The following is a 57671-nucleotide window of genomic DNA, read 5'->3' as shown; positions in this document are numbered from 1 at the left end:
AAATTTATCGCGACCAGCAAGTCGCTGGCGCTATCCCTATTAAAGACTGGGACGATGGCATTCCTGCGGCATGGAGCAGCTATTACATTAGCGGTAACCGCCAGCAAGTAAATGGCGAGAACGATAACTCGAACTGGGCAAGCCTTAATTCCGGTCTAAATCTTGGCGCCTGGCGGCTTCGTAATTCAAGTACCTACAGCAATTCGGATGGCTGGGATGCGATCAGCACCACGCTGGAGCGGGATATTAAATTTCTGCAAAGCCAGCTTGAAATCGGCCAGACATATACCAACGGCGAACTGTTTGACAGCGTACAGATGACAGGAGTGAAGCTGGAAACCGATACCAGCATGTTACCCAATAGCTTACAAGGGTTTGCGCCTGTTGTACGCGGAATTGCCAATAGCGATGCAAAAGTAACGATTAAGCAAAATGGCTACACGATATATCAGACTTATGTCTCCAGCGGCCCCTTTGAAATCAGAGATCTCAGTCAGGTAACAGCAGGGTCAGATTTACAAGTTACCGTTAAAGAAGCTGATGGAAGCGAGCATTCGTTTATTCAGGCAAGTGCTTCGGTACCCATCTTACAGCGTGAAGGTGCGCTGAAATATAGCCTTGCTGGTGGAAAATACCGCGATAGCGATAACGGCGAGGAACCTGGGTTTGGTCAGGCGACGGTAATCTACGGCATGCCTCATGGCATTACGCTGTATGGCGGAGCGCTCGACGCATCAATTTACCGTGCCGGTCTGGTCGGGGCGGGGGCCGATCTCGGTGAGCTTGGTTCTGTGTCTGTAGATGTTACTGCGGCCAGAACTCAGTTTGACGACGGGCGTGGTAATGCCAATGGTTTATCCTGGCGCGCACAATATTCCAAAGACTTTTCTGCAACAGATACCACGGTGACGCTGGCCAGTTACCGTTATTCCACTTCTGGTTTTTATACCTTCCAGGAAGCACTCGATCAACGTGATAGAGGCGAAGATGATGGAATTTACAATTACCGTAAAACAAACAATCGTCGTAGCCGTTTACAGTTGAGTATGTCGCAATCATTGGGCTCTGTAGGGGCTGTGTATATCAATGGTTATCAACAAGATTACTGGGATATGAGTGGGCATGAACGCAGTGCCAGTATGGGGTTCAGCTCCAGTTGGCAGGACATCACCTGGTCCGTGAACTATAGCCTGACAAAAACACCAAACAGCGATAATGACCAGCAGGTTGCATTTTCCGTCAATATTCCTTTGTCACGTTGGCTGTCAAACAGTTGGGCGACCTACAACCTAAACAGCGCTAAAAATGGCAATACCGTGCATCAGGTTGGGATTGGCGGGACTGCGCTGGAAGATAACAACTTAAGTTATAACCTGCAGCAAAGCTATACCGATCACGATACTGGATATGGTGCGAGCATGACGGGGCGTTATCGTGGCTCATACGGTGAAATTGGGGCGAACTATAGCTATGCCAAAGATAGCAAACAGTGGAACTACAGCGCGCAAGGATCCGTCGTCGCACATCCTTATGGTATTACGCTGGGGCAATCTGTCCAGGATGCTTTTGCTATTGTCCATATTGACGAGGGAGCAGATGTTAAAGTCCAGAATATGCAAGGTATTTATACTGACTACTGGGGAAATGCGGTCGTACCATATTTAACTAATTATCGTCGTAATACCGTCACGGTGAACAGCGGGGAACGCGACGATCTGGATATCGAAAAACCGGCCAAAGATGTCGTACCTACGAAAGGGGCAGTTGTCGCAGCTAATTTCTCTGCCCGCCAGGGTATTCGCGCCTTATTAACACTTCACCATGGATCGAGTTTTGTGCCTTTCGGCGCGGTACTGTCAATTGAGGGGGGCTCCTCAATAGTCGGAGATGGTGGCGAAGTTTATCTGACCGGTTTGAAAGGTAATGTACCGTTTAAAGTACAGTGGGGTAGTGCTCCAGAACAGCGCTGTGAAGGAAATGCGCAGATCCCTGACGATATCGAGTCCTCTATTTACCAGGCTGCGGTTGAGTGTCGATAGTGTAAAGGGAAAACATAAAATGGACTGTGGGAATATGAATAATTATATGATTTTTAGATTGATTCTATGTTGCGGTCTATTGTTCGCACAGCAATCAGTTCAGGCATCCTGCAAAATTGAGAATGATGCGTCGCCGTCAACCTCTACGTTCAATATGCCGTCGTTTACGGTAAATGCGGACGCTGCTCCAGGTACGATCATTGCAACCCAGGAAGTGACTGGCGATCTTATTAAAGTCGTGGACTGTACAGATAATGGCGATATCTATACAGGCTATACCGTATTCACGAGTAGCGATGCCCGCACGGATAATCCCCTTAGCCGCGTTTATCAAACAAATGTTCCGGGAATAGGTTTTCGGGTCGCCTGGGTTAAAGATAACGCTTCCGCCCTAACAGAAGGTTCGGTGGTTACCCCTATGCATCTAGGGACGGCAAAAACAACCCACTTAAGTGACTATAGTATTCAATCACGTGCGAGAGCTGAATTTGTCGTCACTGGTGTTGTGCAGTCAGGAGTTATTGACGTCAACATGCTCAATGCGGACTGGATTTATGATTCGCAGGTTATTGCTCAAATTCGCTTTGCGCCAATAGCGATTAACGTTACTGCTAACACCTGCAATTTGGTTGAAAAAAATATCACTGTGCCACTTAAGAGAATCATGACTAGCGATATTGTGGACGGTTATTCCGATGTTGTGTCTGATGATAGTTTCAAGATTCAGCTGGAACAGTGTGTCGCGGGCATCAAACTTGATTATAAATTCACCACTGCCGGTTCAACTGGCGTGAGTGGCAATAGCGACATCCTGGAGATCGCCAGTGGTAATGACGCAGCCGAAGGGGTCGGATTACAAATTCTCGACAGCAACAATAATGTGCTGAAATTTGATCAAGATTACAACGCGGTAGCGCAAACAACCGATAGGCAGTCTGTCACTATCCCTTTGAAAGCAAGATATGTACAAACAGGAACTGTAAAAGCGGGAAAGGTTGACTCTGTTGCGACATTTAACGTTTTTTACCGCTAGCCAAAAATAGCCTGTGTATTTGCAGGCTTTTCTTTTCAACATTCCAGCCTAATTTATTAACCCTTTCTTTTCATCTGGTTATTTCTTAACCCCTCAGTTTTAGTAGGGACGTGTATTGCTTGCTATCTCGCCAGAGTTTCGAATATTATGCTGCCGTTATAATAATAATTCTCGTTTACGTTATCATTCACTTTCATCAGAGAAATACCAATGGCGCGTCTTAAAACTGCTCAGCCAAGTTCATCACTGCGTAAAATCGCAGTAGTGGTAGCCACAGCGGTTAGCGGCATGTCTGTCTATGCACAGGCGGCGGTTGACCCGAAAGAAGAAACCATCACCGTAACTGCTGCACCTGCTCCGCAGGAAAGCGCATGGGGGCCTGCGGCAACCATCGCTGCACGACAGTCTGCTACGGCGACCAAAACCGACACTCCGATTCAAAAAGTTCCTCAGTCTATTTCAGTGGTCACCGCCGAAGAGATGGCGTTGCATCAGCCAAAATCGGTCAAAGAGGCGCTCAGCTACACCCCGGGCGTTGCCGTGGGTACGCGTGGCGCGTCCAATACCTATGACTACCTGATTATTCGCGGATTTGCCGCAGACGGCCAAAGTCAGAATAACTATCTGAATGGCCTGAAGATGCAGGGCAACTTCTACAATGATGCGGTCATCGACCCTTATATGCTGGAGCGCGCCGAAGTGATGCGCGGTCCGGTTTCCGTTCTGTACGGAAAGAGCAACCCGGGTGGGTTGTTGAACATGGTCAGCAAGCGCCCGACAACGGAGCCGCTGAAAGAAGTTCAGTTCAAAATGGGCACTGACAGCCTGTTCCAGACCGGTTTTGACTTCAGCGATGCGCTGGATGACGATGGTGTGTACTCATACCGCCTGACCGGCCTGGCGCGTTCCGCGAATGCGCAGCAGCAGGGCGCAGAAGAACAGCGTTATGCTATCGCGCCATCTTTCACATGGCGTCCGGATGATAAGACGAATTTCACCTTCCTCTCCTACTTCCAGAACGAGCCGGAAACCGGTTATTACGGCTGGTTGCCGAAAGAGGGGACCGTGTCTAAGCTGCCAAATGGTTCACGTCTGCCGACCGATTTCAACGAAGGTGCGGACAACAATACCTACTCTCGTAACGAGAAGATGGTGGGCTACAGCTTCGACCACGAATTTAACGACACCTTTACCGTACGTCAGAACCTGCGTTATGCGCAAAACAAAGTGTCGCAGAAAAGCGTGTACGGCTACGGCATGTGCTCCGATCCGCTGTATACCAAAGATCCGGCTAACAGTCCTTGCGCCAGCATCCCTCAGTCAGATTGGGATCACACGCTGACTCGTCAGTACGTTGACGACAATGAAAAATTGCAGAATTTCTCTGTTGATACCCAGTTGCAGAGCACATTCGCCACCGGTTCCCTGGATCACACATTGCTGACCGGCGTTGACTATATGCGTATGCGTAACGATATCAACTCCTGGTTCGGTTGGGCTGGTTCGGTAGCGCCGTCTGATATCTATAATCTTGACCGTAGCGATTTTGACTTTGGCTCGCACCCTGGACCTGGCGCAGCTTATCGCGTTCTGAATAAACAGGAACAAACGGGCCTGTACGCTCAGGATCAGATGCAGTGGGATAAGGTGCTGGTCACTCTGGGCGGTCGTTACGACTGGGCTAAGCAGGACTCTCTGAACCGCGTTTCTGGTGTGCTGGACTCCCGTGATGACCGACAGTTCACCTGGCGTGGCGGTGTTAACTACCTGTTCGATAACGGTGTAACCCCGTATTTCAGCTACAGCGAATCGTTTGAACCAAATTCTCAGGTTGGGGAAAGCGGCAATATCTTTGCGCCATCTAAAGGTAAGCAGTACGAAGCGGGCGTGAAGTACGTACCGAGCGATCGTCCGATCGTGTTGACCGGTGCCGTTTACCAGTTGACCAAAACCAACAACCTGATGGCCGATCCGAATGGATCGATCTGGTCAGTTGAAGGCGGTGAAATTCGTTCACGCGGTGTGGAAATCGAAGCGAAAGCGGCACTGTCTGCCAGCGTTAACGTGGTGGGTTCTTATACCTACACCGATGCGGAATACACCACCGACACCAACTACAAAGGCAATACGCCTGCTCAGGTGCCAAAACATATGGCATCACTGTGGGGGGATTACACCCTCTATGATGGCGCGCTTTCCGGGCTGACGTTGGGTACGGGTGTTCGTTATACTAGTTCCAGCTATGGCGATCCGGCAAACTCCTTCAAAGTGGGAAGCTACACGCTGGTAGATGCGTTAGTACGTTACGATCTGGCGCGTGTTGGTATGGCTGGCTCCAACGTGGCGCTGCATGTGAACAACCTGTTTGACCGTGAATACGTCGCCAGCTGCTTCAATACTTATGGCTGCTTCTGGGGCGCAGAACGTCAGGTCGTTGCAACTGCAACCTTCCGTTTCTAATTTCTCTTTGGGCACGCTTTGCGTGCCCGTTTTACAAGTTGGCTGCTATGCAGGAAAACAGATCCCATCCCGACACCACTTTTGCGTTGCGTAATGTCTCCTTTCGTGTGCCTGGTCGCACGCTTTTGCATCCTCTCTCATTAACTTTTCCTGTAGGGAAAGTGACGGGTCTTATCGGCCACAACGGTTCCGGTAAATCGACATTATTGAAAATGCTGGGACGTCATCAGCCGCCGTCAGAAGGTGAAATCCTGCTCGACGAACAGCCGCTGGAGAGCTGGAGTAGTAAAGCGTTTGCCCGCAAGGTCGCCTATCTGCCGCAACAGCTGCCGCAGGCAGAAGGGATGACCGTACGCGAACTGGTGGCGATTGGTCGTTATCCGTGGCACGGGGCGCTGGGGCGTTTTGGCGTTGCCGACAGAGAGAAGGTAGAAGAAGCAATTTCGCTGGTAGGTTTAAAGCCGCTGGCGCACCGTCTGGTCGATAGCCTGTCCGGTGGGGAACGCCAACGCGCGTGGATTGCCATGCTGGTGGCACAGGACAGCCGCTGTCTGCTGCTTGATGAACCGACTTCCGCGCTGGATATTGCCCATCAGGTTGACGTGCTGGCGCTGGTGCACCGCTTAAGCCAGCAGCGCGGGCTGACGGTGGTTGCGGTGCTGCATGATATCAATATGGCGGCCCGTTACTGCGATTACCTCGTTGCGCTGCGCGGCGGTGAGATGATTTCTCAAGGAACGCCTGCTGAACTGATGCGCAGTGAAACTCTGGAACAAATTTACGGTATCCCGATGGGCATTTTGCCGCATCCGGCCGGTGCCGCACCCGTGAGTTTTGTCTATTAATGATCGGATTACATCATATTACTCGTCGGCGGCTGCTTACGGCGATGGCGCTGTCGCCTCTGCTGTGGCGGATGAATACGGCGCACGCCGCGGCGGTTGATCCCCAGCGCATTGTAGCGCTGGAATGGCTGCCGGTAGAGCTGCTGCTGGCGCTGGGTATTACGCCGTATGGCATCGCAGACATCCCTAACTACAAGCTGTGGGTCAGTGAGCCTCCTCTACCGGACTCGGTAATTGATGTCGGGCTACGTACGGAACCCAATCTCGAACTGCTGACCGAAATGAAGCCCTCATTTCTGCTCTGGTCGGCAGGTTACGGTCCTTCTCCTGAAAAGCTGGCGCGGATTGCACCAGGCCGGGGATTTAATTTCAGCGATGGCAAAAAGCCGCTGGCCGTTGCGCGACAGTCGCTGCAGGAAATGGCGCAATTGTTCAATCTGCAAGCCTCTGCTGAACGCCATTTGACTGAGTACGATCGTTTTATCGCCAGCCTGAAACCGCGCTTTATGCAACGCGGCGCGCGTCCCGTGCTCCTGACATCCCTGCTTGATTCGCGGCATATGCTGGTGTTTGGTTCAAACAGCCTGTTCCAGGACGTACTGGACGAATATGGGATCCCTAACGCCTGGCAGGGAGAAACAAACTTCTGGGGCAGTACTGCCGTGAGTATTGACCGTCTGGCTGCTTATAAGGATGTCGATGTGCTGTGCTTTGATCACGGCAACGATAAAGAGATGGCTGCGCTGATGTCTACGCCATTATGGCAGGCGATGCCGTTTGTCCGTGACGGACGTTTTCAACGTGTGCCTGCCGTTTGGTTCTATGGCGCAACGCTATCGGCCATGCATTTTGCCCGTATTCTGGATAATGCGTTGGGAGGCAAAGCGTGAGCAGGAAACTTGAAATGCCGGATGGCGGCGCGAAAAGCGCTTTATCCGACCTACGGTTTGGGCGCTTTGTAGGCCGGATAAGGCGAAGCCGCCATCCGGCGTTGCTGTTGTTGGTGCTGTTTGTTGCTGCCTGCTGGCTGACATGGGTTAACTTCTCCGTTGCGCTACCGCGCAGTCAGTGGCAACAGGCTATCTGGTCACCGGATATCGACATCATTGAGCAGATGGTTTTTCACTATAGCCTGCTGCCGAGGCTGGCGATTTCGCTATTGGTCGGCGCCGGGCTGGGCCTGGTCGGCGTGTTGTTTCAGCAGGTGTTGCGTAACCCGCTGGCGGAGCCAACCACGCTGGGCGTTGCGACTGGTGCGCAGTTGGGCATTACGGTTACCACGCTGTGGGCTATTCCTGGTGCGCTGACCACGCAATTTGCGGCGCTGGCGGGAGCATGTGTCGTTGGGGCGCTGGTGTTTGGCGTTGCCTGGGGCAAGCGTCTTTCTCCGGTGACGTTAATCCTTGCCGGGCTGGTGGTCAGCCTGTACTGCGGGGCGATTAACCAGTTGATGGTTATCTTCCATCACGATCAGCTGCAAAGCATGTTTTTATGGAGCAGCGGCACGTTAACGCAAACCGACTGGAGCGGCGTACAGCGTCTGTGGCCGCAGCTGTTGGGCGGTGTGATGCTGACTCTGTTGTTATTACGCCCAATGACGCTGATGGGACTGGATGACGGCGTGGCGCGTAACCTCGGTCTGGCGCTGTCGCTGGCACGTCTGGCGGCGTTATCGCTGGCCATTGTCATCAGCGCCTTACTGGTTAACGCGGTTGGGATTATCGGCTTTATTGGCCTGTTTGCACCGCTGCTGGCGAAAATGCTCGGTGCGCGTCGTTTGCTGGCACGTCTGGTACTGGCCCCGCTGATTGGTGCGTTGATCCTCTGGCTCTCCGACCAAATCATTCTGTGGCTGACCCGCGTATGGATGGAAGTCTCCACCGGTTCAGTGACGGCGTTGATTGGCGCACCGTTGCTACTGTGGTTGTTGCCGCGCTTGAGGAGTATGAGTGCCCCGGATATGAACGCCAGTAATCACATCGCCGCTGAGCTTCAGAATGTGCTGATGTTTGCGCTGGCAGGTGGCGTAATCTTGCTGCTAACCCTCGTGGTGGCGCTGTCGTTTGGCCGCGACGCACATGGCTGGACATGGGCCAGCGGCGCGATGCTGGATGAGCTGATGCCCTGGCGCTGGCCTCGCATTCTGGCGGCCCTGATTGCCGGGGTGATGCTGGCGGTAGCGGGCTGTATTATTCAACGTCTGACGGGCAACCCGATGGCCAGCCCGGAAGTGCTGGGCATTAGCTCCGGTGCGGCATTTGGCGTGGTGCTCATGCTGTTTTTGGTCCCCGGAAATGCTTTTGGCTGGCTGCTGCCTGCCGGAAGCCTCGGGGCCGCGGCTACTCTGCTTATCATTATGATTGCTGCCGGGCGCGGTGGTTTTTCACCGCACCGTATGCTGTTGGCCGGTATGGCGCTCAGTACGGCCTTTACTATGCTGCTGATGATGCTGCAGGCCAGCGGCGATCCGCGCATGGCGGGCGTGTTGACCTGGATTTCCGGTTCAACCTATAACGCGAGCGGAGAGCAAGTACTGCGTACCGGGATTGTGATGGTGATTCTGCTGGCGATGACGCCTCTGTGCCGCCGTTGGCTAATAATTTTACCGCTCGGCGGCGATACGGCGCGGGCTGTAGGTATGGCTATCACGCCATCACGCGTGGGGTTACTGCTGCTGGCGGCAGGGCTGACGGCGACAGCCACCATGACTATTGGACCGTTGAGCTTTGTCGGGCTGATGGCTCCGCATATTGCCCGTATGATGGGTTTTCGTCGGGCGATGCCGCATATGCTGATTTCGGCGCTGGCGGGTGGCGTGTTGCTGGTCTTTGCTGACTGGTGCGGCAGGATGGTGCTGTTTCCGTATCAGATCCCGGCGGGATTATTGTCGACGTTTATTGGTGCGCCGTACTTTATCTATCTGCTGAGAAAGCAGAGCCGCTGAGGCTGACCCCTTTCATGTAGGCCGGATAAGACGCTTTGCGTCGACATCCGGCAATAAAAAAGCCGGGTGGCGGCTTCGCCTTACCCGGCCTACATTTCTGCACGTTCTCTTTTTTACAACTTCGCAAACACCCGGCGCGCGGCGTCGATGGTGTTATTGATATCGTCTTCACTGTGCGCCACGGACATAAAGCCCGCTTCGAAAGCAGACGGCGCCAGATAAATTCCTTCATCCAGCATCATGTGGAAGAAGCGCTTGAAGCGTTCGACGTCGCATGCCATCACATCCTGATAGCAGGTTACGGTTTCTGTATCGGTGAAGAAAATCCCGAACATCCCGCCCACATGGTTAACCACCAGCGGAATATTCGCTTCTTCGGCAGCTTCCAACAGACCTTCCGCCAGACGCGTCGTCAGTTCGTTCAGCGTTTCATGAATACCCGGTTGGGCGACTTCGGTCAGACAGGCATAACCTGCCGCCATCGCGATCGGGTTACCGGAAAGCGTCCCCGCCTGGTAAACCGGACCGGTCGGTGCCAGTGCGTCCATCACATCGCGGCGACCGCCGAATGCGCCAACGGGCATTCCGCCACCGATGATTTTACCGAGGCAGGTCAGATCCGGCACGACGCCGTAATAATCCTGTGCTCCGGCCAGCGCTACGCGGAAACCGGTCATCACTTCATCGATGATCAACAGTGCGCCAAACTCATCGCACAGCGCACGCAGGCCCGGCAGGAATTCCGGCAGCGGCGGGATGCAGTTCATGTTGCCGGCGACCGGCTCAACGATGATGCAAGCGATCTCCTGCGGGTACTGTTCAAACGCTGCACGCACTGAAGAGAGATCGTTATAGGTGCAGGTCAGGGTGTGTTTCGCGAAATCAGCTGGAACGCCAGGGGAGTTCGGCTGGCCCAGCGTTAACGCGCCGGAACCGGCTTTGACCAGCAGGCAGTCAGCATGGCCGTGGTAGCAGCCTTCAAATTTGATGATTTTATCACGACCGGTGAAACCGCGCGCCAGACGGATTGCGCTCATTGTCGCTTCCGTACCGGAGTTCACCATGCGCACCATGTCCATGGTCGGCACTAATTCGGTGACCAGCTCCGCCATTTTCACTTCCATCTCGGTCGGTGCACCGAAGCTTAAACCGCGTTCCGCAGCTTCAATCACCGCATTACGGATTGCCGGGTGGTTGTGACCCAGTACCATCGGTCCCCAGGAACCGACGTAATCGACATAGGCTTTACCATCGACATCGTACAGATACGCGCCGTCCGCTTTTTCGATAAACAGCGGAGTACCACCCACGCCAGTAAAGGCGCGAACGGGGGAGTTAACGCCGCCTGGGATAAGTTCGCGTGCTGCGCTGTAGAGATTTTCAGACTTACTCATGGATGGGGTCCTGGTTCGTAGAAAAAGTAAATGCCCGCTATTCTAGTTATTCAGAGAAGGTTATGAAAGTTTTACGCATTTGAAACAATGCGATTTGCAGGGGATTTTCGCGAAATGTGCGAGTAGAATGCCGATTCCGTATTTGTATTACCAATTAATGATCATCTGATGAAGACAGACACTCCCTCTTTTGAAGCACAGCAAATTGTGCGTTTACGCCGCAGGGATCAAATTCGTCGTCTCCTGGAACGAGACAAAACGCCGTTGGCGATCCTGTTGATGGCTGCAGTAGTAGGTACTGTGACAGGGCTTGTTGGCGTGGCATTTGAGAAAGCGGTGACCTGGGTGCAGAATCAGCGCATTGGCGCGCTGGCTCAGGTTGCGGACCATGACATTCTGCTGTGGCCGCTGGCGTTTATTCTCTCGGCGTTGCTGGCGATGGTCGGCTATTTCCTGGTGCGTAAATTTGCGCCGGAAGCCGGTGGTTCGGGGATCCCAGAGATTGAAGGTGCGCTGGAAGAGCTGCGACCTGTGCGTTGGTGGCGTGTCCTGCCGGTGAAATTTATCGGCGGCATGGGCACGCTGGGTGCTGGCATGGTGCTTGGGCGAGAAGGTCCGACCGTGCAGATTGGCGGTAACCTCGGGCGCATGGTGCTGGATATTTTCCGCATGCGTAGCGCCGAAGCGCGGCATACCTTATTGGCTACCGGTGCGGCTGCGGGCCTTTCGGCGGCGTTTAACGCTCCGCTGGCGGGGATCCTGTTCATCATTGAAGAGATGCGCCCGCAGTTTCGCTATAACCTTGTGTCGATCAAAGCCGTGTTTACCGGCGTTATTATGTCGAGCATTGTGTTTCGTGTTTTCAACGGTGAAGCCCCGATAATTGAAGTCGGGAAACTGTCTAATGCGCCGGTGAATACGCTGTGGCTGTATCTCGTGCTCGGGCTTATTTTTGGCTGTGTCGGGCCATTGTTCAACACCATGGTGTTGCGCACCCAGGATATGTTCCAGCGCTTTCACGGCGGTGAAATTAAAAAATGGGTGCTGATGGGCGGCGCGATCGGCGGTCTGTGCGGGATCCTGGGATTAATTCAACCTGAAGCGGCAGGCGGTGGCTTTAACCTGATCCCGATTGCCGCAGCAGGCAATTTTAGCGTCGGTCTACTGCTGTTTATATTTATCACCCGGGTCGTCACCACGCTGCTGTGCTTCTCATCCGGCGCGCCCGGTGGGATCTTTGCCCCGATGCTGGCGTTGGGGACGTTGCTTGGTACGGCGTTCGGTATGGCTGCGGCGGCCTCTTTTCCGCAGTATCACCTGGAGGCCGGAACCTTTGCCATTGCCGGAATGGGGGCTTTGTTGGCTGCTTCGGTGCGTGCGCCGCTAACAGGTATTGTACTGGTGCTGGAGATGACCGATAACTATCAGCTCATTTTGCCAATGATTATTACCTGTCTTGGCGCAACACTATTAGCCCAATTTATGGGCGGAAAGCCGCTATACTCGACTATCCTGGCTCGTACGCTGGCAAAACAGGAAGCGGAGCAGGCGGCAAAAAGCCAGGGTACTGCCGCTGGCGAGAATACTTGAACGAAATACCAGGGTATTAGATAATGGCACAAAATATTGGGTTGAAATTTACCCAATTGCCGATGTCGTTTGGAGCAAAATATGAGTGATGACGTAGCGCTGCCACTGCAATTTACTGAAGCAGCAGCCAATAAAGTTAAAAGCCTGATCGCTGACGAAGATAACCCGAATCTGAAATTACGCGTGTATATCACTGGCGGTGGTTGCAGCGGTTTCCAGTACGGTTTCACCTTTGATGATCAGGTCAATGAAGGTGATATGACCATCGAGAAACAAGGTGTTGGTCTGGTCGTTGATCCGATGAGTCTGCAATATCTGGTGGGCGGCGCGGTTGACTATACCGAAGGTCTGGAAGGTTCCCGCTTTGTTGTGACTAACCCGAATGCGAAAAGCACCTGCGGGTGTGGTTCTTCTTTCAGCATCTGATTGCTGTCTGTAATACTGATGGTCTGATGTTGTAGGCCCGGTAAGCGTAGCGCCACCGGGCAATGTGCCGGATAGCGGCGTAAACGCCTTATCCGGCCTACATGTTCTGTATCGTCATATCAACGCCCGTTATCATCCAGCGCAAACGTCGGCAATTTTAGATGCCAGCGAATGGCGGCAAGCCGAATCAGCAGCGTGACAATCATCCCCATCATACTGGCGTTTTCCAGTGAAACATCAAAGGTATAAAACGCTGTCGCATGCACGATCCCGCCGATAATACAGGCTGTGGCGTAGATCTCGGTGCGCAAAATCATCGGGACTTCACGCGCTAACACGTCGCGAATGATCCCACCACCAACGCCGGTAATCACCCCCATACAAATCGCCACCAGCGGCCCTGTTCCTGCGAGAAATGCCTTGTTGACCCCAATACCTACGAACACAGCCAGACCAACGGCATCCAGCACCGGAAGGATCCATTTCGGTATGCGTCTTGGTTGACGTACCAACAGGATCGTCAGCATGCTGGTGATCATCGCCACCACCAGATCGGTCGGATCCTTAACCCAAAAAACCGGTCCATTATCCAGCGCCATATCGCGGATCGTACCACCACCAACGGCGGTAACCACGCCGAGTACCAGGACGCCAAACGGATCCATACGTAATTTTCCGGCCAGTAATACGCCAGAGATTGCAAATACCGCGGTGCCGACAATATCAAGCCAATAGACGAGCATTTTTAAATCCTCACAACAGACCTGGTGGGGGCAGGCGCTAATTTATCTGTGAAAGCGCATTACAGAGTTGTTTTGCGGCGAGGATAATACGCGGGCTCGCGCGTTCGAACCAGTCACTATTAAGTGTAATAATGGGTATTTTTAGCTGGTTTCCCCAGTATTGCTCAATTTTCAGAGTTTCGCCTGGACCGCCGGTTGCAACAATAGCCTGGGGGGCTCGTGCCAGGACCTGCTCACGGCTAACCTGCGGCCAGGGAACCCGACTACCGGCAAAGATGTTTTCTCCGCCGCATACCTCAAGAACTTCGTGCTGAATAGAACCTTTTCCACTGGTAAACAGAGGATTGGCACCAAACTGGAGAAACACGCGTTTTTTCGGTTTGTTGGCATACTGAGATTTAAGTAAAGCATAGTCATCAAGCATGGTTTGCGCCGCCTGTTTAGCTTGTTCAGGCTTGGGGCTCCATGCTGCTAATTGGCGTAGCGCATCGGCAACCTGCTCAATGGTAACGGCATCCACCCAGATGACCTTAATTCCCAGAGAGGTCAGTTGATTCACCTGCCGCTCAGCATTTCCCCCGCGCCAGGCGACGACCAAATCAGGTTTCAGCGCCACAATACGTTCAAGATTCATCCCTTGCCAGGTTGAGACTTCCTCAATATTTTTGGCTTCTGGCGGGTAGTTTGAATAGCTGCTGACGCCAACGGGGGTAATGCCAGCGGCAAAAGCGAGTTCAGTATTGGCAGGAGAAAGCGTCACAACACGCGGCGCGGCGTAAAGGAACGCCGGGAGAGTGAAAAGCAGGGCGACCAGCGCCCTGGAGAGTAATTTAGCCATGCGCCAGTTTCTGTACCAGCGTTTCAACCATCAGGCTTGACTGCTTCGCGGCAACCACCAGGAATTCGTCAAAGCTGAGATGGGACTGCTGATCGGCAACGTCAGAGATAGCGCGAACCACGACAAATGGCACGTTAAAGTTGTGGCAAACGTGCGCAATTGCGGTCGCTTCCATCTCAACGGCAATAGCCTGCGGGAAGTTATGCTTAATTTTAGCCAGTCCCACGGAACCGTTAATGAATGCGTCGCCGCTGACGATAAGTCCGCGAACGGCGTTCAGATTGAGTTCGGCGATGCAAGACTCTGCGGCAGCAATCAACGCAGGATCGGCTTTAAAACCAGCCGGGCAGCCCGGTAGCTGACCAAATTCATAGCCAAAGGCAGTGACGTCGGCGTCGTGATAGCGCGCTTCGTCAGAAACTACGATATCCCCGACTTTCAACGTAGAGGCCAGGCCACCCGCAGAACCGGTATTAATGATGGCGTCCGGCTTGCAGCGTTCAAGCAGCAGCGTAGCGCCCAGTGCCGCAGCCACTTTACCGATACCCGATTTCAGCAGCGCAACCTCTGTACCGTTCAGTTGGCCGGTGTAAATTTCACAACCGCCGAGCGCGATGGTCTGACGGTTTTCGATTTTGTCACGCAGCAGCGTAACTTCTTCTTCCATTGCACCAATGATGCCGATTTTCATAGATTTACTCGCGATAAGCCAGATTTGAGGGCATAGTCTATCATGCGCTTAAGGGGTAGCGCATTTCTCAGGCGGGAGAGGACATGGCACAGATCGATTTCCGAAAAAAAATAAACTGGCATCGTCGTTACCGTTCGCCGCAGGGCGTGAAGACTGAGCATGAGATCCTGCGTATTTTCGAAAGCGATCGCGGACGTATTATCAATTCTCCGGCAATTCGCCGACTGCAACAAAAAACGCAGGTCTTTCCGCTGGAGCGTAATGCGGCAGTACGCACGCGCTTGACGCACTCGATGGAAGTTCAGCAGGTTGGGCGCTATATCGCGAAAGAGATCCTCAGCCGACTGAAAGAACTAAAGCTGCTGGAGCAGTATGGCCTGGATGAACTGACAGGGCCATTTGAGAGTATTGTCGAAATGTCCTGCCTGATGCATGACATTGGTAATCCGCCGTTTGGCCATTTTGGGGAGGCGGCAATTAATGACTGGTTTCGCCAGCGACTGTATCCCGCAGACGCAGAAAGTCAGCCCCTAAGTGATGACCGTTGCCAGGTGACGGCATTACGATTGCGTGAAGGCGAAGAGTCGCTGAATGATATTCGCCGCAAGGTGCGCCAGGACCTGTGCCATTTTGAAGGCAATGCGCAGGGTATTCGCCTTGTGCATACGTTGATGCGTATGAACCTTACCTGGGCGCAGGTTGGCGGTATTTTAAAATATACCCGTCCGGCGTGGTGGCGCGGCAGTGCACCCGAGACACACAACTATTTAATGAAGAAGCCGGGTTATTACCTTTCTGAAGAACCGTATATTGAGCGGTTGCGTAAAGAATTATCATTAGCGCCTTACAGTCGCTTTCCATTAACCTGGATTATGGAAGCTGCCGATGATATCTCTTATTGCGTGGCGGATCTGGAAGATGCCGTTGAGAAAAGAATCTTTAGCGTCGAGCAACTTTATCACCACCTGCATGAGGCGTGGGGGCAGCATGAAAAAGGTTCCCTGTTTAGCCAGGTTGTTGAAAACGCCTGGGAGAAGTCACGTTCAAATACATTAAGCCGGAGTACCGAAGATCAGTTCTTTATGTATTTACGCGTCAATACGCTGAATAAACTGGTGCCATATGCGGCCCAGCGGTTTATTGATAATTTGCCGCAGATTTATGAAGGCAGCTTTAATCATGCGCTGCTAGAAGATGCCAGTAGCTTCAGCCAGCTACTGGGTGTTTATAAAAATGTGGCGGTAAAACATGTGTTTAGCCATCCGGATGTTGAACAACTGGAACTACAGGGCTATCGGGTGATCAGCGGGTTGCTGGAGATCTATCAGCCGTTATTAAAAATGTCTCAGTCAGATTTTTCTGAACTGGTCGACAATGAAAGAGTAAAACGTTTTCCTATCGAGTCCCGTTTATTTCAGAAGTTGTCTACCCGCCATCGTCTTGCGTATGTTGAGGCGGTTAGTAAAATATCGACGGGGTGCGCCGAGTATTCGGTTCTGGAATATTATTATCGCTGCCGGCTGATTCAGGATTATATCAGCGGAATGACAGATTTGTATGCCTGGGATGAATATCGTCGCTTGATGGCCGTAGAACAATAAATACTCATTTGTAAAGACGGACAATAAAATTTTACTTTTTCCTTAAACTTAATTCTGGAACTTAGCGCTATAAAACAACTCTGACGTATACAGCAATTTTGCGTTACCTGTTAATCGAGAACGAAACACATGAAAAAAACCACATTAGCAATGAGTGCACTGGCTCTGAGTTTAGGTTTGGCGTTGTCCCCCCTGTCTGCTACAGCGGCTGAGACGTCGTCTTCAGCAATGACCGCCCAACAGATGCCAAGCCTGGCCCCGATGCTCGAAAAAGTGATGCCATCGGTGGTAAGTATTAACGTCGAGGGGAGCACGACGGTAAATACGCCGCGCATGCCGCGTAATTTCCAGCAGTTCTTCGGTGATAATTCACCGTTCTGCCAGGACGGTTCTCCGTTCCAGAGTTCTCCGTTCTGCCAGGGCGGCGCACCGGGCGCTGACAATGGCGGCGGCCAGCAGCAGAAATTTATGGCACTCGGTTCCGGCGTAATTATTGATGCCGCGAAAGGGTATGTCGTGACCAATAACCACGTGGTAGATAACGCCACGGTGATTAAAGTTCAGTTGAGCGATGGTCGTAAATTTGACGCGAAGATCGTGGGTAAAGATCCGCGCTCCGATATCGCGCTGATCCAAATTCAGGATCCGAAAAACCTGACGGCGATTAAGCTGGCAGATTCCGATGCGCTGCGCGTGGGTGATTACACCGTGGCAATTGGTAACCCGTTTGGCCTCGGTGAAACGGTGACTTCCGGTATCGTTTCTGCACTGGGCCGTAGCGGCCTGAATGCGGAAAACTACGAGAACTTCATCCAGACGGATGCTGCGATCAACCGGGGTAACTCCGGTGGTGCGCTGGTCAACCTGAACGGTGAGCTGATCGGTATTAACACCGCGATCCTCGCGCCGGACGGCGGTAACATCGGTATCGGTTTTGCGATCCCAAGCAACATGGTGAAAAACCTGACCTCGCAGATGGTTGAGTTTGGCCAGGTTAAACGCGGTGAGCTGGGCATTATGGGTACCGAGCTGAGCTCTGAGCTGGCGAAAGCGATGAAAGTTGACGCTCAGCGTGGCGCATTCGTCAGCCAGGTGATGCCGAACTCTTCCGCAGCGAAAGCGGGGATTAAAGCCGGGGATGTGATTACCTCCCTGAACGGCAAACCTATCAGCAGCTTCGCCGCCCTGCGTGCGCAGGTCGGTACGATGCCGGTTGGCAGCAAAATCACCCTGGGTCTGCTGCGTGACGGCAAGCCGGTCACCGTGAACCTGGAATTGCAGCAGAGCAGCCAGACTCAGGTTGACTCCAGCTCTATCTTTAAAGGCATCGAAGGTGCCGATATGAGCAACAAAGGCCAGGACAAAGGTGTCGTGGTAAGCGACGTGAAACCGAATTCTCCGGCTGCACAGATTGGCCTGAAGAAAGGGGATGTGATTATCGGCGCGAACCAGCAGCCGGTGAAAAACATCGCTGAACTGCGCAAAATCCTCGACAGCAAACCGGCTGTACTGGCGCTGAACATTCAGCGCGGTGACAGCTCCATCTATCTGTTGATGCAGTAATCTCCCTCAACCCCTTCCTGTACAGGAAGGGGTTTCTTTTTGTGATACTTCCCACAACTCCATACTTCTCCCTTTCGCTTTGTGCATTTGCACAATGTCGCCGCTTATTATCTTCCCTATGCTTGAGCTCTGCTCACAGGAGGGGTTTATGGCTGGTTGGCATCTTGATACCAAAATGGCGCAGGATATCGTGGCGCGTACCATGCGCATCATTGATACCAATATCAACGTAATGGATGCCCGTGGGCGGATAATCGGCAGCGGCGATCGCGAACGTATTGGTGAATTGCACGAAGGCGCGCTGCTGGTGCTTTCGCAGGGTCGGGTGGTCGATATCGACGATGCGGTGGCACGTCACTTGCACGGTGTACGACAGGGGATAAACCTGCCTCTACGTCTGGAAGGCGAAATCGTTGGCGTTATCGGCCTTACCGGCGAGCCGGAGCATCTGCGCAAATACGGCGAGTTAGTATGTATGACCGCCGAAATGATGCTGGAACAGTCGCGTTTGATGCATCTGTTAGCGCAGGATAGCCGTCTGCGTGAAGAGCTGGTGATGAACCTGATTCAGGCGGAAGAGAATACGCCAGCGCTGATGGAATGGGCCCAGCGTTTAGGCATTGATTTGAACCAGCCACGCGTGGTGGCGGTGTTGGAGGTCGATAGTGGCCAGCTTGGCGTTGACAGTGCGATGGCGGAGTTACAGCAATTGCAGAATGCGTTGACCACACCCGAACGTAATAATCTGATTGCGATTGTTTCCCTGACCGAGATGGTGGTGCTGAAACCGGCGCTCAATCAGTTTGGCCGCTGGGACGCTGAAGATCATCGTAAGCGCGTTGAGCAGCTTATTGCCCGTATGAAAGAGAACGGACAGCTGCGTTTTCGCGTATCGCTGGGCAACTATTTTACCGGGCCCGGTAGCATTGCCCGTTCGTATCGTACGGCGCGCACTACCATGATGGTCGGCAAGCAGCGGATGCCGGAAAGCCGTAGCTATTTCTATCAGGATTTGATGCTGCCAGTACTGCTGGACAGCCTGCGCGGCGGCTGGCAGGCCAATGAGCTGGCGCGTCCGTTGGTGAGGCTGAAAGCGATGGATAACAATGGGTTGCTGCGTCGGACATTGGCGGCATGGTTTCGTCATAACGTCCAGCCGCTGGCCACCTCAAAGGCACTGTTTATTCACCGCAATACGCTGGAATATCGCCTGAATCGTATTTCAGAACTGACCGGGCTGGATCTGGGGAATTTTGACGACAGACTGCTGCTGTATGTGGCGTTACAACTGGATGAACAACATTGATTAACTGCCTGATGGCGCTACGCTTATCAGGCCTACGAGGATATACCTATAGGCCGGATAAGGCGTAAGACGCCGCCATCCGGCAACAAACGGCTTATTTACGCGTCAGTTTTTCCAGATCGGCTTCAATTTCGCTGATCTTGTTGGTCACGACGCTTTCGAGATGACGTAAATCATCAAGGATCTTGCGTTTAAGATCGACTTCGCTGCGATCGCGCTGGCAGATCTGATCCAGTTCATCGATCACATAGCGCAGGTTGGGACTGATCTCCTGCACTTCTTTGTAACCCTGGCCGATGCCATCAGCTACCACCGTTTTGCGCTGACGGGGATATTTGAACTTCACGCTCTTGGCAAAAAACTCGCCTTTATCCTTTTGGAAATAGATTTTCAGGATATCGTTGTTGGCTTCTTGCCGCAGGCTGTAACGATCGATCTCTTCAGGATTAGTAATGCCCAGACTTTTCAGATTGTCATACATAGCGGTACCCTTAAGCTCACTATAACCATTGAATAATTAACGAAAAGCCTTGTTTATGCCACTCGCAGATGTAAAAAAAGCGGGCTAAGCCCGCTTTTTCAAATCGCTGTTAGTCGATAGTGCGCAACAGTTCGTTGATTCCCACTTTGCCACGCGTTTTGGCATCGACTTTCTTCACAATCACCGCGCAGTACAGGCTGTATTTACCATCTTTCGACGGCAGGTTGCCGGAGACGACCACGGAGCCTGCCGGAACGCGACCGTAATGCACTTCGCCAGTTTCGCGATCGTAAATACGGGTGCTCTGACCGATGTACACGCCCATGGAGATAACAGAACCTTCTTCGACGATCACGCCTTCAACCACTTCAGAGCGTGCGCCGATGAAGCAGTTGTCTTCGATGATGGTTGGGTTAGCCTGCAACGGCTCCAGTACGCCGCCGATGCCAACGCCGCCGGACAGGTGTACGTTTTTACCGATTTGCGCACAGGAACCGACTGTCGCCCAGGTATCAACCATCGTACCTTCATCAACATAAGCGCCGATGTTTACGTAAGATGGCATCAGCACGGTGTTACGGGCGATAAATGCACCCTGACGCACGGCCGCAGGCGGAACCACGCGGAAACCTTCCTTCTGGAAGCGCGCTTCGTCGTAGTTGGCGAATTTCATCGGTACTTTATCGAAGTAACGGCTTTCCGCACCTTCGATGACCTGATTATCGTTAATACGGAAAGAGAGCAGGACCGCCTTTTTCAGCCACTGATGCGTGACCCACTGACCCTCAATCTTCTCTGCGACGCGCAGTGCACCGGAATCCAGTAAAGAAATAACCTGATTCACCGCTTCGCGGGTTACGGTATCTACATTTGCCGGAGTAATGTCGGCACGGCGCTCGAAAGCGGACTCAATAACGTTCTGTAACTGCTGCATTGTTAAACTCTTTCCATAATAAATAAAAACATCACCCTTTATCGTTTGGATTGAGGGCCTCTGTCAACCGTTGATGCACTTCCTGCTGCAGCTCATTATTAAGGGCGCGCCGGTCGGCGGTGGCGATTATGAATAAATCTTCTACTCGCTCGCCAATGGTTGTAATTCGGGCGCCATGCAGCGAAATTCCCAGATCGGCAAAAATCTGCCCGACCCGCGCCAGCAGGCCGGGCTGGTCGAGAGCGATAAGCTCCAGGAATGATTTTCGGTCGGTATGGGTCGGCAAAAAGGTAACTTCAGTATCGACGGTAAAGTGGCGTAATTTTGCCGGCTGGCGACGCGGTTGCGGTGGCTGCCAACTGCGCTGCGTGATGGCCTGTTCCAGTCCAAAACGGATCGCTTCGTGTCGATCTGAAGACAACGGGCTGCCGTCCGGTTCCAGCACGATGAACGTATCCATCGCCATCCCATCGCGGGTAGTGAAAATCTGCGCATCGTGGACGCTAAGATTACGCCTGTCCAGTTCAGCGCAGACGGCGGCAAACAGGTAAGGGCGGTCAGGGCTCCAGATGAAAATTTCTGTCCCGCCGCGCGTGGCCTGTGGGCTGAGCAGGATCAGCGGCTTGCTGAGATCGTGTTGCAGCAGATGGCGCGCATGCCAGGCCAGCTGATTTGGGCTGTGACGCACGAAGTAGTTGGCGCGACAGCGTGACCAGATGTGGTGCAACGCTTCTTCATCAATGTTGTCCATTCGCAGTAGCGCCAGCGCCTGAAGCTGATGATGGCGTACACGCTCACGCATATCCGGCGTATTTTGCATGCCACGACGGAGTTGTTTTTCCGTTGCGAAGTACAGCTCACGTAGCAGGCTTTGCTTCCAGCTATTCCACAGCGTTTCGTTGGTGGCGCAAATATCCGCGACGGTCAGACACACCAAAAAGCGCAGACGGTGTTCCGTTTGTACCTCTTCGGCGAATTGCTTAATTACTTCGGGATCCTGAATATCGCGGCGCTGAGCGGTCACCGACATCAGCAAATGCTGGCGCACCAGCCACACGATCAGCTGCGTTTCGCGGGAATTCAGGCCGTGCAGTTCGGCGAATTTGAGCACGTCCTGAGCGCCGAGCACCGAGTGATCGCCGCCGCGACCTTTGGCGATATCGTGGAACAGCGCGGCAATCAGAATCAACTCCGGCTGTCGCAGACGCGGCCATAGATCCACACACAGCGGATGGCGCTGACGGGTCTCTTCGTTAGCAAAACTTTCCAGCTTGAGCATTACGCGGATGGTGTGTTCATCCACCGTATAGGCATGAAACAGGTCAAACTGCATTTGGCCGACTATATGCGACCATTGCGGCATATAGGCCCACAACACGCTATGGCGATGCATCGGCAGCAGACCGCGGCTCACCGCACCCGGATGGCGTAACATACTGAGAAACAGCGATCGCGCTTCCGGGATGTAGCACAGCGGCTGCGTTAAATGACGGCGGGCATGACGCAAATGGCGCAGCGTGGTGGAGTAAATCCCGCTGATCGCGCTGTTACGCACCATGATGTAAAACATCCGCAGTATCGCTTCGGGTTTGCGGATAAACAGATCGTCGTTGCGCAGATCGATCAACGTGCCGCGCAGTTGAAAGTCGTCATCAATCGGGCGCGGTTTTTCATCGGCGGGCATGGCGAGGATCGCCTCGTCGAACAGTTGCAACAGCATGTGATTCAGTTCGCTGACCCGTCGGGTGACGCGGAAATAGTCTTTCATCATCCGCTCGATAGGCTCGTTGCCTTCGCCGCCGTAGTTTAGCCGTTGCGCCACGCTGAGCTGGCGGTCAAACAGCAGGCGGTTGTCGTAACGACTAACGACCAGATGCAGGGCGAAGCGAATCCGCCACAGGATATGCAAACATTCATTCAGCTCGGCACGTTCTGCCAGTGTCAAAAAGCCGAAGCCGACCATTTCGTCCAGTGAGGTGGCACCAAAATGGCGACGCGCCACCCATTGCAGGGTATGGATATCGCGCAGGCCGCCGGGACTGCTTTTGATGTCCGGCTCCAGGTTGTAGCTGGTGCCGTGATAGCGCTGGTGGCGCTGATTCTGCTCTTCCACTTTGGCAGCGTAAAACTTGTCGGAAGGCCAGAAACCTTCGCTAAAAATATGCTTTTGCAGCTCCAGAAACAGCGCCACATCGCCGATCAGCAGGCGAGTTTCAATCAGGTTGGTGGCGACGGTTAAATCTGACAATCCTTCCAGCAGACACTCTTCCAGCGTACGTACGCTATGCCCAACCTCCAGCCTCACGTCCCATAGCAGCGTTAACAGCTCACCGACTTTCTCGGCCTGCGCATCAGGCAGCTTTTTACGACTCAGGATCAGCAGGTCAATATCGGAAAGCGGGTGCAGTTCGCCTCGCCCGTAGCCGCCAACGGCAACCAGCGCCAGATCGGCTATTTGCCCGAACCCAGCTTCTATCCACAAACGCTGTAGCAGTTGGTCAATAAATTCGGTGCGGGCCTCAATGAGCTGTTCTGCGGAAATTCCACTGTCAAACGCTTCGCCTAACCAGTTCTGGAAGGTGTCGATATGCGCTTTAATGCCAGAGCAGTTGAGATCTTGCTGTGGCCATGTCCCTGGGTTTTGCGGTTGGCCAGGCAGGGTGGGGAGGGCAGTATTTGCGTGCTGTTCAGGAAGAGTATTCATTATGCGCCACCCATTAAAAAGCCGGATGATGGCGTGAACGCCTTATCCGGCCTACTAAGTAGTACAATTTGTAGGCCTGATAAGATGCGAATGCATCGCCATCAGGCAAAACATTATTCGCCGTGTGTGATGATCGCCGGGATGGTGTCATCCTTGCGTAACGTCAGAATTTCACAGCCGTTTTCCGTCACTACAATAGTATGCTCGTACTGTGCAGACAAGCTCCGGTCTTTGGTTTTCACCGTCCAGCCGTCTTTCATGGTGCGGATGCGGTAATCACCGGCATTCAGCATCGGTTCTATGGTGAACGTCATGCCCGGCTGCAGTACCACACCACCGTCGTCTGCATCGTAGTGCAGAACCTGTGGCTCTTCATGGAAGCCGCGACCGATACCGTGACCGCAGTATTCACGAACAACAGAGAAACCTTCGCCTTCCGCGTATTTCTGAATTGCAGCGCCCAGCGTGCGCAGGCGAATGCCCGGTTTTACCATCCGCAGCGCCAGGTACAGGCTTTCCTGCGTGACGCGGCACAGACGCTCGCCCAGAATAGTAGGTTTGCCGACGATAAACATCTTGGAGGTATCGCCGTGGTACTCGTCTTTAATCACGGTTACGTCGATGTTGACGATGTCGCCGTCTTTCAGAAGTTTGGCGTCGTCCGGGATCCCGTGGCACACGACTTCATTAATAGAGATACATACGGATTTCGGATAGCCGTGATAGCCCAGGCAGGCGGAAATAGCCTGCTGCTCATTCACGATGTAGTCATTACAGAGGCGATCCAGCTCGCCGGTGCTGACGCCCGGTTTAACAAACGGCGCGATCATTTCCAGTACATCAGCGGCCAGGCGGCCAGCGACGCGCATTTTTTCGATTTCTTCAGGGGTCTTGATTGAGATAGCCATAAATTCTGTCCATCAGTGCCGATGATATCGGCAATAATTGTTTAAGTGCTGCCAATGGTATCAGTCTGGGGTGTACCCTGCCAAATTGAGAATCATTCTGAACTTCGCCTTTCGTGCCACAGATGCGTTGGCTACATTTTTTCACCCCAGTCACTTACTGGTTGTAAGCTCCCGGGGATTCAAAAATTTGCCGCCTTCCTGTAACACGAAATTCATCGTTCATTCAGCACAGACCGCCAACAATTATTGGTGTCGGTGGCGTATTTGTGGTATAAAGCGCGCCGGACTTCCGATCCATTCGAAGACTACACACGATGGACGGGAGCGACAAATCTCACTTTGTGTAACAACACACACGTATCGGCACATATTCCGGGGTGCCCTTTGGGGTCGGTAATATGGGATGCGTGGAGGCTTAACCCCAACTTTTATATATAGAGGTTTTAATCATGGCAACTGTTTCCATGCGCGACATGCTCAAGGCTGGTGTTCACTTCGGTCACCAGACCCGTTACTGGAACCCGAAAATGAAGCCGTTCATCTTCGGTGCGCGTAACAAAGTTCACATCATCAACCTTGAGAAAACTGTACCGATGTTCAACGAAGCTCTGGCTGAACTGAACAAGATCTCTGCTCGTAAAGGTAAAATCCTTTTCGTTGGTACTAAACGCGCTGCAAGCGAAGCGGTGAAAGAAGCTGCTAACAGCTGCGACCAGTTCTTCGTGAACCATCGCTGGCTGGGCGGTATGCTGACTAACTGGAAAACCGTTCGTCAGTCCATCAAACGTCTGAAAGATCTGGAAACTCAGTCTCAGGACGGTACTTTCGAAAAGCTGACCAAGAAAGAAGCGCTGATGCGTACTCGTGAGCTTGAGAAACTGGAAAACAGCCTGGGCGGTATCAAAGACATGGGCGGTCTGCCGGACGCTCTGTTCGTAATCGATGCTGACCACGAGCACATTGCTATCAAAGAAGCAAACAACCTGGGTATCCCAGTATTTGCTATCGTTGATACCAACTCTGATCCGGACGGTGTTGACTTCGTTATCCCGGGTAACGACGACGCAATCCGTGCTGTGACCCTGTACCTGGGCGCTGTAGCTACTACCGTTCGTGAAGGCCGTTCTCAGGATCTGGCTTCCCAGGCGGAAGAAAGCTTCGTAGAAGCTGAATAATAAGGCACGCTCGTTAGAGCGCCCCCTTATATATCCAAGATAATTCGAGTTGCAGGAAGGCGTTGACGCAACGAATCCCCCGGAGCTTACATAAGTAAGTGACTGGGGTGAGTAAGGAAAACAACGCACCTGCAGCTGGAAGAATGACGGATATAGGCCAGGTAGTATCACGTTTGGTTAGGGGGCCTGTATATGGCCCCCTTTTTCACTTTTAAATCTGTGCGGTTTCATGCCGGGCAGATCAAATCTTCCGAGGATTTTAGAATGGCTGAAATTACCGCATCCCTGGTAAAAGAGCTGCGTGAGCGTACTGGCGCAGGCATGATGGATTGCAAAAAAGCACTGACTGAAGCTAATGGCGACATCGAGCTGGCAATCGAAAACATGCGTAAGTCCGGTGCAATCAAAGCGGCGAAAAAAGCAGGCAACGTTGCTGCTGACGGCGTAATCAAAACCAAAATCGACGGCAACATCGCTTTCATTCTGGAAGTTAACTGCCAGACTGACTTCGTTGCTAAAGATGCTGGTTTCCAGGCATTTGCTGACAAAGTACTGGACGCTGCCGTTGCTGGCAAAATCACTGACGTTGAAGTTCTGAAAGCACAGTTCGAAGAAGAACGTGTTGCTCTGGTTGCTAAAATCGGTGAGAACATCAACATCCGTCGCGTTGCTTCCCTGGAAGGCGAAGTTCTGGGTAACTACCAGCACGGTGCTCGTATCGGTGTTCTGGTTGCTGCAACTGGCGCTGACGAAGAACTGGTTAAACAGCTGGCAATGCACGTTGCTGCAAGCAAACCAGAATTCGTTAAACCGGAAGACGTTTCCGCTGAAGTGGTAGAAAAAGAATACCAGGTTCAGCTGGACATCGCTATGCAGTCTGGCAAGCCGAAAGAAATCGCAGAGAAAATGGTTGAAGGCCGCATGAAGAAATTCACCGGCGAAGTTTCTCTGACCGGTCAGCCTTTCGTCATGGAACCGAGCAAATCTGTTGGTCAGCTGCTGAAAGAGCATAACGCTGACGTAACTGGTTTCATCCGCTTTGAAGTGGGTGAAGGCATCGAGAAAGTTGAGACTGACTTTGCAGCAGAAGTTGCTGCGATGTCCAAGCAGTCTTAATTTTTAAAGGAGCCGCCTGAGGGCGGCTTCTTTTTGTGTCTGGCTTGTAAATTCAGCGAACCGCTATAGTGGTCATGCTGAAAAGCGACATACAATGTCGCCGGAATTAACTCATCTCATTCGTTGACAGTCTCAGGAAAGAAACATGGCTACCAATGCAAAACCCGTCTACAAACGTATTCTGCTTAAGTTAAGTGGCGAAGCTCTGCAAGGTTCAGAAGGCTTCGGTATTGATGCAAGCATCCTCGACCGCATGGCTCAGGAAATCAAAGAGCTGGTTGAGCTGGGTATTCAGGTTGGCGTAGTGATTGGTGGTGGTAACCTGTTCCGTGGCGCTGGTCTGGCGAAAGCGGGGATGAACCGCGTTGTGGGCGACCACATGGGCATGTTAGCCACCGTAATGAACGGTCTGGCGATGCGCGATGCGCTTCACCGCGCCTATGTGAACGCTCGCTTGATGTCCGCAATTCCTCTGAACGGCGTGTGTGATAACTACAGCTGGGCCGAAGCTATCAGCCTGCTGCGTAACAACCGCGTTGTTATTTTGTCTGCGGGTACCGGCAATCCGTTCTTCACCACCGATTCTGCAGCCTGCCTGCGCGGTATTGAAATTGAAGCGGATGTGGTTCTGAAAGCCACCAAAGTCGATGGCGTATTTACTGCCGACCCGGCTAAAGATCCAACGGCGACCATGTACGAACAGTTGACCTACACTGAAGTACTGGATAAAGAGCTGAAAGTAATGGATCTTGCCGCGTTCACGCTGGCTCGTGACCACAAATTACCGATTCGTGTCTTTAACATGAACAAACCAGGTGCACTGCGCCGTGTTGTTATGGGTGAAAAAGAAGGCACGTTAATCACGGAATAATTCCCGTTGCGGCTAAATGCAGGTAATATTCCGCTTTAATGTCGCGGGATACGTCCCTCAAAATTAATCAAGACTATACTTGTCACATCTTGCGTGGCGGGTATGGTCTGACTGAAACAAGCTTTCAAGGATTCGTAACGTGATCAACGATATCAGAAAAGATGCTGAAGTACGCATGGACAAATGCGTCGAAGCGTTCAAAAACCAAATCAGCAAAATTCGCACGGGTCGTGCTTCTCCTAGCCTGCTGGATGGTATTGTCGTGGAATATTACGGCACGCCGACTCCGCTGCGCCAGCTGGCAAGCGTAACGGTTGAAGATTCCCGTACCCTGAAAATCAACGTATTTGACCGTTCTATGGGTCCAGCCGTTGAGAAAGCAATCATGGCTTCCGACCTCGGTCTGAATCCAAGCTCTGCGGGCTCTGACATCCGCGTTCCGCTGCCGCCGCTGACCGAAGAACGTCGTAAAGATCTGACCAAGATCGTACGTGGTGAAGCTGAAGGCGCGCGTGTTGCGGTACGTAACGTACGCCGCGATGCAAACGACAAAGTGAAAGCGTTGTTGAAAGAAAAAGAGATCAGCGAAGATGACGATCGCCGTTCTCAGGACGACGTACAGAAACTGACTGACGCAGCAATCAAGAAAGTTGATGCGGCGCTGGCAGAGAAAGAAGCAGAACTGATGCAGTTCTGATTCGCCTGTACGCTAAAAACGCCGCTTAGAAGGCCTGAGAAGGCTGGATGGCGGCGTTTTGCTTTTTTCTGTCTACATACTCTAAATAATTCAAGTTGCAGGAAGGCGGTGACGTCGAAGGTCGAGTAAAGCCAACGTACATGCAACTTGAAGTATGACGAGTAAAATTCTTCTGGATGTCCGATGAAGCAATTAACCATCCTGGGATCAACCGGTTCCATTGGTTGCAGTACGCTGGATGTAGTACGCCATAACCCGGAAAAATTTCGTGTTGCTGCGTTGGTAGCGGGTAAAAATGTTGCCCGTATGGTAGAGCAATGCCTGGAGTTTGCGCCTCGCTATGCGGTAATGGATGATGAAAAAAGCGCAGCACAGGTAAAAGCTGCTCTTTTGGCACAGGGTAGCCGTACCGAGGTGATGAGCGGGCAGCAGGCTGCCTGTGATATGGCTGCGCTGGATGATGTTGATCAGGTCATGGCGGCGATTGTCGGCGCAGCGGGTTTGCTGCCGACGCTGGCGGCAATTCGTGCGAGCAAAAGCATTTTGCTGGCGAATAAAGAATCTCTGGTGACCTGCGGTCGTCTGTTTATGGACGACGTGAAACGCCACAAAGCGCAGCTTTTGCCGGTAGATAGCGAGCATAACGCGATTTTTCAGAGTTTACCGCAACCTATCCAACACAATCTGGGATACGCTGACCTTGAGCAAAACGGCGTCATGTCAGTTCTGCTTACCGGGTCTGGTGGCCCATTCCGTGAAACGCCATTGCGCGATCTGGTCTCTATGACCCCCGATCAGGCATGCCGTCATCCGAATTGGTCGATGGGACGAAAAATCTCTGTCGATTCCGCCACCATGATGAACAAAGGTCTGGAATACATTGAAGCGCGTTGGTTATTTAATGCCAGTGCAAGCCAGATGGAAGTGCTGATTCACCCGCAGTCGGTTATTCATTCGATGGTCCGTTATCAGGATGGTAGTGTTCTGGCGCAGTTGGGTGAACCTGATATGCGTACACCTATTGCCCATACGATGGCATGGCCAGAACGTGTGACGTCCGGTGTTAAGCCTGTCGACTTTTGCAAACTCAGTGCGTTGACGTTTTCCGCACCTGATTACCAGCGTTATCCGTGCCTGAAACTGGCGATGGACGCGTTTGAGCAAGGTCAGGCGGCGACGACCGCACTCAATGCCGCGAATGAAATTACCGTTGCCGCATTCCTGGCGCAGCAGATCCGATTTACCGATATTGCCGATCTCAATTTATCTGTACTGGATAAGATGGATTTGCAGGAACCGCAGAGCGTTGACGACGTGTTGAAGGTCGATGCCATCGCGCGGGAAGTCGCCAGAAAAGAAGTGATGCGACTCTCAAGCTGATGATAATCCCTCTACGGAGAATCGTGCTATTTGTTAGCGTTGGGCTTCAGTGATATAGTCTGCGCCACCCGATCGCGGGTATTTGCTTTTTTTCGGTCGGGTAAGCCGTGGTTTGACACGGCTTTTTTGTGGATAGGCTTCAGTATTCCTGAGTACCGTAAATCCTTTCAGGGACTAATAACGCGTTATGTTGTCTGCAACTAAACCATTAAGCGAAAATTTGCCAGCACATGGTTGTCGCCATGTCGCAATTATCATGGATGGCAATGGCCGCTGGGCGAAAAAGCAAGGGAAGATTCGCGCCTTTGGGCATAAGGCTGGAGCAAAATCCGTCCGCCGGGCTGTCTCTTTTGCTGCAAATAACGGTATTGATGCGTTAACGCTGTATGCCTTTAGCAGTGAGAACTGGAACCGACCTGCGCAGGAAGTGAGCGCGTTAATGGAACTGTTTGTGTGGGCACTTGATAGCGAAGTGAAAAACCTGCATCGCCATAACGTACGCCTGCGTATTATCGGGGATATCAGTCGATTTAACTCACGTTTGCAAGAACGGATTCGCAAATCAGAAGCGATTACCGCCCAGAATACCGGGTTGACGCTGAATATTGCAGCGAATTACGGTGGACGGTGGGATATTGTCCAGGGAGTCAGGCAACTGGCACAACAGGTGCAGGACGGTGTGCTGCATCCTGAGCAAATCGATGAAGAGATGCTTGGGCAGCAAATTTGTATGCATGAGCTGGCTCCTGTGGATTTAGTGATAAGGACTGGGGGAGAGCACCGAATTAGTAATTTTCTGTTGTGGCAAATTGCCTACGCCGAACTTTACTTTACCGATGTTCTCTGGCCCGATTTCGATGAACAAGACTTTGAAGGTGCGCTGCATGCCTTTGCTAATCGTGAGCGTCGTTTCGGCGGCACCGAACCCGGTGATGAAAAAGCCTGATGGGGGTCGCTTTTGCTGAAGTATCGCCTGATTTCTGCTTTTGTTTTAATACCCGTTGTCATCGCGGCGCTGTTTTTGCTGCCGCCGGTGGGGTTCGCCATTGTTACGTTGGTCGTCTGTATGTTGGCCGCCTGGGAATGGGGACAGTTAAGCGGTTTTACCACGCGTACGCAGCGAGTCTGGCTGGCGGTTTTGTGCGGGCTATTGCTGGCACTGATGCTATTTTTGCTGCCAGAATACCATCGCGATATCCATCAACCGCTGGTTGAAGTATCGCTGTGGGCGTCGCTGGGCTGGTGGGTCGTAGCGCTGTTACTGGTATTGTTTTACCCAGGGTCTGCGTCGGTCTGGCGTAATTCCAAAACATTACGCATAATTTTCGGCGTGTTAACCATTGTCCCGTTCTTTTGGGGAATGCTGGCGCTGCGTGCATGGCACTATGATGAGAATCATTATAGTGGCGCGCTATGGCTGCTGTATGTCATGATCCTCGTCTGGGGAGCGGACTCTGGTGCGTATATGTTTGGTAAGCTATTTGGCAAACATAAGCTGGCACCGAAGGTTTCTCCTGGTAAAACCTGGCAGGGTTTTTTTGGCGGACTCGCCACTGCGGCCGTGATCTCATGGGGTTATGGCATGTGGGCGAATCTTGAAGTTGCGCCTGTCACCTTGCTCATTTGCTCCATCGTTGCAGCCCTGGCCTCCGTGCTGGGTGACCTGACCGAGAGTATGTTTAAGCGTGAAGCAGGTATTAAGGACAGTGGTCACTTAATTCCAGGACACGGCGGTATTCTGGATCGTATTGATAGCCTGACGGCTGCGGTACCGGTCTTTGCCTGCCTGTTGTTACTGGTGTTCAGGACGCTCTAACGGATGGTCTTATGCTGAGTATTCTCTGGAATTTGGCTGCATTCATCATCGCACTTGGTGTGCTTATCACCGTGCATGAATTTGGTCATTTCTGGGTTGCGCGGCGCTGCGGAGTCCGCGTCGAACGCTTTTCCATTGGCTTTGGAAAAGCGCTTTGGCGGCGTACCGATAAGTCAGGTACGGAATACGTCATCGCCATGATTCCCCTCGGCGGTTACGTCAAAATGCTGGATGAGCGCGCTGGACCGGTCGCACCGGAATTGCGCCATTACGCCTTCAACAATAAAACGGTTGGACAACGTGCTGCTATTATCGCCGCGGGTCCGATTGCAAACTTCCTTTTTGCTATTTTTGCTTATTGGCTGGTGTTTATCATTGGTGTCCCTGGCGTTCGTCCGGTTGTTGGTGAAATAACACCCAACTCGATTGCTGCACAGGCGCAAATTCAGCCGGGTACGGAACTAAAAGCGGTTGATGGCATCGAAACCCCTGATTGGGATGCCGTGCGATTGCAACTGGTATCCAAAATTGGCGATGAGCATACGACCCTCAGCGTGGCGCAGTTTGGCAGTAACCAGCGACAGGACAAAACGCTGGATTTACGCCATTGGGCATTTGAGCCAGACAAAGAGGATCCTGTCTCTAGTTTGGGCATGCGTCCGCGCGGTCCGCAGATTGAACCGGTACTGTCAGAAGTGCAGGTTAACTCCGCTGCAAGTAAGGCAGGTTTGCAAGCTGGCGACAGGATCGTTAAAGTCAATGGTCAGTCGCTGACGCAATGGATGACGTTCGTGACGCTGGTGCGCGATAATCCGGATACGCCGTTAGCGCTAGATATTGAAAGACAAGGAAGTTCCTTGTCTTTAACGTTAACCCCAGATTCAAAACAGGTTAACGGTAAGGCAGAAGGGTTTGCGGGCGTGGTGCCTAAAGTTATTCCTCTGCCTGATGAGTATAAGACTGTACGCCAGTATGGGCCATTCAGCGCCATCCTCGAAGCCTCGGATAAAACGTGGCAGTTGATGAAGCTGACGGTCAGTATGCTGGGAAAATTGATTACCGGTGATGTAAAACTGAACAACCTCAGTGGGCCGATTTCTATCGCCCAGGGGGCTGGGATGTCAGCGGAGTTCGGGATTATTTATTACCTGATGTTCCTTGCGCTTATCAGCGTGAACTTAGGGATAATCAACCTGTTTCCGTTGCCCGTTCTTGACGGGGGGCATCTGCTGTTCCTGGCGATAGAAAAGCTGAAGGGCGGTCCGGTATCCGAGCGGGTTCAAGACTTTAGTTATCGCATTGGCTCTATCTTGCTGGTGTTGTTAATGGGGCTTGCACTTTTCAATGATTTCTCTCGGTTGTAAGAGAGTGTTAGGAAGAACGCATAATAACGATGGCGATGAAAAAGTTGCTCATAGCGTCGCTGCTGTTTAGCAGCGCCACCGTATACGGTGCTGAAGGGTTCGTAGTGAAGGACATTCATTTCGAAGGCCTACAGCGAGTCGCCGTTGGTGCGGCTCTCCTCAGTATGCCGGTGCGCACAGGCGACACGGTTAATGATGAAGACATCAGTAATACCATTCGTGCTCTGTTCGCCACCGGAAACTTTGAGGATGTCCGCGTCCTGCGCGATGGTGATACCCTTCTGGTTCAGGTAAAAGAACGTCCGACGATTGCCAGCATCACTTTCTCCGGTAACAAATCGGTGAAAGATGACATGCTGAAGCAAAACCTCGAGGCGTCTGGCGTGCGTGTTGGCGAGTCTCTGGATCGCACAACGCTTGCCGATATCGAAAAGGGCCTGGAAGATTTCTACTATAGCGTCGGTAAGTACAGCGCCAGTGTGAAAGCGGTGGTGACGCCGTTGCCGCGTAACCGCGTTGACCTCAAGCTGGTCTTCCAGGAAGGTGTTTCGGCGAAGATCCAACAGATCAATATCGTCGGCAACCATGCCTTCTCGACTGACGAACTTATCTCTCACTTCCAGTTGCGTGACGAAGTACCGTGGTGGAACGTGGTGGGCGATCGTAAATACCAGAAACAGAAGCTGGCGGGCGACCTTGAAACCCTGCGTAGCTACTATCTGGATCGCGGTTATGCTCGTTTCAACATTGATTCCACTCAGGTCAGCCTGACGCCGGATAAAAAAGGCATCTACATCACCGTTAACATCACTGAAGGCGAGCAGTACAAGCTTTCTGGGGTTCAGGTGAGCGGTAACCTGGCCGGGCACTCCGCCGAAATTGAGACCCTGACGAAGATCGAGCCAGGTGAACTCTATAACGGCACCAAAGTGACCAAAATGGAAGATGATATCAAGAAGCTTCTGGGTCGCTATGGCTATGCCTATCCGCGCGTACAGTCGCAGCCTGAAATCAATGACGCCGACAAAACCGTTAAATTACGTGTAAACGTGGATGCGGGTAACCGTTTCTATGTGCGTAAGATCCGTTTTGAAGGTAACGACACTTCTAAAGATTCCGTTCTGCGTCGCGAAATGCGTCAGATGGAAGGTGCATGGTTGGGCAGCGATCTGGTCGATCAGGGTAAAGAGCGTCTGAACCGTCTGGGTTACTTTGAAACCGTTGATACCGATACTCAGCGTGTTCCAGGCCGTCCGGATCAGGTTGATGTAGTCTACAAGGTCAAAGAGCGTAACACCGGTAGCTTTAACTTCGGCGTCGGTTACGGTACCGAGAGCGGCGTGAGTTTCCAGGCTGGCGTTCAGCAAGATAACTGGTTAGGTACCGGTTATTCTGTCGGGATTAACGGCACCAAAAACGACTACCAGACCTATACTGAGTTGTCTGTCACTAACCCGTACTTCACCGTTGATGGTGTGAGCCTTGGTGGCCGCGTCTTCTATAACGACTTTGAAGCGGATGATGCAGACCTGTCCGACTATACCAACAAAAGTTATGGTACAGACGTGACGCTGGGCTTCCCGGTCAACGAATACAACACGTTGCGTGCGGGCCTGGGTTATGTACATAACAAACTGTCCAATATGCAGCCGCAGATCGCAATGGATCGTTATCTTGAGTCGATGGGACAATCCGCTGATACCAGCAGTTTTGCCGCTGATGATTTCACCTTTAACTACGGTTGGACATACAACAAGTTAGACCGTGGTTATTTCCCGACAGACGGCTCGCGTGTCAACCTGAACGGTAAAGTCACCATTCCGGGTTCAGACAACGAATACTACAAACTGTCGATGGATACCGCGACCTATGTGCCGATCGATGACGATCACAAGTGGGTTGTTCTGGGGCGTACCAAGGTAGGTTATGGGGATGGCATTGGCAGCAAAGAGATGCCGTTCTACGAGAACTTCTACGCCGGTGGTTCCAGTACCGTGCGTGGCTTCCAGTCCAACACCATTGGTCCGAAAGCGGTCTATAAAAAGGGTGCTAGCACAGACTGGAATGACGGCGATAACGAAGAATGTACTCAGGATTCAGGCTGTAAATCAGATGATGCGGTAGGTGGTAACGCCATGGCTGTCGCCAGCCTGGAATTTATTACCCCGACGCCGTTCATCAGCGATAAGTATGCTAACTCGGTCCGTACCTCCTTCTTCTGGGATATGGGTACCGTTTGGGATACGAACTGGGATCCGTCATCTGCGCCGTCGGATGTGCCGGACTATAGTGATCCGAGCAATATCCGTATGTCAGCGGGTATCGCGTTACAATGGATGTCCCCATTGGGGCCGTTGGTTTTCTCCTACGCCCAGCCGTTCAAGAAGTACGATGGAGACAAAGCGGAACAGTTCCAGTTTAACATTGGTAAAACCTGGTAACTGTTCTTCGCAAAGGAATGTAGTGGTAGTGTAGCGATGACTTTAGGCGATCTTGCATGGGATCGCCTGGCCACGCAAAGAACTGCACCTTCGGGTGCAAATGGGATGGTAAGGAGTTAATTGTGAAAAAGTGGTTATTAGCTGCAGGTCTCGGTTTAGCGATGGCAACGTCCGCACAGGCTGCTGACAAAATTGCAATCGTCAATATGGGTAGCCTGTTCCAACAGGTTGCACAGAAGACGGGTGTTTCTGCTACTCTAGAAAACGAGTTCAAAGGCCGTGCCAGCGAACTGCAGCGTATGGAATCCGATCTGCAATCTAAAATGCAGCGTCTGCAATCAATGAAAGCGGGTAGCGATCGTACCAAGCTGGAAAAAGACGTTATGGCTCAGCGCCAGACTTTCTCTCAGAAAGCTCAGGCTTTCGAGCAGGATCGTGCACGTCGTTCCAACGAAGAACGTGGCAAACTGGTTACTCGTATCCAGACAGCGGTGAAATCTGTTGCTAACAGCCAGAGCATTGATCTGGTCGTTGACGCAAACACCGTTGCATACAACAGCAGCGATGTAAAAGACATCACCGCTGACGTACTGAAACAGGTTAAATAAGTAATGCCTTCAATTCGACTGGCTGATTTAGCAGAGCAGTTGGATGCAGAATTACACGGTGATGGCGATATCGTCATCACCGGCGTAGCGTCCATGCAATCTGCGCAAACTGGCAATATCACGTTCATGGTGAATCCTAAATACCGTGAACATTTAGGCGTATGCCAGGCGTCTGCCGTTGTGATGACGCAGGACGATCTTCCTTTTGCTAAGAGTGCGGCGCTGGTAGTGAAGAATCCCTACCTGACCTATGCACGTATGGCGCAAATTTTAGATACCACGCCTCAGCCTGCACAGAACATTGCACCCAGTGCAGCGATCGATGCGACGGCGAAGCTGGGTAATAATGTCTCTGTGGGCGCAAATGCGGTCATTGAGTCTGGCGTAGAACTGGGCGATAACGTGGTTATCGGTGCAGGCTGCTTCGTCGGAAAAAATACCAAAATCGGTGCAGGTTCACGCTTGTGGGCGAATGTGACGATTTACCACGACATCCAGATCGGTGAAAATTGTCTGATCCAGTCCAGCACTGTCGTTGGATCTGATGGATTTGGTTACGCGAACGATCGTGGTAACTGGGTGAAGATCCCCCAGCTTGGTCGCGTGATTATCGGCGATCGCGTCGAGATCGGGGCTTGTACCACCATTGACCGTGGTGCTCTGGACGATACTGTGATCGGTAATGGTGTTATCATTGATAACCAGTGCCAGATTGCGCATAACGTTGTGATTGGCGACAATACGGCGGTAGCCGGTGGCGTCATTATGGCGGGTAGCCTGAAGATTGGCCGTTATTGCATGATTGGCGGTGCCAGCGTGATCAATGGGCATATGGAAATATGCGACAAAGTTACGGTAACTGGCATGGGTATGGTGATGCGTCCTATCACTGAACCTGGCGTCTACTCCTCAGGCATTCCGCTACAACCCAACAAGGTATGGCGTAAAACAGCTGCACTGGTGATGAATATTGATGATATGAGCAAGCGCCTCAAAGCGATTGAGCGCAAGGTTAATCAACAAGACTAAAGCACCGTTTTTGCATGTCTGACTTTTCGGCCTGTCCCATTCATACGATTGCGACAGGCCGTGTTATTATTGCCTTTTAGTATATTTTGACAGGAAGAGTATTTTGACTACTAACACTCATACTCTGCATATTGAAGAGATTTTAGAACTTCTGCCGCACCGTTTTCCGTTTCTGCTGGTTGACCGCGTGCTGGATTTTGAAGAAGGTCGTTTTCTGCGCGCAGTGAAAAATGTATCCGTTAACGAGCCTTTCTTTCAGGGCCACTTCCCGGGTAAACCTATTTTCCCTGGCGTATTGATTCTGGAAGCGATGGCACAGGCTACCGGTATCCTCGCATTTAAAAGCGTAGGAAAACTGGAACCAGGCGAACTGTATTATTTCGCGGGTATTGATGAAGCACGCTTTAAGCGTCCTGTCGTGCCTGGCGATCAGATGATCATGGAAGTGACTTTCGAGAAAACGCGCCGTGGCCTGACCCGTTTTAAAGGGGTTGCGCTGGTCGACGGTAAAGTTGTGTGCGAAGCAACGATGATGTGTGCCCGTAGCCGGGAGGCCTGATACGTGATTGATAAATCCGCCTTTATTCACCCGACCGCCATTGTAGAAGAGGGCGCCAGCATTGGTGCCAATGCCCACATTGGCCCATTTTGTATTGTTGGACCCCATGTTGAAATTGGTGAGGGTACCGTACTGAAGTCTCACGTTGTCGTGAATGGCCATACAAAAATTGGTCGCGATAACGAGATCTATCAGTTTGCCTCCATCGGTGAAGTTAACCAGGATCTTAAATATGCTGGTGAACCGACCCGTGTGGAAATTGGCGATCGCAACCGCATCCGCGAAAGCGTCACCATTCATCGTGGCACAGTGCAGGGCGGTGGAGTGACGAAGGTGGGCAGCGATAACTTACTGATGATTAATGCGCACGTCGCGCATGATTGTACGGTAGGCAACCGCTGTATTCTGGCGAATAACGCCACGCTTGCCGGACATGTTTCGCTTGATGATTTTGTTATCATCGGCGGCATGACTGCGGTGCATCAGTTCTGCATCATCGGTGCACATGTGATGGTTGGCGGCTGTTCTGGTGTAGCCCAGGACGTGCCTCCGTACGTTATCGCCCAGGGCAACCACGCGACGCCGTTTGGCGTCAATATCGAAGGTCTGAAGCGTCGTGGATTCACCCGCGAAGCGATTACCGCGATTCGTAACGCCTACAAAGCGTTGTACCGTAGCGGTAAAACGCTGGAAGAAGTGAAACCAGAAATCGCGGAACTGGCGAAACAGTACCCCGAAGTTCAGGCATTCAGCGACTTCTTTGAGCGCTCAACGCGTGGCCTGATTCGTTAATGACTGAACAGCGTCCTTTAACGATAGCCCTCGTCGCCGGAGAAACCTCCGGCGATATTCTTGGTGCAGGGTTAATTCGTGCACTCAAGGCTCGCGTTCCCAATGCGCGTTTTGTTGGCGTGGCGGGGCCGCTGATGCAGGCCGAAGGCTGTGAAGCCTGGTACGAAATGGAAGAGCTGGCGGTCATGGGCATTGTTGAAGTGCTCGGACGCCTGCGCCGTTTACTGCATATTCGTGCCGACCTCACTCGCCGATTCACCGACTTAAAGCCGGATGTTTTCGTCGGCATTGATGCGCCTGATTTCAATATTACCCTCGAAGGGAACTTGAAAAAACAGGGCATTAAAACCATTCATTATGTCAGTCCGTCCGTCTGGGCGTGGCGACAGAAACGCGTTTTCAAAATAGGCAGATCCACCAACATGGTGCTGGCCTTTCTGCCTTTCGAAAAAGCGTTTTATGACAAATTTAACGTCCCGTGCCGCTTTATCGGTCATACCATGGCGGATGCCATGCCGTTGGACCCGGATAAAAATGCGGCACGTGATGTTCTGGGCATTCCTCATGACGCTCACTGCCTGGCGCTACTGCCAGGAAGCCGCGGTGCAGAAGTGGAGATGCTCAGCGCCGATTTTCTGAAAACGGCGCAGCTATTACGCCAGCATTATCCGGATCTCGAAGTGGTGGTGCCGTTGGTGAATGCCAAACGTCGCGAGCAGTTTGAACGCATTAAAGCGGAAGTTGCACCGGAGCTTTCTGTACATCTGCTCAATGGTATGGGACGTGAAGCAATGGTGGCCAGCGATGCCGCACTGCTGGCTTCAGGTACCGCCGCGCTGGAGTGTATGCTGGCAAAATGCCCGATGGTGGTTGGCTACCGTATGAAACCCTTCACCTTTTGGCTGGCGAAGCGCCTGGTGAAAACGGATTACGTTTCGCTACCTAACCTGCTGGCGGGAAGAGAACTGGTTAAAGAGCTGTTGCAGGAAGAGTGTGAACCGCAGGCGCTGTCGCAAGCGCTGTTGCCGTTGCTGGCAAATGGTAAAACCAGCCATGCGATGCACGACACATTCCGTGAACTGCACCAGCAGATCCGTTGCAATGCTGATGAGCAGGCGGCGGATGCGGTCCTGGAGTTAGCGCAATGATTGAATTTGTGTATCCGCATACGCATTTAGTGGCGGGTGTGGATGAAGTCGGGCGCGGCCCTTTGGTTGGCGCAGTCGTCACTGCTGCCGTCATTCTGGATCCGGCTCGCCCTATTATCGGTCTTAACGACTCAAAAAAACTGTCAGAAAAACGTCGCCTGGCGCTGTTTGATGAAATTAAAGAAAAAGCGTTAAGCTGGAGCCTGGGTCGGGCGGAACCGCATGAAATCGACGAGCTGAACATTTTGCATGCCACCATGCTGGCCATGCAGCGTGCGGTTGCGGGTCTGCATATTGCGCCTGAATACGTGCTGATTGACGGCAATCGTTGCCCGGCATTACCGGTACCGTCGATGGCGGTGGTCAAAGGTGATAGCCGCGTGGCGGAGATTAGCGCCGCATCGATTCTGGCAAAAGTGACCCGTGACGCTGAAATGGCGGCGCTGGATACGGTTTTTCCACAATATGGTTTTGCACAGCACAAAGGCTATCCAACCGCATTTCATCTGGAAAAATTGGCACTGCATGGTGCGACTGAGCACCATCGCCGCAGCTTTGGCCCCGTCAAACGCGCACTGGGACTCTCGTCCTGATTCTTGTGTCGAAGGAATCTGAAGATGTCTGAACCACGTTTCGTCCACCTACGGGTGCACAGCGACTACTCCATGATCGATGGGCTGGCGAAAACCGGACCGCTGGTGAAAAAGGCGGCCGCGTTAGGCATGCCTGCGCTGGCGATCACCGATTTTACCAACCTGTGTGGTCTGGTGAAGTTTTACGGAGCGGGTCACGGTGCGGGTATTAAGCCGATAGTTGGCGCAGATTTTCATGTCCGCAGTGAGCTGTTGGGCGATGAACTCACGCAGCTCACCGTGCTGGCCGCAAATAATACCGGCTATCAGAACCTGACGTTGTTGATTTCGAAAGCCTATCAGCGCGGCTATGGCGCAGAAGGACCGGTTATCGACCGGGACTGGTTGGTTGAGCTAAAAGAAGGTTTGATTTTGCTCTCCGGCGGTCGCATGGGCGATGTCGGACGCAGCCTGCTGCGCGGCAATAGCGCACTGGTTGACGAGTGCGTGGCGTTTTACGAAGAACATTTTCCCAATTGCTATTTCCTCGAACTGATTCGCACCGGCAGGCAAGATGAAGAAAATTATCTGCATGCAGCCGTAGCACTGGCCGAAACGCGTGGTCTACCGGTGGTGGCGACTAACGATGTCCGCTTCCTGGAAACCGGAGATTTCGACGCGCATGAAATCCGCGTAGCAATCCACGACGGGTTCACCCTTGATGACCCGAAACGCCCGCGTAACTATTCGCCGCAGCAGTACATGCGCAGCGAAGATGAGATGTGCGAGCTGTTCTCCGATATTCCGGAAGCACTGCAAAACACCGTCGAGATAGCCAAACGCTGCAACGTGACGGTGCGTCTGGGCGAATACTTCCTGCCGCAGTTCCCGACCGGCGATATGACCACCGAGGATTTCCTCGTGGCGAAATCACGCGAAGGGCTGGAAGAACGTCTCGAATTTTTGTTCCCTGACCCTGAAGTTCGTGCGCAAAAGCGCCCGCCTTACGATGAACGTCTGGAAGTTGAACTTAAAGTTATCAACCAGATGGGATTCCCTGGCTACTTCCTGATCGTTATGGAATTTATCCAGTGGTCGAAAGATAACGGCGTACCGGTAGGCCCGGGACGTGGTTCCGGCGCTGGCTCACTTGTCGCCTATGCGCTGAAAATTACCGATCTCGATCCGCTGGAATTTGACCTGCTGTTCGAACGTTTCCTTAACCCGGAACGTGTCTCAATGCCCGACTTCGACGTTGACTTCTGTATGGAGAAACGCGACCAGGTTATCGAGCACGTGGCGGAAATGTACGGTCGTGATGCGGTTTCGCAGATTATTACCTTTGGTACGATGGCTGCAAAAGCGGTTATCCGCGACGTGGGCCGCGTGCTGGGACATCCGTACGGTTTCGTTGACCGTATTTCGAAACTGGTGCCGCCCGATCCGGGCATGACGCTGGCAAAAGCCTTTGAAGCCGAACCCCAACTGCCGGAAATCTATGAGGCAGATGAAGAGGTTAAAGCGCTGATCGATATGGCGCGTAAGCTTGAAGGCGTCACGCGTAACGCTGGTAAGCACGCCGGTGGTGTGGTTATCGCACCGACAAAAATTACTGATTTTGCGCCGCTGTACTGCGATGAGCAGGGGCTGCACCCGGTTACTCAGTTTGATAAGAACGACGTGGAATATGCCGGTCTTGTGAAGTTCGACTTCCTCGGCCTGCGTACGCTCACCATCATCAACTGGGCGCTGGAAATGATCAACGCGCGCCGTGAAAAGAACGGTGAGCCACCGCTGGATATTGCGGCTATCCCGCTGGATGACAAGAAAAGCTTCGATATGCTGCAACGCTCGGAGACCACGGCGGTCTTCCAGCTTGAATCCCGCGGTATGAAAGACCTGATCAAACGTCTGCAGCCTGACTGCTTCGAAGACATGATCGCACTGGTGGCTCTGTTCCGCCCAGGTCCGCTACAGTCGGGGATGGTAGATAACTTTATCGACCGTAAGCATGGTCGCGAAGAGATTTCCTACCCGGACGTACAATGGCAGCATGAGTGTCTGAAACCGGTACTGGAGCCGACCTACGGCATTATCCTGTATCAGGAACAGGTTATGCAGATTGCCCAGGAGTTGTCCGGGTACACCCTTGGCGGCGCGGATATGCTGCGTCGTGCGATGGGTAAGAAAAAGCCGGAAGAGATGGCTAAGCAGCGCGGCACCTTTGAAGAAGGGGCGAAAAAGCGCGGCGTAGACGGCGAACTGGCGATGAAAATCTTTGACCTGGTGGAGAAATTCGCCGGTTACGGATTTAACAAATCGCACTCCGCAGCCTATGCGCTCGTCTCTTACCAGACGCTGTGGCTGAAGGCGCATTATCCTGCTGAGTTTATGGCGGCGGTAATGACCGCCGATATGGATAACACTGAAAAAGTGGTCGGGCTGGTAGATGAATGCTGGCGTATGGGGCTCAAAATCCTGCCGCCGGATATCAACTCCGGGCTTTACCATTTTCACGTGAATGATGATGGCGAGATTGTTTATGGCATCGGCGCGATAAAAGGCGTGGGTGAAGGACCAATTGAAGCTATTATTGAGGCGCGTAACGAAGGCGGTTACTTCCGTGAGCTGTTTGATCTCTGTGCGCGCACGGATATCAAAAAACTTAACCGCCGGGTGCTGGAAAAGCTAATCATGTCCGGGGCGTTTGATCGCCTTGGCCCGCATCGGGCGGCGTTGATGAATTCGCTCAACGATGCGCTAAAAGCCGCCGATCAGCATGCAAAAGCCGAAGCCATCGGTCAGGCCGATATGTTTGGCGTGCTGGCGGAAGAACCGGAGCAAATTGAACAATCCTATGCCAGTTGCCAACCGTGGCCGGAGCAGGTGGTATTAGATGGTGAGCGTGAAACGTTGGGGCTTTACCTGACGGGACACCCCATCAACCAGTATTTAAAAGAAATTGAGCGCTATGTCGGAGGCTACAGGCTGAAAGACATGCATCCGACAGAACGTGGTAAAGTCACCACGGCTGCGGGGCTCGTCATTGCTGCGCGGGTAATGGTCACCAAGCGCGGCAATCGTATCGGCATCTGTACACTGGATGACCGTTCCGGACGTCTGGAAGTTATGTTGTTTACCGATGCTCTGGATAAATACCAGCAATTGCTGGAAAAAGACCGCATACTTATCGTCAGCGGACAGGTCAGCTTTGATGACTTCAGCGGCGGGCTTAAAATGATGGCCCGTGAAGTCATGGATATTGACGAAGCCCGGGAAAAATATGCTCGCGGGCTTGCTATCTCGCTGACGGACAGGCAAATTGATGACCAGCTTTTAAACCGACTCCGTCAGTCTCTGGAACCCCACCGCTCGGGGACAATTCCAGTACATCTCTACTATCAGAGGGCGGATGCACGTGCGCGGTTGCGTTTTGGCGCGACGTGGCGTGTCTCTCCGAGCGATCGTTTGCTAAACGATCTCCGTGGCCTTATTGGTTCGGAGCAGGTGGAACTGGAGTTTGACTAATACAGGAATACTATGAGTCTGAATTTCCTTGATTTTGAACAGCCGATTGCAGAGCTGGAAGCAAAAATCGATTCTTTGACTGCGGTTAGCCGTCAGGATGAGAAACTGGATATTAACATCGATGAAGAAGTGCATCGCCTGCGTGAAAAAAGCGTAGAACTGACGCGTAAAATCTTCGCCGATCTTGGCGCATGGCAGGTAGCCCAACTGGCGCGCCATCCACAGCGTCCGTACACCCTGGATTATGTCCGCCTGGCGTTTGATGAATTTGATGAGCTGGCGGGCGATCGTGCCTATGCGGATGATAAAGCTATTGTCGGCGGTATCGCGCGTCTGGATGGCCGTCCGGTGATGATCATTGGTCATCAGAAAGGCCGTGAGACCAAAGAAAAGATTCGCCGTAATTTCGGCATGCCAGCGCCGGAAGGCTATCGCAAAGCGCTGCGTCTGATGGAAATGGCCGAGCGTTTCAACATGCCGATCATTACCTTTATCGACACCCCAGGGGCTTACCCGGGCGTGGGCGCGGAAGAGCGTGGTCAGTCAGAAGCGATCGCACGCAACCTGCGTGAAATGTCGCGTCTGAGCGTACCGGTAATCTGCACCGTTATCGGTGAAGGTGGTTCCGGTGGCGCGCTGGCGATCGGTGTAGGCGATAAAGTGAATATGCTGCAATACAGCACCTATTCCGTTATCTCCCCGGAAGGTTGTGCTTCAATTCTGTGGAAAAGCGCCGACAAAGCGCCGCTGGCCGCAGAAGCGATGGGAATTGTGGCCCCGCGTCTGAAAGAGCTGAAGCTTATCGACTCTATCATTCCGGAACCGTTAGGCGGCGCACACCGCAATCCGGAAGTGATGGCTGCGTCCCTGAAAGCACAGCTGCTGGCCGATCTCGCCGATCTCGACGTGTTAAGCAAAGACGATCTGAAAAACCGTCGTTACCAGCGTCTGATGAGCTACGGTTACGCGTAAACTGCATTAATTCCGAAAAGGGCCACAACGTTGTGGCCCTTTTTTTTACCTGCGGTTTGACCAGGCTATGATTAACTAAGGTTTTTCCAGGAGGAACGCATGAATATCATTGCCATCATGGGACCGCATGGCGTCTTTTATAAAGATGAGCCTATCAAGGAACTTGAACGTGCGCTGCAACAGCAGGGGTTTCAGATTATCTGGCCGCAGAATAGCGTTGACCTGCTGAAGTTTATCGAACACAACCCGCGAATTTGCGGCGTCATTTTTGACTGGGATGAATATAGCCTGGAGCTGTGCAGTGACATCAACCAGCTCAACGAGTATCTCCCGCTCTACGCCTTTATTAATACCCATTCGACGATGGATGTCAGTGCGCACGACCTGCGCATGGCGCTGTGGTTTTTTGAGTATGCGCTGGGTCAGTCTGAAGACATTGCCACCCGCATTCGCCAGTACACCAGCGAATACCTCGATAACATCACGCCTCCGTTCACCAAGGCGCTGTTTACCTATGTGAAGGAAGGAAAGTATACCTTCTGTACGCCCGGGCACATGGCGGGGACGGCGTACCAGAAAAGCCCGGTCGGCTGCCTGTTCTATGATTTCTTTGGCGGCAATACGCTGAAAGCCGACGTGTCCATTTCCGTAACCGAACTGGGTTCATTGCTTGATCATACCGGTCCGCACCTCGAAGCGGAGGAGTATATCGCGCGTACTTTTGGTGCCGAACAGAGCTATATGGTGACCAACGGCACCTCGACGTCGAACAAAATTGTCGGCATGTATGCTGCGCCTGCAGGCAGTACGCTACTGATTGACCGCAACTGCCATAAGTCGCTGGCGCATTTGCTGATGATGAGCGATGTGGTGCCAATCTGGTTGAAGCCTACGCGTAACGCGTTGGGGATCCTCGGCGGTATACCCCGTCGGGAATTTACCCATGCAAGTATTGAACGTAAGGTAGAAGAGACGACTCAGGCGCAATGGCCGGTACACGCGGTGATCACCAACTCCACCTATGACGGGCTGCTTTATAACACCAACTGGATCAAGCAAACCCTGGATGTGCCCTCCATCCATTTTGATTCAGCCTGGGTGCCATATACCCATTTTCATCCGATCTATCAGGGGAAAAGCGGGATGAGCGGCGAACGGGTACCGGGAAAGGTGATTTTTGAAACACAGTCCACCCACAAGATGCTGGCGGCGTTGTCACAGGCTTCGCTGATCCACATTAAGGGTGACTATGATGAAGACACGTTCAACGAAGCCTTTATGATGCACACCTCCACGTCTCCGAGCTATCCGATTGTGGCGTCGATAGAAACGGCGGCGGCAATGCTGCGTGGCAATTCCGGCAAGCGGTTAATCAATCGTTCGGTGGAACGGGCGCTGCATTTCCGTAAAGAAGTGCAGCGTCTGCGCGAAGAGTCGGATGGCTGGTTCTTTGATATCTGGCAGCCGGAAAAGGTCGATGAAGCAGAATGTTGGCCGGTAGCGCCAGGTGAAGACTGGCACGGATTTGTTGATGCTGATGCCGACCACATGTTCCTCGACCCGGTGAAGGTCACGATTCTGACGCCGGGAATGGATGAACAGGGAAATATGAGCGAAGAGGGGATCCCCGCGGCGCTGGTGGCGAAATTCCTTGATGAACGCGGCGTCGTCGTCGAAAAAACGGGACCGTATAACCTGTTGTTCCTGTTCAGTATTGGCATTGATAAAACTCGGGCGATGGGGCTGCTACGTGGCCTGACGGAATTTAAGCGCTCGTACGATCTGAATTTACGCGTGAAAAATATGCTGCCGGATCTGTATGCTGAAGATCCCGATTTCTATCGCAATATGCGTATTCAGGATCTGGCGCAGGGGATCCATAAGCTTATCCGCCAGCACGATCTCTCCGGACTGATGCTGCGGGCATTTGATACCTTGCCGGAAATGAAAATGACACCGCACCAGGCCTGGCAGCGGCAGATCAAAGGTGAGGTGGAAACCGTGGCGCTTGATCAACTGGTAGGACGCGTGTCCGCCAATATGATCCTGCCTTATCCTCCAGGCGTGCCGCTCTTGATGCCCGGGGAAATGATCACTGCCAAAAGCCGGGCTGTCCTCGATTTTCTTCTGATGCTGTGTTCAGTGGGGCAGCGCTACCCGGGATTTGAAACCGATATCCATGGCGCTAAACTGGGCGAGGATGGCGTGTATCGCGTGAGAGTCTTAAAAATGGCATAACGACTTGCCTGACCCTAAGACGTACGAGTAACGTTCTGACAGAAAAATGAAAGAGGCGATGACGCTATGCTGGGATTAAAACAGGTTCACCATATTGCCATTATTGCGACGGACTACGCGGCGAGTAAGGCATTTTACTGCGATGTGCTTGGCTTTACACTGATGAGCGAAGCCTATCGGGAAGAGAGAGACTCGTGGAAAGGCGATCTGGCATTGAACGGCCAGTATGTGATTGAGCTTTTTTCTTTCCCGTTTCCACCTTGCCGTCCGAGCCGACCGGAAGCCTGCGGTTTGCGTCATCTGGCGTTCAGCGTGGAGGATGTGGAAAAGTCGATCGCGCATCTGGAAGCACACCACGTGAAGTGTGAATCCATACGTATCGATCCATTTACCGGTAAACGCTTTACGTTTTTCAACGATCCGGACGGATTGCCCCTCGAACTGTACGAGCTGTAAGGCTTGTCATTGTGGCGTTAGCCCGGTAACGTGCCGGGCAATGCCATTGTAAGTAACCATCATGACGACACTCACGCTGAACACTTCACTGCTGAATTCTCAATCGATTTTGGTCGCCTTTAGCGGCGGGCTGGACTCAACCGTACTCCTGCATCAGCTGGTGCAGTGGCGAGCGCAGCATCCTGAGGTCGCTTTACGCGCAATCCATATTCATCACGGATTAAGCTCACATGCAGACAGTTGGGTGCAGCACTGTGAGTCAGTATGTATGCAGTGGCAGGTGCCGCTGGTGGTTGAGCGGGTACACCTTGAGGATGATGGTCTGGGCATCGAAGCTCAGGCACGACGCGCGCGCTATCAGGCATTTGCGCAGACCTTACTACCGGGCGAGGTGCTAATGACTGCCCAGCATCTCGATGACCAGTGTGAAACCTTTCTGCTGGCGCTTAAGCGCGGCAGCGGCCCTGCCGGACTTTCCGCCATGGGCGAAAACTCACCGTTCGCCGGAACCCAGCTGATTCGACCGCTGCTGGCGCAAACGCGAGAGGCGCTTGAAGCATGGGCGCGGCAGCATGAATTATGCTGGATTGAAGATGAAAGCAATCAGGATGATACCTACGATCGCAATTTTCTCAGATTGCGCGTTACCCCATTGCTGCAACAGCGCTGGCCGCACTTCGCGCAAGCCGTAGCCCGCAGCGCCGCGCTGTGTGCTGAGCAGGAGAGTTTACTGGATGAACTGCTGGCCAGCGATTTAGCCGATTGCATCACAGCCCACGGCACACTGCTACTGGTACCGTTAATGATGATGAGCGACGTGCGTCGTGCCGCGCTGCTTCGTCGCTGGCTGGCGGGGTTAAATGCGCCGATGCCTTCTCGTGATGGACTGGAACGTATCTGGCAGGAAGTGGCGCTGGCGCGGGAAGATGCCTCACCCTGTTTTCGCCTCGGGGAGTACGAGGTCCGTCGTTATCAGTCACAGCTGTGGTGGGTGAAGTCAGTCGATGGGCAAAGCGAAACCGTTATCCCATGGCTAGAGTGGAAAACACCGTTGGCGCTGCCTGCCGGATTGGGTTCGGTTCAGTTAATCTCTGCGGGTGAATTGCGCATGCCGCAAGCGGATGAAGCTGTCAGCATTCGTTTCAAAGCACCAGGGTTATTGCATATTGTTGGGCGTAACGGTGGACGGAAATTAAAGAAAATCTGGCAGGAGCAGGGGATCCCGCCCTGGCGACGAGATACCACACCGCTGCTGTTTTACGGCGAAACGTTGATTGCGGCTGCGGGTGTTTTCGTGACGCGTGAGGGAGCGGCGGAAGATGAAGAAGGCGTGAGTCTGGTTTGGCGTGGAAAGTAGGCCGGATAAGGTGCTTTGCACCGTCATCCGGCACCAAAATAATCAGGATTCGCTGACCACCACGGTACCGATCTGCGGGTGGCTGAAGCTGGCAATTTTGTCGAGGCGAAGCTCCCGGGTTTCACCTGCGACATCTGCGACCAGATACTCCACGTTTTTGCGTGAAACCAGGTCGTTCGCTTTCGCCTGCAAAACTTCGCCATCTTTTAACGCCAGCGTCAGTAACAAATGGTGCTGGCAGGCGAGTTCAAGATTGTCGTAATCATCGCAGTTGATGGGTTGATACGTTTCATTCATTGACATAATCGCTCACCAGTAAGTTCGCGGCAGCATAGGCCGCTTTTTCCCTGACCGACTCTGGAAGGGCGCTGTCTGTCGCCACTTCATTAAGCACCTTCAATACGCAACCCAGCGCATCCGGGATATACCCTAAGTCTCCGCTGGCGATTTCCGCGTACCGCTTGCGTATTAACTCACAATATTTTTCCACATGCCCTCCTGTCAGCACTCTGACTTAACCGTGGATGCAAGTCTAAGCCTACGAAGATAAACTCTGTTTAGCAAGGTGACTATACCATACTCATTCAAGCAATATCAGCGCCTTGATAGATGAGCAGTTAGCAGCCTTTTGCCGCAGTTTTCGCTACAATGTGCGCCTGATTCGAAAGGAGTTCTCCCATGGCGCTTAAAGCGACAATTTATAAAGCCGTCGTCAACGTAGCGGATCTTGACCGCAACCAGTTTCTTGACGCGGCCTTGACGCTGGCGCGTCACCCCTCTGAAACCCAGGAGCGCATGATGCTGCGCCTGCTGGCCTGGATTAAATATGCCGATGAACGGCTGCAGTTCACGCGTGGCCTGAGCGCGGAAGACGAGCCTGAAGCATGGCTGCGTAACGACCATCTGGGCATCGATCTTTGGATTGAGCTGGGTCTGCCGGATGAGCGCCGTATCAAGAAAGCCTGTACCCAGTCTGGTGAGGTTGCTCTGTTTGCCTACAACAGCCGTGCGGCTCAGATCTGGTGGCAGCAAAACCAGAACAAATGTGCGCAGTTTAAAAATCTCACCGTGTGGTATCTGGATGATGAACAGCTGGCGCAACTGAGTGATTTTGCTGGTCGTACAATGGCGCTGCAGGCGACTATTCAGGACGGCGCTATTTGGCTGTCCGACTCTCAGAACAATCTGGAAATTCATCTGACCGCGTGGCAGCCGCGTTCATGATTGTTCTCTCCCGAAACGTCTCTATCCCTGATAATGAGCTGGAAATCACGGCGATTCGGGCACAAGGCGCGGGTGGTCAGCACGTTAACAAGACCTCGACGGCTATCCATTTGCGCTTTGACATTCGGGCCTCGAGCCTGCCAGAGTATTACAAGGAACGCCTGCTGGCCGCCAGCCATCATCTGATTAGCGGCGATGGCATTATTATCATTAAGGCGCAGGAATACCGTAGCCAGGAGCTCAATCGGGAAGCGGCAATCTCCCGACTGGTGGCGGTGATAAAAGAATTAACCGCGGTGCAAAAAAGCCGACAGGCAACTCGCCCTACGCGCGCCTCGAAAGAGCGCAGGTTGTCATCGAAGGCGCAAAAATCCACAGTGAAAGCACTGCGCGGGAGAGTTCGTCGAACGCAAGACTGACGAGCGGGAATAAAAATTAATAAGGAATTGATAGTGAAAACAGCAATATTGTCCGTGGTCGCTGCATGCACGCTTTTTTCCTTGATTGGCTGTAATAATCGTACTGAAGTTGAAGTACTACAGCCGACGCGGGCGGCAGAATTAAAACCGATGCAGCAAAGCTGGCGTGGCATCTTACCTTGCGCGGACTGCGAAGGGATTGAAACCTCTCTGTTTCTGGAAAAAGACGGCACATGGGTGATGAACGAACGCTATCAGGGCGTGCGGGATGAACCGTCTTCGTTTGCCTCTTATGGCACATGGGCGCGTACAGCCGACAAACTGGTGCTGACCGACAGCAAAGGTGAAAAGTCGTACTACCGGGCTAAAGGCGAGGCGCTGGAAATGCTCGATCGTGAAGGTAACCCGATTGAGTCACAGTTTAACTACACGCTCCAGCCGGTTTCCGCCAGCTTACCGGTGACGCCAATGCCGATGCGAGGCATGTATTTCTATATGGCTGACGCGGCAATCTTTACCGACTGCGCAACGGGTAAACGGATGCCAGTGGCGAATAACGCTCGGCTTGAACGCGACTATTTAGCCGCTCGTGCGGAAAACGGACAGTCCGTACTGCTGACGCTTGAGGCGCATTTCACGCTGGAGTCAAACCCGGATACGGGTGAGAAAGTGAAAACGTTGATGGCGGATAAAGACGCGAAATTTATCCCTGGTAAAGCGTGTAATTAATCGATAGAAAAAAGGCCCTGATAATCAGGGCCTTTTTGTTGGTATTAGCCTTTAATGGCTTTGACCAGGAAGTCGACGATGTCGCCGGTTTTAATCAGCTCTTTCTCGCCGTTACGACGGTATTTGTATTCGATATCGTCGTTGTCGAGGTTACGGTCGCCCAGTACGATGGTGTGCGGAATACCGATCAGTTCCATATCGGCAAACATCACGCCCGGACGTTCTTTACGATCGTCCATCAGTACTTCAATACCCTGCGCGCGCAGCTCAGCGTACAGCTTCTCAGCCAGCTCCTGCACACGGTAGGATTTGTGCATATTCATCGGCAGAATGGCGACCTGGAACGGGGCAATGGCATCTGGCCATACGATGCCACGATCGTCAAAGTTTTGTTCAATAGCAGCAGCGACTACGCGAGTGACCCCGATACCGTAGCAGCCCATAGTCAGCGTCTGGTTACGGCCATCTTCGCCCTGAACGGCGGCTTTCATCGCTTCAGAGTACTTGGTACCCAACTGGAAGATATGGCCGACTTCGATACCGCGTTTGATCATCAGTGTACCTTTGCCGTCCGGGCTAGGGTCGCCGGCGACCACGTTACGGATGTCAGCAACTTCCGGGGTGGCCACGTCGCGATCCCAGTTGATACCGAAATAGTGTTTACCGTCGATGTTGGCACCGGCAGCGAAATCGCTCATTACTGCAACGGTACGGTCGATAACCACCGGAATTGGCATATTCACCGGACCGAGCGAGCCAGGACCTGCTTTTACCAGCGCACGAATTTCTTCTTCGGTGGCAAAGGTCAGCGGGCTGGCAACCTGCGGCAGTTTTTCCGCTTTGACTTCGTTCAGCTCGTGATCGCCACGAACCAGCAGGGCGACCAGCGGGTAGCTGCTGCCTTCAACCGCTTTCACCAGCAGGGTTTTCACGGTTTTTTCGATAGGCAGGTTGAACTGCTCAACCAGTTCGGCGATGGTTTTAGCGTTCGGCGTATCTACCAACGTCATTTCCTGGGTTGCTGCCCCGCGCGGCTCTTTCGGCGCAACGGCTTCGGCAAATTCGATGTTCGCCGCATAGTCAGAGGAGTCGGAGAAGATCACATCGTCTTCGCCGCTCTGCGCCAGCACCTGGAATTCGTGAGAGGCGCTGCCGCCGATAGAACCGGTATCCGCTTGTACTGCACGGAAATCCAGCCCCATACGGCTGAAGATTTTGCTATACGCAGCGTACATCGCGTCGTAGGTTTCCTGCAGGGATTCCTGAGAGGTGTGGAAAGAGTATGCATCTTTCATCAGGAATTCGCGGGAGCGCATCACGCCGAAGCGCGGACGGACTTCGTCACGGAATTTGGTCTGAATCTGATAGAAGTTCAGCGGTAGCTGTTTGTAAGAGCTCAGCTCGTTACGGATCAGGTCGGTGATCACTTCTTCATGCGTTGGGCCGAGGACGAACGAACGATCGCCACGGTCAGCAATACGCAGCAGTTCCGGGCCGTATTGTTCCCAACGGCCGCTCTCTTCCCACAGTTCAGAAGGCTGAACGACCGGCATCAACACCTCGATCGCACCGGCGTTGTTCATCTCTTCACGCACGATGTTTTCGACTTTTTTCAGGACGCGCACGCCGGTCGGCAGCCAGGTATATAACCCGGAGGCCAGCTTGCGGATCATCCCGGCGCGCAGCATCAGCTGGTGGCTGATGACTTCGGCGTCGGCAGGTGTCTCCTTCAGAGTGGAGAGCAGATATTGGCTAGTACGCATGTTGTTACGGTTCCAGTTGAACGATCGAACAGGCTCAAAACGAGCCTGGCACAAAACAAAAGTGGTTTAGTTTACCAGCGAGAAAGGGATGTCAAAAGAGTACGCGACGCAAATTAGCGGGCTTCCAGAGCAAAGACCTCAAATCCTGACGGCGTGACGCGCCAGCGGACGTTAAAGTCCAGCAGCCAGACGGCGTAGGTTTTGCCTTCTTCCTCGTTTTTACGGTAGGCAGGACGCGGATCCTGCGCCAGCACTTCGGCAATAAACTGACGAAGATGCGGGTAACGTTGTTCGAGCTTCGGTAGCTGCTCCGCGAGATCTTCACTGAACGTCACGTCTACGCTGGCCTGGGGGGCATCCTGAGCATAGCTGGCGCGAGCATCGGGTAACGATTCGGCAAACGGCAGATACGGTTTTATATCTACAACTGGCGTGCCATCAACGAGATCCAGCCCACCGAGTTCGAGGATCACGTGCTCTTTATGGCAGCGGATGCCCCGTAGCTCGACCAACGACATGCCAACAGGGTTAGGACGAAACGTTGAACGCGTGGCAAAGACACCCATTCTGGCGTTGCCGCCAAGGCGGGGAGGGCGCACGGTCGGACGCCATCCACCTTCCATTGTCTGGTGAAAAACAAAAATCACCCACAAATGACTGAAGGCTTCCAGGCCGCGAACGGCATCGGCCTGGTTATAAGGTGCGAGCAAATGCAGTTCACCGCTGGCGCTTTTCACCAGACCGGGCTGGCGTGGAACGGCGAACTTTTCTTTATAAGGTGAGCGGATAACGCCTATTTGCTCGAACTGAAAATGGCTCATTTCGCCGAAATGTTCAGTGCAGAACCGATGCAAACCGCCTGACGATAGCAACCCGGCGTTCCGCTGGTCACTTCGCAACTGTGCAGCAATACCGCATTAGCTTTCATTTTTGATGCGTTAATCTGCATGCGTTTGCGTGCGGTTGGAATGCTCGGAGGGGAATCCTGGTTTGAAGCCTGGCAGGATTCACCGCTAACTTCGCCAAGATCGCGGAACGGTTTGCCTACTAAATCTTCAGCGTTAGTAATGATTCTTACCGGCGTAGCGCGCGGTGCTTTCGGTTTTTCCGGCTCCGCTTTCGGCGGGGTTGCGGTGCTTTGAACGGGTTCAACAGGGGATCTGCTTAACATAGAACAGCCGCTCAGCAAGAGTGCTACTAAACAGATCGGTAAAGCACGCATAATATTTCCTCAATGAATGATCTAAACGTCAGATATTGAATCAGGTGCTTGCATAAATGACAAGACGGGCAAGCGCCCGTCCTGATGATATTACAGATTCTGTAAACAGCCTAAAATTACCAGCCCTTAACAGCACCGCCGTTGAAGACTTTGTTTGCTGCTTCGTACACTTCGTCAGACTGGTATGCTTCAACGAATTTCTTCACGTTCTCAGCATCTTTATTGTCTTCACGAGTCACAATCAGGTTTACGTACGGGGAATCTTTATCTTCAACAAAGATACCGTCTTTTGCCGGAGTCAGGCCGATCTGGCTGGCGTAGGTGGTGTTGATGACCGCCAGTGCGATTTGTGCATCGTCCAGGGAACGCGGCAGCTGCGGTGCTTCCAGTTCAACCAGCTTCAGGTTTTTCGGGTTTTCAATCACGTCCAGCGCGGTCGGCAGCAAGCCAACACCGTCTTTCAGTTTGATTAAGCCCACTTTTTGCAGCAGCAGCAAGGAACGACCAAGGTTAGTCGGGTCGTTTGGAATCGCGACCTGGGAACCGTCCTGCAGCTCATCCAGTGATTTGATTTTTTTGGAGTAGCCCGCAATCGGGTAAACAAAAGTATTGCCTACAGCAACCAGCTTATAACCGCGATCTTTGATCTGCTGGTCCAGGTATGGTTTGTGCTGGAAGGCGTTAGCATCGATATCGCCTTTGCTCAGCGCTTCGTTAGGCAGAACGTAATCGTTAAAGGTGACCAGCTCAACGTCCAGACCGTATTTTTCTTTTGCCACTTTCTGCGCGACTTCTGCAACCTGCTGCTCTGCGCCAACAATAACGCCCACTTTGATGTGATTAGGATCTTTTTCATCCTGACCGCAACCCACAAGTGCCAGAGAACCGATCAGGGCTCCAACTGCCGCAAAGGTTTTGAATTTGAACGCCATGCTTATTTCCTTTTCTTAATGAGTTTTTAGTGTTGTGTGCAACGTTATTTGTGCGTGACAGCCCGGACGATGCGATCGCCGGATAACTGAATTAAATAAACCAGAACGACGAGCAATACCAGTACTGTATTCATTACGGTAGCGTTGTAACCAATATAGCCGTACTGATAGCCAATCTGTCCAAGACCACCGGCACCGACGGCACCGCCCATCGCGGAGTAACCAACCAGCGTGATAAGGGTGATGGTGGCCGCATTGACCAGTCCTGGCAGCGCTTCTGGCAGTAATACCTTACGTACAATTTGCAGCGGCGTGGCGCCCATCGCACGAGAGGCTTCTATCAGCCCGGTCGGGATTTCGAGCAGCGCGTTTTCCACCATACGGGCGATAAACGGCGCGGCACCGACGGTCAGCGGAACGATAGCTGCCTGCAGTCCGATAGAGGTGCCTACGATCATGCGGGTGAACGGAATCATCCACACCAGTAAGATGATGAACGGGATGGAACGGAAAATGTTCACCAGCGCAGAGAGCGTACGGTAGAGCTTCGCGTTCTCAATAATTTGCCCCGGACGCGTTACGTACAGCAACACGCCGACCGGCAGACCAATCACAAAGCCAAAAAAACCGGACACAAAGGTCATTGCCAGCGTTTCCCATACGCCGCGAACCAGCAGCCACATCATCGGCTCAGACATAACCCAGTACCTCTACTTTTACATGGTGTTCCTGCAACCAACTGATGGCTGCTTGTGTATCTTCCTGTGTGCCGTGCATTTCAGTCAGCATGATGCCGAACTTCACACCGCCGGCGTAATCCATCTGCGCGCTAATAATGTTGTTATTCACATTAAACCGACGGGCCGTCTCAGAAAGTAGCGGTGCATCGACCGAATGGCCGGTGAATTCCATACGCAGCATCGGCACGCTGTCGGCTTCCGGCTCCGCTTTCAAACGTTCCAGATAATCTTCCGGAATATCCAGGTGCAGCGTGGACTGGATAAATTTCTGTGCCAGCGGCGTTTTCGGATGTGAGAACACTTCACTAACGGTGTCTTGCTCAATCAGTTCACCATTGCTGATGACCGCCACGCAGTCACAAATACGTTTTACAACGTCCATTTCGTGGGTAATCAGCAGAATGGTGAGTCCCAGACGACGATTAATATCTTTCAATAATTCCAGAATCGAGCGGGTCGTTGCCGGATCGAGTGCGCTGGTGGCTTCATCGCACAGCAACACTTTGGGATTACTTGCCAGCGCACGGGCGATTGCCACACGCTGTTTTTGTCCACCGGAAAGGTTGGCCGGGTAGCTATCGTGCTTGTCTCCAAGACCAACCAAATCCAACAGTTCTGTTACGCGGCGTTTGATCTCTTCTTTTGGCGTGTTATCCAGTTCCAGCGGTAGTGCGACGTTACCGAACACCGTACGGGAAGAGAGCAGGTTAAAGTGCTGAAAAATCATGCCGATTTGACGGCGAGCTTTAGTCAACTCCGACTCAGAAAGCGTGGTCAGCTCCTGACCGCCAACCTGAACGCTGCCTTCGGTAGGGCGTTCGAGTAGGTTAACGCAGCGGATGAGCGTACTTTTACCGGCGCCGGAGGCGCCAATAACGCCATAAATCTGCCCGGCAGGAACATGCAGGCTGACATTATTTAGCGCCTGAATGGTGCGAGTCCCCTGCTGGAACACTTTGGTGATATTCGAAAGTTTAATCATTGGTTATTTATTATCGTAATTAAGTTAGCCGTGGCATTTTCGTCTGTCAGGTACGGTCGAAGCCGTCAACAAGATGGATGTTAAGGCATCCAGACGTCTAAATCAATCGGGCTTTGCACGATGAGCACTTTCTTGCCCGCTGAAACATGCGATACTAGAGTCACATGCCTTATTCAGGAGCTATAAAAGGTGGCAAAGTCTGTACCCGCAATTTTTCTCGACCGTGACGGTACCATTAATGTGGACCACGGTTATGTACATGAGATCGACGAGTTTGAGTTTATCGACGGCGTTATTGATGCCATGCGTGAACTTAAAAAGATGGGTTACGCGCTTATTATCGTGACGAACCAGTCTGGTATCGCGCGTGGTAAATTTACTGAGGCGCAGTTTGAAACGTTGACCGAATGGATGGACTGGTCGCTGGCCGATCGCGACGTTGAGCTGGATGGTATCTACTACTGCCCGCATCACCCGCAGGGTACTGTAGAAGAGTATCGTCAGGTCTGCGACTGCCGTAAACCGCATCCTGGCATGTTTATCTCCGCCCGAGACTTCTTGCACATCGATATGGCCGCTTCTTATATGGTTGGCGACAAAATTGAAGATATGCAGGCGGCGACAGCTGCGAATGTTGGCACGAAGGTATTGGTGCGCACAGGCAAACCCGTCACGCCGGAAGCAGAAAATGCAGCAGATTTGGTCATAAATAGTCTGGCAGACCTGCCAATGGCGATCAAAAAGCAGCAAAAGTAAGCGTTGTGGATAAAAGGTGAGCGGTTGAAACAAAAATGCATTTTTCCGCTTGTCTTCCTGAGTCGACTCCCTATAATGCGCCTCCATCGACACGGCGGATGTGAATCACTTCACACAAACAGCCGGTTCGGTTGAAGGGAAAAACCTGAAAATGAGGGTTGACTCTGAAAGAGGAAAGCGTAATATACGCCACCTCGCGACAGAACGCTAAAGCGCGTCGCAACTGCTCTTTAACAATTTATCAGACAATCTGTGTGGGCACTCGAAGATACGGATTCTTAACGT

52 protein-coding genes (1 of these 52 running past the window's edge) are annotated in these 57671 nt (G+C 52.6%); 36 read left to right on the top strand and 16 right to left on the bottom strand.

The genetic code is table 11. The annotated features are described in order from the left end of the window. From OGY08_RS08350 to fhuB, 6 genes are all read left to right on the top strand, one after another. On the top strand, window positions 1-2039 hold the 3' portion of the coding sequence (locus tag OGY08_RS08350; RefSeq protein WP_125362714.1) for a fimbria/pilus outer membrane usher protein. The gene continues 448 nt to the left of window position 1, outside the view; 2039 of the gene's 2487 nt are visible here — the last part of the coding sequence; its start codon lies off the left edge, out of view; its stop codon occupies window positions 2037-2039. A gap of 34 nt (window positions 2040-2073) precedes the next feature. Then, window positions 2074-3072, top strand: a complete 999-nt coding sequence (locus OGY08_RS08345) for a fimbrial protein (protein WP_239693058.1) — start codon at window positions 2074-2076, stop codon at window positions 3070-3072. A gap of 210 nt (window positions 3073-3282) precedes the next feature. Next, complete coding sequence (gene fhuA, locus OGY08_RS08340) at window positions 3283-5532, top strand: ferrichrome porin FhuA (RefSeq protein WP_048227070.1); 2250 nt, start codon at window positions 3283-3285, stop codon at window positions 5530-5532. Window positions 5533-5579: 47 nt separating this feature from the next. Then, window positions 5580-6377, top strand: a complete 798-nt coding sequence (fhuC, locus tag OGY08_RS08335) for a Fe3+-hydroxamate ABC transporter ATP-binding protein FhuC (protein ID WP_003829206.1) — start codon at window positions 5580-5582, stop codon at window positions 6375-6377. Next, complete coding sequence (fhuD, locus tag OGY08_RS08330) at window positions 6377-7267, top strand: Fe(3+)-hydroxamate ABC transporter substrate-binding protein FhuD (protein WP_125362713.1); 891 nt, start codon at window positions 6377-6379, stop codon at window positions 7265-7267. Before fhuC ends, fhuD begins: the two co-directional genes overlap by 1 nt. A 14-nt stretch (window positions 7268-7281) precedes the next feature. Continuing rightward, window positions 7282-9321: a Fe(3+)-hydroxamate ABC transporter permease FhuB gene (gene fhuB, locus OGY08_RS08325; RefSeq protein ID WP_286565870.1), complete on the top strand. Its 2040-nt coding sequence runs from the start codon at window positions 7282-7284 to the stop codon at window positions 9319-9321. A 113-nt stretch (window positions 9322-9434) separates the two neighbouring features. On the opposite strand, the gene hemL is transcribed toward fhuB, so the two are convergent. Then, the gene (gene hemL, locus OGY08_RS08320) at window positions 9435-10715 is read right to left on the bottom strand and encodes a glutamate-1-semialdehyde 2,1-aminomutase (RefSeq protein ID WP_125362712.1); all 1281 of its coding nucleotides are present in this window, start codon (window positions 10713-10715) and stop codon (window positions 9435-9437) included. Window positions 10716-10883: 168 nt separating this feature from the next. Here hemL and clcA point away from each other — a divergent pair, with 168 nt between their 5' ends. From clcA to erpA, 3 genes are read left to right on the top strand one after another with little or no spacing between them, the layout of a single operon-like run. Further along, a complete protein-coding gene (clcA, locus tag OGY08_RS08315; RefSeq protein ID WP_032942400.1) occupies window positions 10884-12305 on the top strand; it encodes a H(+)/Cl(-) exchange transporter ClcA in 1422 nt (473 codons plus the stop codon). 23 nt (window positions 12306-12328) lie between these two features. Then, complete coding sequence (yadW, locus tag OGY08_RS08310; RefSeq protein WP_122973801.1) at window positions 12329-12394, top strand: small protein YadW; 66 nt, start codon at window positions 12329-12331, stop codon at window positions 12392-12394. Then, window positions 12387-12731 carry an iron-sulfur cluster insertion protein ErpA gene (gene erpA, locus OGY08_RS08305; RefSeq protein WP_008786260.1) on the top strand — a complete coding sequence of 115 codons (345 nt, stop codon included), beginning with the start codon at window positions 12387-12389 and terminating at the stop codon, window positions 12729-12731. Before yadW ends, erpA begins: the two co-directional genes overlap by 8 nt. 119 nt (window positions 12732-12850) lie before the next feature. Here erpA and OGY08_RS08300 read toward each other — a convergent pair whose 3' ends face one another. From OGY08_RS08300 to mtnN, 3 genes are read right to left on the bottom strand one after another with little or no spacing between them, the layout of a single operon-like run. Next, a complete protein-coding gene (locus OGY08_RS08300) occupies window positions 12851-13474 on the bottom strand; it encodes a TRIC cation channel family protein (protein ID WP_003829199.1) in 624 nt (207 codons plus the stop codon). 37 nt (window positions 13475-13511) lie between these two features. Beyond that, window positions 13512-14312 (bottom strand): vitamin B12 ABC transporter substrate-binding protein BtuF, encoded by an 801-nt coding sequence (gene btuF / locus OGY08_RS08295; protein WP_003829197.1) that lies wholly within the window; start codon window positions 14310-14312, stop codon window positions 13512-13514. Beyond that, window positions 14305-15003 (bottom strand): 5'-methylthioadenosine/S-adenosylhomocysteine nucleosidase, encoded by a 699-nt coding sequence (gene mtnN, locus OGY08_RS08290; protein WP_003829195.1) that lies wholly within the window; start codon window positions 15001-15003, stop codon window positions 14305-14307. Before mtnN ends, btuF begins: the two co-directional genes overlap by 8 nt. An 83-nt stretch (window positions 15004-15086) precedes the next feature. On the opposite strand from mtnN, the gene dgt reads away from it, so the two are divergent. The 3 genes from dgt to cdaR all read left to right on the top strand — a co-directional run bounded on the left by dgt (window position 15087) and on the right by cdaR (window position 19473). After that, the gene (dgt, locus tag OGY08_RS08285; protein WP_126956855.1) at window positions 15087-16604 is read left to right on the top strand and encodes a dGTPase; all 1518 of its coding nucleotides are present in this window, start codon (window positions 15087-15089) and stop codon (window positions 16602-16604) included. Between the two features lie 129 nt (window positions 16605-16733). Continuing rightward, window positions 16734-18167: a serine endoprotease DegP gene (gene degP / locus OGY08_RS08280; RefSeq protein WP_003829191.1), complete on the top strand. Its 1434-nt coding sequence runs from the start codon at window positions 16734-16736 to the stop codon at window positions 18165-18167. A 148-nt stretch (window positions 18168-18315) separates the two neighbouring features. Beyond that, the gene (cdaR, locus tag OGY08_RS08275; RefSeq protein ID WP_003829189.1) at window positions 18316-19473 is read left to right on the top strand and encodes a DNA-binding transcriptional regulator CdaR; all 1158 of its coding nucleotides are present in this window, start codon (window positions 18316-18318) and stop codon (window positions 19471-19473) included. A gap of 94 nt (window positions 19474-19567) precedes the next feature. Here cdaR and OGY08_RS08270 read toward each other — a convergent pair whose 3' ends face one another. From OGY08_RS08270 to map, 4 genes are all read right to left on the bottom strand, one after another. Then, window positions 19568-19954: a DUF3461 family protein gene (locus OGY08_RS08270; protein WP_005132126.1), complete on the bottom strand. Its 387-nt coding sequence runs from the start codon at window positions 19952-19954 to the stop codon at window positions 19568-19570. A gap of 109 nt (window positions 19955-20063) precedes the next feature. After that, complete coding sequence (gene dapD / locus OGY08_RS08265; RefSeq protein WP_003829186.1) at window positions 20064-20888, bottom strand: 2,3,4,5-tetrahydropyridine-2,6-dicarboxylate N-succinyltransferase; 825 nt, start codon at window positions 20886-20888, stop codon at window positions 20064-20066. Window positions 20889-20919: 31 nt separating this feature from the next. Then, complete coding sequence (gene glnD / locus OGY08_RS08260) at window positions 20920-23592, bottom strand: bifunctional uridylyltransferase/uridylyl-removing protein GlnD (RefSeq protein WP_003829184.1); 2673 nt, start codon at window positions 23590-23592, stop codon at window positions 20920-20922. Between the two features lie 113 nt (window positions 23593-23705). Then, the gene (gene map, locus OGY08_RS08255) at window positions 23706-24500 is read right to left on the bottom strand and encodes a type I methionyl aminopeptidase (protein WP_003829182.1); all 795 of its coding nucleotides are present in this window, start codon (window positions 24498-24500) and stop codon (window positions 23706-23708) included. A gap of 449 nt (window positions 24501-24949) precedes the next feature. On the opposite strand from map, the gene rpsB reads away from it, so the two are divergent. The 20 genes from rpsB (at window position 24950) to tilS (ending at window position 48619) form a co-directional block, all read left to right on the top strand. Then, on the top strand, window positions 24950-25675 hold the full coding sequence (rpsB, locus tag OGY08_RS08250; RefSeq protein ID WP_003018553.1) for a 30S ribosomal protein S2: 726 nt from the start codon (window positions 24950-24952) through the stop codon (window positions 25673-25675). A gap of 264 nt (window positions 25676-25939) precedes the next feature. Further along, window positions 25940-26791 carry a translation elongation factor Ts gene (gene tsf, locus OGY08_RS08245; protein WP_003018551.1) on the top strand — a complete coding sequence of 284 codons (852 nt, stop codon included), beginning with the start codon at window positions 25940-25942 and terminating at the stop codon, window positions 26789-26791. A 145-nt stretch (window positions 26792-26936) separates the two neighbouring features. Beyond that, entirely contained in the window at window positions 26937-27662 is a 726-nt protein-coding gene (pyrH, locus tag OGY08_RS08240) for a UMP kinase (RefSeq protein WP_003018549.1), read from the top strand. Between the two features lie 139 nt (window positions 27663-27801). Continuing rightward, window positions 27802-28359 (top strand): ribosome recycling factor, encoded by a 558-nt coding sequence (frr, locus tag OGY08_RS08235; protein ID WP_003018547.1) that lies wholly within the window; start codon window positions 27802-27804, stop codon window positions 28357-28359. A 183-nt stretch (window positions 28360-28542) separates the two neighbouring features. Beyond that, entirely contained in the window at window positions 28543-29739 is a 1197-nt protein-coding gene (ispC, locus tag OGY08_RS08230; RefSeq protein ID WP_003829176.1) for a 1-deoxy-D-xylulose-5-phosphate reductoisomerase, read from the top strand. A 187-nt stretch (window positions 29740-29926) separates the two neighbouring features. Continuing rightward, entirely contained in the window at window positions 29927-30685 is a 759-nt protein-coding gene (ispU, locus tag OGY08_RS08225; protein ID WP_008786266.1) for a (2E,6E)-farnesyl-diphosphate-specific ditrans,polycis-undecaprenyl-diphosphate synthase, read from the top strand. Window positions 30686-30697: 12 nt separating this feature from the next. Next, on the top strand, window positions 30698-31555 hold the full coding sequence (gene cdsA, locus OGY08_RS08220; RefSeq protein ID WP_008786267.1) for a phosphatidate cytidylyltransferase: 858 nt from the start codon (window positions 30698-30700) through the stop codon (window positions 31553-31555). Window positions 31556-31566: 11 nt separating this feature from the next. Then, window positions 31567-32919, top strand: coding sequence for a sigma E protease regulator RseP (gene rseP / locus OGY08_RS08215; protein WP_125362710.1), 1353 nt, complete (start codon window positions 31567-31569; stop codon window positions 32917-32919). Between the two features lie 29 nt (window positions 32920-32948). Then, window positions 32949-35360, top strand: coding sequence for an outer membrane protein assembly factor BamA (bamA, locus tag OGY08_RS08210; protein WP_100271478.1), 2412 nt, complete (start codon window positions 32949-32951; stop codon window positions 35358-35360). 122 nt (window positions 35361-35482) lie between these two features. Beyond that, window positions 35483-35968, top strand: coding sequence for a molecular chaperone Skp (gene skp / locus OGY08_RS08205; protein ID WP_016151765.1), 486 nt, complete (start codon window positions 35483-35485; stop codon window positions 35966-35968). A gap of 3 nt (window positions 35969-35971) precedes the next feature. Continuing rightward, complete coding sequence (gene lpxD / locus OGY08_RS08200) at window positions 35972-36997, top strand: UDP-3-O-(3-hydroxymyristoyl)glucosamine N-acyltransferase (RefSeq protein WP_006686790.1); 1026 nt, start codon at window positions 35972-35974, stop codon at window positions 36995-36997. 103 nt (window positions 36998-37100) lie between these two features. Then, window positions 37101-37556, top strand: a complete 456-nt coding sequence (gene fabZ, locus OGY08_RS08195) for a 3-hydroxyacyl-ACP dehydratase FabZ (protein WP_003018528.1) — start codon at window positions 37101-37103, stop codon at window positions 37554-37556. A 3-nt stretch (window positions 37557-37559) separates the two neighbouring features. Beyond that, entirely contained in the window at window positions 37560-38348 is a 789-nt protein-coding gene (gene lpxA, locus OGY08_RS08190) for an acyl-ACP--UDP-N-acetylglucosamine O-acyltransferase (protein WP_003018525.1), read from the top strand. After that, window positions 38348-39496, top strand: a complete 1149-nt coding sequence (lpxB, locus tag OGY08_RS08185) for a lipid-A-disaccharide synthase (protein ID WP_003829168.1) — start codon at window positions 38348-38350, stop codon at window positions 39494-39496. The genes lpxA and lpxB overlap by 1 nt, the downstream gene beginning before the upstream one ends. Beyond that, a complete protein-coding gene (gene rnhB, locus OGY08_RS08180; protein ID WP_003018518.1) occupies window positions 39493-40089 on the top strand; it encodes a ribonuclease HII in 597 nt (198 codons plus the stop codon). Before lpxB ends, rnhB begins: the two co-directional genes overlap by 4 nt. Window positions 40090-40113: 24 nt before the next feature. Continuing rightward, window positions 40114-43596: a DNA polymerase III subunit alpha gene (gene dnaE, locus OGY08_RS08175; protein WP_008786271.1), complete on the top strand. Its 3483-nt coding sequence runs from the start codon at window positions 40114-40116 to the stop codon at window positions 43594-43596. 12 nt (window positions 43597-43608) lie between these two features. Next, entirely contained in the window at window positions 43609-44568 is a 960-nt protein-coding gene (gene accA, locus OGY08_RS08170) for an acetyl-CoA carboxylase carboxyl transferase subunit alpha (RefSeq protein ID WP_003829164.1), read from the top strand. A gap of 99 nt (window positions 44569-44667) precedes the next feature. Continuing rightward, window positions 44668-46806: a lysine decarboxylase LdcC gene (gene ldcC / locus OGY08_RS08165; RefSeq protein WP_100271477.1), complete on the top strand. Its 2139-nt coding sequence runs from the start codon at window positions 44668-44670 to the stop codon at window positions 46804-46806. A gap of 66 nt (window positions 46807-46872) precedes the next feature. Next, window positions 46873-47262 carry a VOC family protein gene (locus tag OGY08_RS08160; protein WP_003829160.1) on the top strand — a complete coding sequence of 130 codons (390 nt, stop codon included), beginning with the start codon at window positions 46873-46875 and terminating at the stop codon, window positions 47260-47262. Between the two features lie 61 nt (window positions 47263-47323). Continuing rightward, entirely contained in the window at window positions 47324-48619 is a 1296-nt protein-coding gene (gene tilS / locus OGY08_RS08155; protein ID WP_100271476.1) for a tRNA lysidine(34) synthetase TilS, read from the top strand. Window positions 48620-48661: 42 nt separating this feature from the next. On the opposite strand, the gene rof is transcribed toward tilS, so the two are convergent. Continuing rightward, window positions 48662-48922 (bottom strand): Rho-binding antiterminator, encoded by a 261-nt coding sequence (rof, locus tag OGY08_RS08150; RefSeq protein ID WP_003018503.1) that lies wholly within the window; start codon window positions 48920-48922, stop codon window positions 48662-48664. Further along, window positions 48909-49109, bottom strand: coding sequence for a YaeP family protein (locus OGY08_RS08145; RefSeq protein ID WP_048214883.1), 201 nt, complete (start codon window positions 49107-49109; stop codon window positions 48909-48911). The genes rof and OGY08_RS08145 overlap by 14 nt, the downstream gene beginning before the upstream one ends. Window positions 49110-49297: 188 nt before the next feature. Here OGY08_RS08145 and OGY08_RS08140 point away from each other — a divergent pair, with 188 nt between their 5' ends. From OGY08_RS08140 to nlpE, 3 genes are read left to right on the top strand one after another with little or no spacing between them, the layout of a single operon-like run. Then, window positions 49298-49843 (top strand): YaeQ family protein, encoded by a 546-nt coding sequence (locus tag OGY08_RS08140; RefSeq protein WP_003018497.1) that lies wholly within the window; start codon window positions 49298-49300, stop codon window positions 49841-49843. Continuing rightward, entirely contained in the window at window positions 49840-50262 is a 423-nt protein-coding gene (gene arfB / locus OGY08_RS08135) for an alternative ribosome rescue aminoacyl-tRNA hydrolase ArfB (protein WP_032942412.1), read from the top strand. The genes OGY08_RS08140 and arfB overlap by 4 nt, the downstream gene beginning before the upstream one ends. Before the next feature lie 30 nt (window positions 50263-50292). Next, window positions 50293-50991 (top strand): envelope stress response activation lipoprotein NlpE, encoded by a 699-nt coding sequence (nlpE, locus tag OGY08_RS08130; RefSeq protein ID WP_125362761.1) that lies wholly within the window; start codon window positions 50293-50295, stop codon window positions 50989-50991. 44 nt (window positions 50992-51035) lie between these two features. Here nlpE and proS read toward each other — a convergent pair whose 3' ends face one another. From proS to metN, 6 genes are all read right to left on the bottom strand, one after another. Further along, window positions 51036-52754, bottom strand: coding sequence for a proline--tRNA ligase (proS, locus tag OGY08_RS08125; protein WP_057067120.1), 1719 nt, complete (start codon window positions 52752-52754; stop codon window positions 51036-51038). A gap of 113 nt (window positions 52755-52867) precedes the next feature. Next, window positions 52868-53575 (bottom strand): tRNA (N6-threonylcarbamoyladenosine(37)-N6)-methyltransferase TrmO, encoded by a 708-nt coding sequence (tsaA, locus tag OGY08_RS08120; RefSeq protein WP_003829147.1) that lies wholly within the window; start codon window positions 53573-53575, stop codon window positions 52868-52870. Further along, window positions 53572-53976 carry an envelope stress sensor lipoprotein RcsF gene (gene rcsF, locus OGY08_RS08115; RefSeq protein WP_003018477.1) on the bottom strand — a complete coding sequence of 135 codons (405 nt, stop codon included), beginning with the start codon at window positions 53974-53976 and terminating at the stop codon, window positions 53572-53574. Before rcsF ends, tsaA begins: the two co-directional genes overlap by 4 nt. A gap of 116 nt (window positions 53977-54092) precedes the next feature. Next, window positions 54093-54908 carry a methionine ABC transporter substrate-binding lipoprotein MetQ gene (gene metQ, locus OGY08_RS08110; protein WP_003829145.1) on the bottom strand — a complete coding sequence of 272 codons (816 nt, stop codon included), beginning with the start codon at window positions 54906-54908 and terminating at the stop codon, window positions 54093-54095. Window positions 54909-54952: 44 nt separating this feature from the next. Further along, window positions 54953-55606 carry a methionine ABC transporter permease MetI gene (locus OGY08_RS08105; protein ID WP_003018471.1) on the bottom strand — a complete coding sequence of 218 codons (654 nt, stop codon included), beginning with the start codon at window positions 55604-55606 and terminating at the stop codon, window positions 54953-54955. After that, window positions 55599-56630, bottom strand: a complete 1032-nt coding sequence (gene metN / locus OGY08_RS08100; protein WP_003829140.1) for a methionine ABC transporter ATP-binding protein MetN — start codon at window positions 56628-56630, stop codon at window positions 55599-55601. Before metN ends, OGY08_RS08105 begins: the two co-directional genes overlap by 8 nt. A gap of 189 nt (window positions 56631-56819) precedes the next feature. On the opposite strand from metN, the gene gmhB reads away from it, so the two are divergent. Further along, window positions 56820-57386 (top strand): D-glycero-beta-D-manno-heptose 1,7-bisphosphate 7-phosphatase, encoded by a 567-nt coding sequence (gene gmhB, locus OGY08_RS08095; RefSeq protein ID WP_008786280.1) that lies wholly within the window; start codon window positions 56820-56822, stop codon window positions 57384-57386. Window positions 57387-57671: the final 285 nt, after the last annotated feature.

Origin of the sequence: Citrobacter sp. Cpo069 (genome assembly GCF_030332785.1) — a bacterium.
GTDB lineage: Bacteria > Pseudomonadota > Gammaproteobacteria > Enterobacterales > Enterobacteriaceae > Citrobacter > Citrobacter portucalensis.
The sequence above is the reverse complement of the archived record's forward strand: the minus strand, read 5'-3'. Positions and strand labels throughout refer to the sequence as shown.

Excerpts from the sequence above, each read along its gene's own strand:
- degP (WP_003829191.1), top strand. The coding sequence starts at position 16,734 with ATGAAAAAAACCACATTAGCAATGAGTGCACTGGCTCTGAGTTTAGGT.
- OGY08_RS08300 (WP_003829199.1), bottom strand. The coding sequence starts at position 13,474 with ATGCTCGTCTATTGGCTTGATATTGTCGGCACCGCGGTATTTGCAATC.
- rof (WP_003018503.1), bottom strand. The coding sequence starts at position 48,922 with ATGTCAATGAATGAAACGTATCAACCCATCAACTGCGATGATTACGAC.
- cdaR (WP_003829189.1), top strand. The coding sequence starts at position 18,316 with ATGGCTGGTTGGCATCTTGATACCAAAATGGCGCAGGATATCGTGGCG.
- OGY08_RS08105 (WP_003018471.1), bottom strand. The coding sequence starts at position 55,606 with ATGTCTGAGCCGATGATGTGGCTGCTGGTTCGCGGCGTATGGGAAACG.
- dgt (WP_126956855.1), top strand. The coding sequence starts at position 15,087 with ATGGCACAGATCGATTTCCGAAAAAAAATAAACTGGCATCGTCGTTAC.
- pyrH (WP_003018549.1), top strand. The coding sequence starts at position 26,937 with ATGGCTACCAATGCAAAACCCGTCTACAAACGTATTCTGCTTAAGTTA.
- hemL (WP_125362712.1), bottom strand. The coding sequence starts at position 10,715 with ATGAGTAAGTCTGAAAATCTCTACAGCGCAGCACGCGAACTTATCCCA.
- bamA (WP_100271478.1), top strand. The coding sequence starts at position 32,949 with ATGGCGATGAAAAAGTTGCTCATAGCGTCGCTGCTGTTTAGCAGCGCC.
- tilS (WP_100271476.1), top strand. The coding sequence starts at position 47,324 with ATGACGACACTCACGCTGAACACTTCACTGCTGAATTCTCAATCGATT.
- accA (WP_003829164.1), top strand. The coding sequence starts at position 43,609 with ATGAGTCTGAATTTCCTTGATTTTGAACAGCCGATTGCAGAGCTGGAA.
- lpxB (WP_003829168.1), top strand. The coding sequence starts at position 38,348 with ATGACTGAACAGCGTCCTTTAACGATAGCCCTCGTCGCCGGAGAAACC.
- fhuC (WP_003829206.1), top strand. The coding sequence starts at position 5,580 with ATGCAGGAAAACAGATCCCATCCCGACACCACTTTTGCGTTGCGTAAT.
- ldcC (WP_100271477.1), top strand. The coding sequence starts at position 44,668 with ATGAATATCATTGCCATCATGGGACCGCATGGCGTCTTTTATAAAGAT.
- dnaE (WP_008786271.1), top strand. The coding sequence starts at position 40,114 with ATGTCTGAACCACGTTTCGTCCACCTACGGGTGCACAGCGACTACTCC.
- ispU (WP_008786266.1), top strand. The coding sequence starts at position 29,927 with ATGTTGTCTGCAACTAAACCATTAAGCGAAAATTTGCCAGCACATGGT.
- rseP (WP_125362710.1), top strand. The coding sequence starts at position 31,567 with ATGCTGAGTATTCTCTGGAATTTGGCTGCATTCATCATCGCACTTGGT.
- tsaA (WP_003829147.1), bottom strand. The coding sequence starts at position 53,575 with ATGAGCCATTTTCAGTTCGAGCAAATAGGCGTTATCCGCTCACCTTAT.
- btuF (WP_003829197.1), bottom strand. The coding sequence starts at position 14,312 with ATGGCTAAATTACTCTCCAGGGCGCTGGTCGCCCTGCTTTTCACTCTC.
- map (WP_003829182.1), bottom strand. The coding sequence starts at position 24,500 with ATGGCTATCTCAATCAAGACCCCTGAAGAAATCGAAAAAATGCGCGTC.
- tsf (WP_003018551.1), top strand. The coding sequence starts at position 25,940 with ATGGCTGAAATTACCGCATCCCTGGTAAAAGAGCTGCGTGAGCGTACT.
- fhuD (WP_125362713.1), top strand. The coding sequence starts at position 6,377 with ATGATCGGATTACATCATATTACTCGTCGGCGGCTGCTTACGGCGATG.
- clcA (WP_032942400.1), top strand. The coding sequence starts at position 10,884 with ATGAAGACAGACACTCCCTCTTTTGAAGCACAGCAAATTGTGCGTTTA.
- proS (WP_057067120.1), bottom strand. The coding sequence starts at position 52,754 with ATGCGTACTAGCCAATATCTGCTCTCCACTCTGAAGGAGACACCTGCC.
- mtnN (WP_003829195.1), bottom strand. The coding sequence starts at position 15,003 with ATGAAAATCGGCATCATTGGTGCAATGGAAGAAGAAGTTACGCTGCTG.
- rnhB (WP_003018518.1), top strand. The coding sequence starts at position 39,493 with ATGATTGAATTTGTGTATCCGCATACGCATTTAGTGGCGGGTGTGGAT.
- OGY08_RS08270 (WP_005132126.1), bottom strand. The coding sequence starts at position 19,954 with ATGTATGACAATCTGAAAAGTCTGGGCATTACTAATCCTGAAGAGATC.
- erpA (WP_008786260.1), top strand. The coding sequence starts at position 12,387 with ATGAGTGATGACGTAGCGCTGCCACTGCAATTTACTGAAGCAGCAGCC.
- metN (WP_003829140.1), bottom strand. The coding sequence starts at position 56,630 with ATGATTAAACTTTCGAATATCACCAAAGTGTTCCAGCAGGGGACTCGC.
- fhuA (WP_048227070.1), top strand. The coding sequence starts at position 3,283 with ATGGCGCGTCTTAAAACTGCTCAGCCAAGTTCATCACTGCGTAAAATC.
- lpxD (WP_006686790.1), top strand. The coding sequence starts at position 35,972 with ATGCCTTCAATTCGACTGGCTGATTTAGCAGAGCAGTTGGATGCAGAA.
- ispC (WP_003829176.1), top strand. The coding sequence starts at position 28,543 with ATGAAGCAATTAACCATCCTGGGATCAACCGGTTCCATTGGTTGCAGT.
- metQ (WP_003829145.1), bottom strand. The coding sequence starts at position 54,908 with ATGGCGTTCAAATTCAAAACCTTTGCGGCAGTTGGAGCCCTGATCGGT.
- rcsF (WP_003018477.1), bottom strand. The coding sequence starts at position 53,976 with ATGCGTGCTTTACCGATCTGTTTAGTAGCACTCTTGCTGAGCGGCTGT.
- OGY08_RS08160 (WP_003829160.1), top strand. The coding sequence starts at position 46,873 with ATGCTGGGATTAAAACAGGTTCACCATATTGCCATTATTGCGACGGAC.
- dapD (WP_003829186.1), bottom strand. The coding sequence starts at position 20,888 with ATGCAGCAGTTACAGAACGTTATTGAGTCCGCTTTCGAGCGCCGTGCC.
- glnD (WP_003829184.1), bottom strand. The coding sequence starts at position 23,592 with ATGAATACTCTTCCTGAACAGCACGCAAATACTGCCCTCCCCACCCTG.
- fhuB (WP_286565870.1), top strand. The coding sequence starts at position 7,282 with ATGCCGGATGGCGGCGCGAAAAGCGCTTTATCCGACCTACGGTTTGGG.
- OGY08_RS08345 (WP_239693058.1), top strand. The coding sequence starts at position 2,074 with ATGAATAATTATATGATTTTTAGATTGATTCTATGTTGCGGTCTATTG.
- OGY08_RS08140 (WP_003018497.1), top strand. The coding sequence starts at position 49,298 with ATGGCGCTTAAAGCGACAATTTATAAAGCCGTCGTCAACGTAGCGGAT.
- rpsB (WP_003018553.1), top strand. The coding sequence starts at position 24,950 with ATGGCAACTGTTTCCATGCGCGACATGCTCAAGGCTGGTGTTCACTTC.
- arfB (WP_032942412.1), top strand. The coding sequence starts at position 49,840 with ATGATTGTTCTCTCCCGAAACGTCTCTATCCCTGATAATGAGCTGGAA.